The sequence below is a fragment of the Ileibacterium valens genome (assembly GCF_001945525.1).
Lineage (GTDB): Bacteria > Bacillota_I > Bacilli_A > Erysipelotrichales > Erysipelotrichaceae > Ileibacterium > Ileibacterium valens.
In genome coordinates this window covers 1-57,671 of the sequence record NZ_MPJW01000260.1, presented here as the reverse complement: position 1 = coordinate 57,671, position 57,671 = coordinate 1, and the positions used below count along the sequence as shown (strand labels likewise).

At 43.1% G+C, this 57,671-nt stretch carries 45 protein-coding genes (1 of these 45 running past the window's edge); 12 read left to right on the top strand and 33 right to left on the bottom strand.

Going from position 1 to position 57,671, the window contains the following annotated elements:
• Nucleotides 1-609, bottom strand: partial view of a branched-chain amino acid aminotransferase gene (locus BO222_RS12020; protein WP_075820981.1) — the 5' portion only. 468 nt of this gene lie to the left of the window's left edge; only the first 609 of its 1,077 coding nucleotides appear in the window; it begins with the start codon at nt 607-609; its stop codon lies beyond the left edge, outside the window.
• 120 nt (nt 610-729) lie between these two features.
• Entirely contained in the window at nt 730-2,202 is a 1,473-nt protein-coding gene (locus BO222_RS12015) for an MATE family efflux transporter (protein WP_083647812.1), read from the bottom strand.
• Between the two features lie 267 nt (nt 2,203-2,469).
• Here BO222_RS12015 and asnA point away from each other — a divergent pair, with 267 nt between their 5' ends.
• The 5 genes from asnA to BO222_RS11990 all read left to right on the top strand — a co-directional run bounded on the left by asnA (nt 2,470) and on the right by BO222_RS11990 (nt 5,986).
• On the top strand, nt 2,470-3,477 hold the full coding sequence (gene asnA, locus BO222_RS12010; protein WP_075820979.1) for an aspartate--ammonia ligase: 1,008 nt from the start codon (nt 2,470-2,472) through the stop codon (nt 3,475-3,477).
• Nucleotides 3,478-3,572: 95 nt separating this feature from the next.
• Nucleotides 3,573-3,827 carry a hypothetical protein gene (locus BO222_RS12005; protein ID WP_075820978.1) on the top strand — a complete coding sequence of 85 codons (255 nt, stop codon included), beginning with the start codon at nt 3,573-3,575 and terminating at the stop codon, nt 3,825-3,827.
• Between the two features lie 253 nt (nt 3,828-4,080).
• Nucleotides 4,081-4,470: a GntR family transcriptional regulator gene (locus BO222_RS12000; RefSeq protein WP_075820977.1), complete on the top strand. Its 390-nt coding sequence runs from the start codon at nt 4,081-4,083 to the stop codon at nt 4,468-4,470.
• Nucleotides 4,467-5,324, top strand: coding sequence for an ABC transporter ATP-binding protein (locus BO222_RS11995; RefSeq protein WP_083647811.1), 858 nt, complete (start codon nt 4,467-4,469; stop codon nt 5,322-5,324). The genes BO222_RS12000 and BO222_RS11995 overlap by 4 nt, the downstream gene beginning before the upstream one ends.
• Nucleotides 5,321-5,986: an ABC-2 transporter permease gene (locus tag BO222_RS11990; RefSeq protein ID WP_075820976.1), complete on the top strand. Its 666-nt coding sequence runs from the start codon at nt 5,321-5,323 to the stop codon at nt 5,984-5,986. The genes BO222_RS11995 and BO222_RS11990 overlap by 4 nt, the downstream gene beginning before the upstream one ends.
• Nucleotides 5,987-6,245: 259 nt before the next feature.
• On the opposite strand, the gene BO222_RS11985 is transcribed toward BO222_RS11990, so the two are convergent.
• The gene (locus tag BO222_RS11985; RefSeq protein WP_075820975.1) at nt 6,246-7,757 is read right to left on the bottom strand and encodes a phosphohexomutase domain-containing protein; all 1,512 of its coding nucleotides are present in this window, start codon (nt 7,755-7,757) and stop codon (nt 6,246-6,248) included.
• A gap of 305 nt (nt 7,758-8,062) precedes the next feature.
• Between BO222_RS11985 and BO222_RS11980 the strand changes: the two genes are divergently transcribed.
• Nucleotides 8,063-8,728 carry an AraC family ligand binding domain-containing protein gene (locus BO222_RS11980; protein WP_083647810.1) on the top strand — a complete coding sequence of 222 codons (666 nt, stop codon included), beginning with the start codon at nt 8,063-8,065 and terminating at the stop codon, nt 8,726-8,728.
• Nucleotides 8,719-8,913 (top strand): helix-turn-helix domain-containing protein, encoded by a 195-nt coding sequence (locus tag BO222_RS14450; protein ID WP_083647815.1) that lies wholly within the window; start codon nt 8,719-8,721, stop codon nt 8,911-8,913. Before BO222_RS11980 ends, BO222_RS14450 begins: the two co-directional genes overlap by 10 nt.
• A 502-nt stretch (nt 8,914-9,415) precedes the next feature.
• Here BO222_RS14450 and rpoC read toward each other — a convergent pair.
• The 5 genes from rpoC to BO222_RS11950 form a co-directional block, all read right to left on the bottom strand.
• On the bottom strand, nt 9,416-13,330 hold the full coding sequence (gene rpoC, locus BO222_RS11970) for a DNA-directed RNA polymerase subunit beta' (protein WP_075820973.1): 3,915 nt from the start codon (nt 13,328-13,330) through the stop codon (nt 9,416-9,418).
• Nucleotides 13,331-13,332: 2 nt separating this feature from the next.
• A complete protein-coding gene (gene rpoB / locus BO222_RS11965) occupies nt 13,333-17,472 on the bottom strand; it encodes a DNA-directed RNA polymerase subunit beta (protein ID WP_075820972.1) in 4,140 nt (1,379 codons plus the stop codon).
• Nucleotides 17,473-18,028: 556 nt separating this feature from the next.
• Entirely contained in the window at nt 18,029-19,492 is a 1,464-nt protein-coding gene (locus BO222_RS11960) for a TrkH family potassium uptake protein (RefSeq protein ID WP_075820971.1), read from the bottom strand.
• On the bottom strand, nt 19,489-20,859 hold the full coding sequence (gene trkA / locus BO222_RS11955) for a Trk system potassium transporter TrkA (protein WP_075820970.1): 1,371 nt from the start codon (nt 20,857-20,859) through the stop codon (nt 19,489-19,491). Before trkA ends, BO222_RS11960 begins: the two co-directional genes overlap by 4 nt.
• 38 nt (nt 20,860-20,897) lie before the next feature.
• A complete protein-coding gene (locus tag BO222_RS11950; protein WP_075820969.1) occupies nt 20,898-21,476 on the bottom strand; it encodes a DUF3783 domain-containing protein in 579 nt (192 codons plus the stop codon).
• A 222-nt stretch (nt 21,477-21,698) separates the two neighbouring features.
• On the opposite strand from BO222_RS11950, the gene BO222_RS11945 reads away from it, so the two are divergent.
• Entirely contained in the window at nt 21,699-22,445 is a 747-nt protein-coding gene (locus BO222_RS11945; RefSeq protein ID WP_075820968.1) for a hypothetical protein, read from the top strand.
• Between the two features lie 300 nt (nt 22,446-22,745).
• The gene (locus tag BO222_RS11940) at nt 22,746-23,975 is read left to right on the top strand and encodes an L-serine ammonia-lyase, iron-sulfur-dependent, subunit alpha (protein WP_075820967.1); all 1,230 of its coding nucleotides are present in this window, start codon (nt 22,746-22,748) and stop codon (nt 23,973-23,975) included.
• A gap of 117 nt (nt 23,976-24,092) precedes the next feature.
• Here the strand turns inward: BO222_RS11940 and BO222_RS11935 are convergent, their stop codons facing one another.
• The 17 genes from BO222_RS11935 to BO222_RS11855 all read right to left on the bottom strand — a co-directional run bounded on the left by BO222_RS11935 (nt 24,093) and on the right by BO222_RS11855 (nt 40,357).
• On the bottom strand, nt 24,093-24,728 hold the full coding sequence (locus tag BO222_RS11935; protein WP_075820966.1) for a CBS and ACT domain-containing protein: 636 nt from the start codon (nt 24,726-24,728) through the stop codon (nt 24,093-24,095).
• 232 nt (nt 24,729-24,960) lie between these two features.
• Nucleotides 24,961-25,668 carry an ABC transporter ATP-binding protein gene (locus BO222_RS11930; RefSeq protein WP_075821003.1) on the bottom strand — a complete coding sequence of 236 codons (708 nt, stop codon included), beginning with the start codon at nt 25,666-25,668 and terminating at the stop codon, nt 24,961-24,963.
• A gap of 5 nt (nt 25,669-25,673) precedes the next feature.
• A complete protein-coding gene (locus BO222_RS11925) occupies nt 25,674-26,453 on the bottom strand; it encodes an ABC transporter ATP-binding protein (RefSeq protein WP_075820965.1) in 780 nt (259 codons plus the stop codon).
• A complete protein-coding gene (locus tag BO222_RS11920) occupies nt 26,446-27,432 on the bottom strand; it encodes a branched-chain amino acid ABC transporter permease (RefSeq protein ID WP_075820964.1) in 987 nt (328 codons plus the stop codon). Before BO222_RS11920 ends, BO222_RS11925 begins: the two co-directional genes overlap by 8 nt.
• A gap of 3 nt (nt 27,433-27,435) precedes the next feature.
• A complete protein-coding gene (locus tag BO222_RS11915) occupies nt 27,436-28,314 on the bottom strand; it encodes a branched-chain amino acid ABC transporter permease (protein ID WP_075820963.1) in 879 nt (292 codons plus the stop codon).
• A 147-nt stretch (nt 28,315-28,461) separates the two neighbouring features.
• On the bottom strand, nt 28,462-29,688 hold the full coding sequence (locus BO222_RS11910; protein WP_075820962.1) for an ABC transporter substrate-binding protein: 1,227 nt from the start codon (nt 29,686-29,688) through the stop codon (nt 28,462-28,464).
• Between the two features lie 243 nt (nt 29,689-29,931).
• Nucleotides 29,932-30,597, bottom strand: coding sequence for a site-2 protease family protein (locus tag BO222_RS11905; RefSeq protein ID WP_083647809.1), 666 nt, complete (start codon nt 30,595-30,597; stop codon nt 29,932-29,934).
• A complete protein-coding gene (gene ychF, locus BO222_RS11900) occupies nt 30,594-31,697 on the bottom strand; it encodes a redox-regulated ATPase YchF (protein WP_075820961.1) in 1,104 nt (367 codons plus the stop codon). The genes BO222_RS11905 and ychF overlap by 4 nt, the downstream gene beginning before the upstream one ends.
• 3 nt (nt 31,698-31,700) lie before the next feature.
• A complete protein-coding gene (locus BO222_RS11895) occupies nt 31,701-31,913 on the bottom strand; it encodes a DUF951 domain-containing protein (protein WP_075820960.1) in 213 nt (70 codons plus the stop codon).
• The gene (gene folD / locus BO222_RS11890) at nt 31,906-32,766 is read right to left on the bottom strand and encodes a bifunctional methylenetetrahydrofolate dehydrogenase/methenyltetrahydrofolate cyclohydrolase FolD (RefSeq protein WP_434059357.1); all 861 of its coding nucleotides are present in this window, start codon (nt 32,764-32,766) and stop codon (nt 31,906-31,908) included. The genes BO222_RS11895 and folD overlap by 8 nt, the downstream gene beginning before the upstream one ends.
• Nucleotides 32,767-32,908: 142 nt before the next feature.
• Nucleotides 32,909-33,394: a 2-C-methyl-D-erythritol 2,4-cyclodiphosphate synthase gene (gene ispF, locus BO222_RS11885; protein WP_075820959.1), complete on the bottom strand. Its 486-nt coding sequence runs from the start codon at nt 33,392-33,394 to the stop codon at nt 32,909-32,911.
• On the bottom strand, nt 33,391-33,942 hold the full coding sequence (locus tag BO222_RS11880) for a nitroreductase family protein (RefSeq protein ID WP_083647808.1): 552 nt from the start codon (nt 33,940-33,942) through the stop codon (nt 33,391-33,393). The genes ispF and BO222_RS11880 overlap by 4 nt, the downstream gene beginning before the upstream one ends.
• Before the next feature lie 422 nt (nt 33,943-34,364).
• Nucleotides 34,365-35,663: a CHAP domain-containing protein gene (locus tag BO222_RS14010; protein WP_075820958.1), complete on the bottom strand. Its 1,299-nt coding sequence runs from the start codon at nt 35,661-35,663 to the stop codon at nt 34,365-34,367.
• A 207-nt stretch (nt 35,664-35,870) separates the two neighbouring features.
• Nucleotides 35,871-36,692 carry an HAD-IIB family hydrolase gene (locus tag BO222_RS11870; RefSeq protein ID WP_158024613.1) on the bottom strand — a complete coding sequence of 274 codons (822 nt, stop codon included), beginning with the start codon at nt 36,690-36,692 and terminating at the stop codon, nt 35,871-35,873.
• A gap of 686 nt (nt 36,693-37,378) precedes the next feature.
• On the bottom strand, nt 37,379-38,146 hold the full coding sequence (locus tag BO222_RS11865; RefSeq protein ID WP_075820956.1) for an HAD hydrolase family protein: 768 nt from the start codon (nt 38,144-38,146) through the stop codon (nt 37,379-37,381).
• Between the two features lie 263 nt (nt 38,147-38,409).
• Nucleotides 38,410-39,156, bottom strand: coding sequence for a triose-phosphate isomerase (gene tpiA, locus BO222_RS11860; protein WP_075820955.1), 747 nt, complete (start codon nt 39,154-39,156; stop codon nt 38,410-38,412).
• Between the two features lie 19 nt (nt 39,157-39,175).
• Nucleotides 39,176-40,357: a phosphoglycerate kinase gene (locus tag BO222_RS11855; RefSeq protein ID WP_075820954.1), complete on the bottom strand. Its 1,182-nt coding sequence runs from the start codon at nt 40,355-40,357 to the stop codon at nt 39,176-39,178.
• Nucleotides 40,358-40,644: 287 nt separating this feature from the next.
• Between BO222_RS11855 and BO222_RS11850 the strand changes: the two genes are divergently transcribed.
• Complete coding sequence (locus tag BO222_RS11850; RefSeq protein WP_075820953.1) at nt 40,645-42,012, top strand: sodium-dependent transporter; 1,368 nt, start codon at nt 40,645-40,647, stop codon at nt 42,010-42,012.
• A 226-nt stretch (nt 42,013-42,238) separates the two neighbouring features.
• Here BO222_RS11850 and BO222_RS11845 read toward each other — a convergent pair whose 3' ends face one another.
• From BO222_RS11845 to BO222_RS11810, 8 genes are all read right to left on the bottom strand, one after another.
• Nucleotides 42,239-43,840: a hypothetical protein gene (locus BO222_RS11845; RefSeq protein WP_075820952.1), complete on the bottom strand. Its 1,602-nt coding sequence runs from the start codon at nt 43,838-43,840 to the stop codon at nt 42,239-42,241.
• A 163-nt stretch (nt 43,841-44,003) separates the two neighbouring features.
• The gene (locus tag BO222_RS11840; RefSeq protein WP_075820951.1) at nt 44,004-44,477 is read right to left on the bottom strand and encodes a 23S rRNA (pseudouridine(1915)-N(3))-methyltransferase RlmH; all 474 of its coding nucleotides are present in this window, start codon (nt 44,475-44,477) and stop codon (nt 44,004-44,006) included.
• Complete coding sequence (gene glyA / locus BO222_RS11835; RefSeq protein ID WP_075820950.1) at nt 44,470-45,699, bottom strand: serine hydroxymethyltransferase; 1,230 nt, start codon at nt 45,697-45,699, stop codon at nt 44,470-44,472. The genes BO222_RS11840 and glyA overlap by 8 nt, the downstream gene beginning before the upstream one ends.
• A 314-nt stretch (nt 45,700-46,013) precedes the next feature.
• On the bottom strand, nt 46,014-46,322 hold the full coding sequence (locus BO222_RS11830) for a type II toxin-antitoxin system RelB/DinJ family antitoxin (protein WP_075820949.1): 309 nt from the start codon (nt 46,320-46,322) through the stop codon (nt 46,014-46,016).
• 155 nt (nt 46,323-46,477) lie between these two features.
• Entirely contained in the window at nt 46,478-50,806 is a 4,329-nt protein-coding gene (locus BO222_RS11825) for a PolC-type DNA polymerase III (RefSeq protein WP_143357039.1), read from the bottom strand.
• Between the two features lie 354 nt (nt 50,807-51,160).
• Nucleotides 51,161-51,847 carry a ribonuclease III gene (rnc, locus tag BO222_RS11820; RefSeq protein WP_075820947.1) on the bottom strand — a complete coding sequence of 229 codons (687 nt, stop codon included), beginning with the start codon at nt 51,845-51,847 and terminating at the stop codon, nt 51,161-51,163.
• The gene (gene coaD / locus BO222_RS11815; protein ID WP_075820946.1) at nt 51,844-52,335 is read right to left on the bottom strand and encodes a pantetheine-phosphate adenylyltransferase; all 492 of its coding nucleotides are present in this window, start codon (nt 52,333-52,335) and stop codon (nt 51,844-51,846) included. The genes rnc and coaD overlap by 4 nt, the downstream gene beginning before the upstream one ends.
• A 128-nt stretch (nt 52,336-52,463) precedes the next feature.
• Complete coding sequence (locus BO222_RS11810; RefSeq protein ID WP_083647806.1) at nt 52,464-53,792, bottom strand: FtsW/RodA/SpoVE family cell cycle protein; 1,329 nt, start codon at nt 53,790-53,792, stop codon at nt 52,464-52,466.
• Between the two features lie 288 nt (nt 53,793-54,080).
• On the opposite strand from BO222_RS11810, the gene def reads away from it, so the two are divergent.
• Nucleotides 54,081-54,638 carry a peptide deformylase gene (def, locus tag BO222_RS11805; RefSeq protein ID WP_075820945.1) on the top strand — a complete coding sequence of 186 codons (558 nt, stop codon included), beginning with the start codon at nt 54,081-54,083 and terminating at the stop codon, nt 54,636-54,638.
• A gap of 484 nt (nt 54,639-55,122) precedes the next feature.
• Nucleotides 55,123-57,054, top strand: coding sequence for a ribonuclease J (locus BO222_RS11795; protein ID WP_083647805.1), 1,932 nt, complete (start codon nt 55,123-55,125; stop codon nt 57,052-57,054).
• Nucleotides 57,055-57,671: the final 617 nt, after the last annotated feature.

Genomic DNA, 57,671 nt, shown 5'->3' with positions numbered 1-57,671 from the left:
TAAAGATCCAGCATAGTTTCCGCCGCATTTGGTAAATCCTGTTCCGCCTGGCGCTGCACGAACATATTCATCTTCTACCCAGATTTTGATCGGATTGACACCTTCTGGATAATAGGCACCAACTGGTGAAAGGATAATCATGAACTTATAGGATTTAGCCGGATGAACGCCTACCTGAGCTTCCGTTGCAAACATGTATGGACGAATGTACAGGGATTCGCCTTCATTTTCTGGAATCCAGTCTTTTTCAATCTTTACAAGTTCTTCGATGGCTTCAACAAACATGTCTTCAGGCACTTTAGGCATCGACATACGATCGTTTGAATTTGCAAAACGAGCTGCATTGCGTTCCGGACGGAATAACAGAATTCGGCCGTCGTCGGTTTTATAGGCTTTCAGTCCTTCGAATGTTTCCTGAGCATAATGCAGGACCATACTCGCCGGATCCATCTCAATGGGTCCAAATGGTATGATGCGCGCGTCATGAAATCCTCCCTGATCTTCATCGTAATCCGTCACAAACATATAGTCAGTATAGTATTTTCCAAAGCCTAAAGGTCCCTGCGGCTTTTCCTTAAGTACAGGTCTTTTTTCAAATTTGATTTCCATAAACAGTTCCTCACTTTTTCCTGATTCAGATCGAGTCAGTTCAATACGAAAAAAATACACCGCGTTTGAAAATTTTTCAATTCTTGACGGTGTATTTCATTTTCTTTCACGATTTGACGGTTATTCATCACTCGAACATGGATTCATCCGGCACTTTCCAGAACCACATGGAGTATTGAGCATCTTCTTTTCTGATAGAGTATCCACTTTTGCCAATTCCTGTTTATTCTCCTGAATCGAGCGGTGAAGCTCTTTAGGATACAGCCAGGTTTTCCGGGGATAATACCAGGCAAAAAAGCACGAAGATAAAAACCATGTGAGCGGGTAGACCCAGTAAACCAGCCAGACATTATGCAAGGGCGCAGTCACTACCAAAAATCCAACGCGAATGGCACACCAGGTAATCATCATGACATACATTGGAACATCGGGCTTTCCTCCTCCTCGCATAACCGCGGAAACCGCGTGAGTATAGGCAAGAAGAAAGTAGAACAGCGCATTGCATCTGGCCCGGTCGGCTCCATAGGCAATGACAGCCGGATTCTGATCGAATATTGAAATAAATTGAGGAGCGAACAGAAAAAAGATCAGACCGACCAGTTCACACGAAATGACTCCGCATAAGATTCCAAATTTAGCCCCTTTCAGCGTTCGTTCATAATCCTTAGCCCCAATATTCTGACCGACGAAGGTTGAAATAGCCATGTTGAAGGACATGATCGGTAAGAACGCAAATCCTTCCAGTTTTGAGTAGGCACCGCATCCAGCCATGGCTTCCGGTCCAAAAGCATTGATATTGGATTGTACAACCACATTGGCTAAGGAAATAATCGAGTTCTGGACTCCGGTTGGAATACCATATCGAATGACAGCTTTTAAGGGTTCAAGCTGAAAACGGACTTTTGATAAAACCAGCTTCGTAGCCCCATTTTGTCTGCATAAAGTAATTAAGGCCAGTAAGGCACTGATCATCTGAGAAAAAATCGTGGCATAAGCTGCTCCTGCTACTCCCCATCCTAAAACGGCGATAAACAGAAGATCCAAAAAAACATTCAGAATCGATGAAGCAATCAGAAAGTACAGCGGATGTTTGGAATCTCCAACTGCCCGCATAATCCCTGAAAACAGGTTGTACATAATCAGACCGCTGATCCCTGCAAAATAAATCGCAAAGTAATCCACACTTAAGGCCATGACTTCTTCTGGAGTACCCATCCATTTCAGAAGTATGGGTGCCATTACGGTTCCTAAAACAGTCAGAACAACTGAAATGGCCAGCCCTAAGGCGACCGTCGTATGAACAGTCTGTGAAAGCCTCTTATAATTTTTTGCTCCAAATTCCTGAGAAATGACGACGGAGGCTCCCATGGCCATTCCATTAAAAAAACCGACCAGCAAAAAAATCAGGTTTCCTGAAGAGGAAACCGCGGCCAGTGCATTGCTTCCAAGCAGATTGCCTACGATCAGAGAATCAACCGTATTGTAGAGCTGCTGAAACAGCTGGCCAAGAAACACGGGAACGGCAAATGCGATCATTTGCCGGGGGATATTTCCACGTGTCATTGATATTTCCTGTGACACTTTGTTTAACATTCCTTTCCTGATGGCTCTATTCTAACCACTTCAGAAATGAAAACCAATCATCCCTCGATCAATTAAGTGACAATTGTGGTATTTATTTATTCAAAACGGGATTAAATTCCCATGATAAAACTGTAAATTTTCTACATAATCCAGAATTTTACTTATTCATGTTTTGGCTGATGTTTTGTCTATGATATAGTTTTCTTTATTGAAACAAACGATCGATTTTCAGAAACCCTTCTGAAAATCATCAATTTATGAAAGGAATGAATAATAATGAATCTGATTATTCCTGATCACTATGATCCCGTTCTTGATGTGAGAACCACGCAGGAAGCCATTAAATATATACGTGACACCTTCCAGCATGAGCTTGGCAAAAAGATGCATTTAGAAAGAATCTCAGCTCCCCTTTTCGTAACGAAAAACTCAGGTCTTAATGATGATCTCAATGGAGTTGAACTTCCAGTTGGCTTTACGATGAATGAAATTGGTGATGAACCCATCGAAATCGTCCATTCTCTTGCGAAATGGAAACGAATGGCTCTGAAAAAATATGATTTTGGAATGCATCAGGGTCTGTATACAAATATGAATGCGATCCGTAAAGATGAAGAGCTCGATAATCTTCACTCATCCTACGTAGATCAGTGGGACTGGGAAAAGGTTATCGATAAAAAAGAAAGAACAATTCCTGTCTTAAAGGCACATGTTGAACAGATCTTTGCGATCATCAAGCATATGGAACACGAAGTATGGTACAAGTATCCACAAGCTGTCAATCATCTGCCTGATTCCATTCATTTCATCACTTCTCAGGAACTCTGCACCCTTTATCCGGATCTAAGTCCAAGAGAACGTGAAAATGCAGTGGCAAAAGAGTATGGTGCAGTCTTTGTCATGCAGATTGGCGACAAGCTAAGCGATGGCCAAAAACACGATGGCCGAGCTCCTGACTACGATGACTGGAGTCTTAATGGAGATATTTTATTCTGGTATGAACCGCTTCAGTGCGCTCTTGAAATCTCAAGTATGGGAATTCGAGTGGATGAACAATCTCTTCATTCTCAGCTTGAAAAGGAAAATGCGCTTGGTAGAGAAAACCTTCCCTTCCATCAGGCGATTTTAAATCAGGAACTGCCTTATACTATTGGCGGAGGAATCGGCCAGTCCAGACTCTGCATGCTTTTGTTAAAAAAAGCCCATATTGGAGAAGTTCAGGCTTCCTTATGGCCGCAGGAAATGATTGATCAATGTGAAAAAGCAGGAATTCAGCTTTTGTAAAAATGACTGAGCTTTTCATGATTTGTAAAGTCATTTCCATGGATGAATGATTCCGTAAAAAACTAAAATGAAACTATCCCAAAGGGGGGATAGAAATGAAGTTGTTGAAACTTTTAGCCGTTGGAATTCTTTCACTTGCATTTCTTGGCGGATGCAGTGCTCCAGATCAGAAAACCATTGAAAAAACTGAGGATTACGCCAAAGAGAGTGTCCACGAAGCTTTCAATGAGTTCGGAGAAGAAGCATCAAAATCTGCAGATCAAACGACGATAATGCAAAACGAAGCGATGCATGGCTCACCGAAAAAAAATTCATCGCTTGAAGAAAAAGCTCTGGAAATTGTTGAATAGACTAGCGGTATCAAAGCCTTCAAATCTTCACAGGATTCCAATCCAAGACTTGGAATCCTTTTTATTTTTAACGCACAAATCGTCTATATCGATAACTCATGAGTCAAAAAATCTATGAAAGATTTACTGTAAACCGAAATTCTTGTATTGAAGCAGCCGTATTTTGCGTTAACTCGATGAAATCGAAAAAATTTGACAACAATGAATATTGTCTATATTGTACTCATTGTATATATACAAAAGGATCTTTATTATGAATCTAGAAATCATTCTTAAGCCAGGAAGCGAAATTCCCATCTATCTTCAGATTGAAGAACAGATCCGTTCGGCGATTATTTCCGGAAAACTAGAACCGCTTTCGGATCTGCCAAGTATTCGCGCTCTGGCTAAAATGCTGCGCGTCAGCGTCATCACAGTACAAAAAGCTTATGAAGACCTCAAAAAGGAAGGATACATCGAGTCAGCAGTTGGACGGGGAACCATTGTAGCCGAAGTATCTTCATCCACATTGCGCGAAAGCCGAATGAAGGAACTCGAAAAACTGCTTACTGCTGCAGTGCAATGTTCAAAAGAATGCAATTTAAGTTATGAAGATCTAAGCGCAGTACTGAAGATGATTTATTTCGAGGAGGAAAACTTATGATACCTGCCTTGTCTGTTCGTGGACTCAACAAGTCCTTTGGAACTTTTGCTCTGAAAGGTATCACTTTTGAAGTTCCACAAGGAACAGTCTGTGCAATTATTGGAGAAAATGGATCTGGAAAAAGCAGCACGCTGGAATGTATACTTGGCATCGATATTCCTGATTCAGGAAATATATCCATTTACGGGATCAATCCTCAGGAAAACATTGATGCTCATTCTTTAGTCGGCGTTGCCTTCGACAGTTGTCCTTTTCCAGAAAACTGTACTGCTGCAGATTTACAGACCATTCTCAAAGGCGTTTTTAAGAACTGGAATTCAACTCTTTATTCAGCCTTAATCGAAGAATGTAAAATTCCGCTCCATCAGAAAATTCGGACCTTTTCAAGAGGAATGAAAGCCAAACTCGATATCGTCTGCGCTCTTTGCCACGAAGCTGATCTGCTGATTTTAGATGAAGCAACCGCTGGTCTTGATCCAGTCATCCGCGAAGAGATGATTGATCAGCTTCTGAACTTCATGCAGGATGAAAAACATGCGATTCTCATGACCAGTCATATCTCTTCCGATCTTGAACGAATCGCTGACTACATTATTTTCATTAAGGACGGACAGATCGTTTTTATTGAACAGAAAGATCTTCTGCTTGCTGAATATGGAATGGCCTGTGTCAGCTCAGATCAGCTTGAGTATATTGCGGGTGAATTCATTGTTCGCTTAAGAAAGCAGGCAATGAATACTGACTTGTTGATCAGGAACAGAGCTGAATTTTCGAAACGTTATCCGGATTATTCTTTACGTCCGGCCTCTTTAGATGAGATCGTTCTGATGTTTACGCGAGGTAAAACCTTATGACAGGAATTTATAAAAAGGATCTGATCCAGATTCGAATGCTGTGGCCTATACTGCTTTCTGTATCCGTCATTGTCTGTGCAGCTTTATTTTATGCAGATGCTCCAATTGGCTTAATCAGCTACTTCCCGATTTTTCTTGCTTTTCAGGCGACAAGTACAATTTTTGCCGATAAAGCAAGCGGATGGACTCGAATGTCTGTGACTTTTCCATTTACAAGACCACAGCTGATTCGCAGCAAATATTTTTTAACGTTAGCACTTGGAACAACTGGATTTATTATAGGTCTGGCAATGTACTGGATCTATACTCTGCTCAATGGAAATGTACAGGGCAATACTGCCGAAACATTTCAGGTGAATTTTTGTATTGCCTGTCTGATTCTGTTTTCATCAACCGCTATTGTCATTCCCCTTTCTTACGCGATGAAAAAGAATCAGGAATTCATTGTAGTGATTGCTTCTCTATTACCGTCCGTATTGGTGCTTTACTACTGGTCAACGACAATGGTCACCAATACCATCAGCGTTGATCAATCGATGTCTTATGTTGAAGTGAATATGAATACTCCATTATTAAGCGCCTTTGCAGCCGGCAGCTTTATATTGTTTCTTGCTTCCATGATCATTATGCCTTTAGTCCTTTCGAGACAGGATCTGCGCTGAAAGTTCATCGCTGGATAATTCTTCAGATTCTATCTTTTTGAAATACTCTGGATTGTAACTTTTCAGTCCGGGTGGCCAATGAAAAAAACTCTTTGATCTCAGGTTATTCCTGCGTTCAAAGAGTTTTTTTATTATCCTGGTCATTCATGGGAGTTTTATTGGATAGTTTAGAAAGAAATCTTCAGCTGAAAGCAATGTTTCTGATTATATCTTTTTGATTAGATGACTAACGGTTAAGTCGGCACAGTCTAAATCGTTATTATTCATTGCTGTTATCGGCGATATAATCCCGCAGATCGTTGAGATCCAAAGATGGATACTGCGAAAGAAATTCAAGCAGTTCCTTAGCCATATAAGCAGCTGCTTCCGGTTGATCCGATTCAAGATGCACAGGAAGCAAAGATTCATGAAGGCTTACCCGAATAAGCGCCCAACCCTTTCCATAAGGAGTCGTAAAGCGGATTCTTGCTCCTTCATAGTTTGGCTCTACAAGCTCGATGGTTTCGCTTTCTCTGGCAAAATTCTTGAGATCTTCAATGACCTGTTCACCATAAGCCCGAAAAGCTTTTTCGCTTACCGGAAGCCTGAAATCTTCCGTCATTGCTGGATGTTTTAATTCACTTATAAGATCTGAAATGGATTGGCTGGCCGCCTCAACAACAATCTGAGCGGCAAGATATGCTCCATCATCCAGGAAGTAGTTATCCGCAAACGCCGCATGGCCACTGGTTTCAATGGCTAAAGCAGCATCTTCTCCTTCGTCGCATAATCGCTTGGCCTCATTGATTACGTTTCGATAACCTCTTTTGAAACGATGCTGATGAATCCCCTTCTTTTCAAGGAAATCTTTCAGTTCATCGGAAGTGACAGAGTCAGTAACAACTGTCAGATTCGGATGAGCTCTGCTGGCAAGCAGGGCTGCCAGTGCCACCAGATCGTTTCCGCCAATTGGATTGCCGTTTTCATCCACCGCACTTGAGCGGTCAACATCCGTATCAAAGATCAGACCCAGATCCGCATGATTTTTCTTTACGGCTTCAACCAGCGAATTCATGGCTTCCTTATTTTCCGGATTTGGAATGTGGTTTGGAAATGATCCATCCGGATTCAAAAACTGACTTCCTTCAATATTAGCGCCTAATGGAGCCAAAATCTGGGTCGCAAAGAAACCGCCAGCCCCATTTCCGGCATCGACTACAATATGCAATCCTTCCAGCGGTTTATCAGAGTCCGAGTCAATTCGCTCTGAAATCAGGTTTCTTAAATGTTCGGCATAAATTTTCATCAGATCGTAGCCCGTTAAGGAGCCGCCGCTCAAATGTTCAAAATCTTCTTTAATGGCGATATCGATTATCTCAGTGACATCTTTGGCATCTAAACCACCGCCCTTATAGAAAAATTTCATTCCATTTCTGTTTTCCGGCATGTGACTTGCTGTCAGCATGATGGCCCCATCCGCATTGACTTCATCAAATACCGTGGCCATGAACATCGCCGGGGTACTCGATAATCCAGTATCAAGTACATCCACCCCATCAAAAATCAGACCATCATCCACTGCCTGGCTTAAAGAGGGTCCGGAAAGTCTTGAATCTCTTCCAACTGCTACAGTCAGATCTTTCTTTTTAAGCTTCCTGCGAAGCCAGGCGGCAAAAGCTCTGGCCAAATCATAGACTTCCTTTTCAGATAAATTAACTGGAAGATTTGGATCGGTATTTAACGCAACACCTCGAATGTCGCTTCCATTTTGAAGTTCTCTTAAATTGCTCATTTTTGATGCTCCAATCTATACATGTGAACAGCAGCAGGATTTTCTGATCTGTATTTCAATCGGCTTCCTGCCTTGTTCGTTTCGTAAGTAATTCAATTATAGCAACCTTTTATGATGCTCTGGCTGCTCATAAGCTTTCGAGCCTTCTAAAGGAATTTTAATATTCTTCAAAGGAATCAATCATCACCACTGCCTGCAAAAAATCTCTTTCTTATATCATCCTGGCCCAGCAATCTTATTAAGATCACAGATAGGATAGTAATCTTTCTGAATCTGGTTATACTTTAAGAAGGAAAGGGAAAATTATGCAGAACTATATTTTCTCAAATGACTTTTATAAAAATATTGACCTGATGGTCTACACTTCAGGCCATGAGAAATGTGAACCTTCTCACAGCTATGGGCCTGTCGTCAGAACTTCGTATATGTTCCATTACATCCATTCGGGCAAAGGAATCTATAAATGCCGCGATAAAACCTGGCATTTAAAAGCTGGTGATATGTTTCTGATGATTCCTCAGGAAAGAATTTATTATGAAGCGGATCAGGATGATCCCTGGGAGTATTCATGGATCGGCTTAAAAGGATTAAAGGCTGAAGAAACCATTGGCCGAAGCACCATTTTCGAAGATCTGGTGGTTCACCTGCCAGAAACCAGCCGAATCCCAGCGATCTTTTCTCGCCTGCAGACTGGAAGAATGACAGATAATTCAGACCTTCTTTATAACTCCTGTGCCTGGGATATGGTCTATCAGCTTTCACAGGAAGTTCCTGCCAATAAAAACACAAAAGATCTGAGTGCTGCGGATTATGTTGAACTGATCCTGACCTATGTTGGACAGCATTTTGAAGAATCCATCAGCGTTCAGGAGATCGCAGACCATCTTTCATTAGACCGCAGCTACGTTCATCGAATCTTCAAGAAAAAGATGGATATGTCTGTTAAAGAGTATATTTACCGCTGCGGCTGACCAATGCCTGTTATTATCTGATCTATACAGATCTTTCGATCAACGATATCGCCCGATCCGTTGGATATGACGATGTTCTTTACTTTTCTAAGCTGTTTCGAAAGAAGAAAGGATTGTCGCCATCAAATTATCGTGAAATCCGCCAGAAAGAATATCAGCATCTGCAGGCTCCTGATTCAATTTAAGATCCTGAATTATCAGAGGCTGGATCCTCAAAATCGCAAAGAACTGAAAAATCCGCAGAATCATCAGAAGCTACAAAACAATCATAAGCCAAAGCGTTCTGATCATCAGAAAAATATCATCAAATCCGGTTTTTTGATTCCAATCCATGATGCCTTCTTCAAACCGAAGAGGATCAGTCTGAACATTCGATCAAGCATGAAAAAAGCAGCTTTCGCTGCTTTTTTCATTAATAGTCGAGATTCAAATGATTATCAGAGTTTATTTCTTATCAGATTCTAATTCTTATCAGATTCTAGTTTTTGTTCATAGGCTCGAAATTTTGATACTCGCTTCCTTCACGACCCTCCTTACGGTTGGACCGCTTGCGCTTCTCTACACTCGGCGATGAAACCTGTGGCTGGACTTCCATCAGCAAGCTACGTGCCATGCCCGGTACACAATTAAAAAAGGGCAGAATATCCTGACCTGGATATTCTGCCCTTTACAGCTCATATTGTTTTTTTACTTCAGATCATCCATATGGGAAAGAGCTTCCGCAAAACCCTGTGGGTCATTGAGGATATTATCATTTTCCATTAAGGAAAAATCATCAGCTGGTTCTGGAAGTTCTGGAGCCTCTTCAACTACAGGCATCGAATTCTGAACAATCTTGTCGAATTCTTCGTCTTCACTCTTTGCTTCTTCAACTCGAGCCAGACGTTTTGCCCTTAACTGAGCTGCTTTTTCAGCAACCAGCAGGTTCTGAGGACGGTCGCCCTTGCATCCGGTTCCAGCAGGAATCAGTTTACCAATGATAACATTTTCCTTCAGACCGATCAGGTGATCGACTTTACCCTTGATTGTTGCATCGGTAAGAACCTTTGTGGTTTCCTGGAAGGATGCAGCAGATAAGAAGGAATCAGTTTCAACAGAAGACTTGGAAATACCAAGCAGAACCGGTTTGAAGGTTGCAGGAGTTTTACCGGAAAGTAAAGCATCCTTGTTAATCTTCGTAATGTTATTCAGGGAAAGCTGAACTCCAACATTCAGATCAGTATCTCCCGGATCGGTTACGATAACTTTCTTCATCATCTGGCGAATCATAACTTCAAGGTGTTTATCGGAAATTTCGATACCCTGAGACTGATAAACCTTCTTAACTTCTTTCAGAATATAGTTCTGAACTTCATTAACACCGGCAACGGCAAGAAGTTCCTTCGGATCGAGTGGTCCTTCTGTCATTGGCTGACCGGCTTCAATTTCAGCACCAACAGTTACCCATGGACGTAATGTCTGATTGGCATTGATCTTATGGGAAACAGATTCAGTGTCGTTTGTAACAATAATTTCCTGACGCAGAGTACCATCGATACGTTCGATCGATGTAATCTGACCAGAAATCTGAGCAATGACGGCAACACCTTTTGGATGACGGGCTTCGAACAGCTCTTCAACACGAGGAAGACCCTGAGTGATGTCTCCACCATCACCACCGGCAACACCACCGGTATGGAAGGTACGCATGGTCAGCTGAGTACCAGGTTCACCGATTGACTGGGCAGCCATTGTACCAACAGCTTCACCGACTTCAACATCACGTCCAGTCGCCATGTTCTTGCCATAGCACATACGGCAGATACCGTTAGTGGATTTGCAGGTAAATGGTGAACGGATCAGCATCTGAGTAATGCCGGCATCGACAATCTTATGAGCCAGATCTTCAGTTATATATTTATCCGATTCAATGATCAGTTCATTGGTCTTCGGATCGTAAACATCTTCTTTGGAGTAACGTCCAACCAGACGATCATAGAGAGGTTCAATGATCGTATCGGTTTTACGGTCTACCAGGTCTTCTACCAGGAATCCCTTATCTGTTCCACAGTCGTCTTCCTTAATGATGACATCCTGTGCTACGTCAACCAGACGACGAGTCAGGTATCCAGATTCAGCCGTCTTCAGCGCGGTATCGGTCAGACCTTTACGCACACCATGGGTAGAAATAAAGAACTCGGATACATTGAGTCCTTCACGGAAGCAGGAATAGATCGGTACTTCGATGATGGATGGAACATATTCACCAGCACGGGATTTACCTTTAGCAGGTCGAGCCATCAGACCACGCATTCCAGCCAGCTGGGTAAAGTTGGAAGTATTACCACGTGCACCGGAAGTCGCCATCATGTTGATTGGGTTCTTACGAGGCAGATTACTCATCAGCTCTTCAACGATATCGTCCTTGACATCAGCCCACAGTTTGTTCAGGTGGCGTTCCCATTCTTCCATGGTTAGCATTCCTTTTTGCTGAAGGCGTTTAAGCTGGTCAGCCTTTTCACGGCCGTAAGCCACGTGTTCTTCCTTGTTTGGAGCCACTTCGATATCAGAAAGCGCAACGGTAATACCAGCTACAGTGGAATACTTGAATCCAAGAGATTTGATCTGGTCAAGAATTTCAGCTGTATCGTCTACCGGATAACGTTTGAAGACTTCGGCAATAACTTTTCCGAGGTCTTTTTTCTTAACGGCTTCGGTAATTTCAAGACCTGCGATTTTTTCCTTGATGTCTTCACCTGGAGCAGCGAAGTATTTATCAGGAGTGGCTTCGAAGTTCGCTGCAGATACCTCATTGATAAATGGGAAATCCTCTGGGAACATCGAGTTGAAGATGATTTTTCCTGGTGTAGTAATCAGGTAATCATTTTCATGTTCTTCCTTGAAGGAAGATTTCTTCAGACCAGATACAGGCAGAGCAATACGGGAATGCAGGTGTACCTGATTTGTATTGTAAGCAAGCATAACCTCATCCACATCAGCGTAGACAGTACCTTCTGCATTGGCATAGCGTTCCCATGCAGCAGCTTCTTTTTCTTCGCCGACTTTGCGGTAGCGTTCTGCTTCTTCAAGAAGTTCCTGTTTGGTTTCTTCCATCGTCAGATAGAAGTTACCCATAACCATGTCCTGACCTGGAGTAACGATTGGTTTTCCATCCTTAGGTCCAAGAATGTTATGAGAACCAAGCATCATAACGAGTGCTTCCGCACGTGCTTCTTCACCAAGAGGTACGTGAATGGCCATCTGGTCACCATCGAAGTCTGCGTTGAAGGCAGTACATACCAATGGGTGCAGACGCATGGCTCTTCCTTCTACCAGTTTAGGCAGGAAGGCCTGAATACCTAATCGGTGCAGCGTAGGCGCACGGTTTAACAGAACTGGATAACCATCGATGACCTTTTCAACGATATCCCAGATTCGAGGATCGCGGCGTTCAATCATCTTTTCAGCGTTCTTCGGATTGCTTACCAGATGCTGATTCACGATTTCGTTAATAACAAATGGCTTAAACAGATTGATAGCCATTTCGCGCGGAATACCGCACTGGTACATCTTCAGATCTGGTCCTACTGCGATTACAGAACGTCCGGAGAAGTCAACACGTTTACCAAGAAGATTCTGACGGAAACGTCCCTGTTTACCTTTCAGAGAATGAGAAAGGGATTTAAGAGCACGTCCACCAGCACCCGTGATTGGTTTGGAACGGCGACCATTATCGATCAGAGCATCAACCGCTTCCTGAAGCATACGTTTTTCGTTCTGAACGATGATATTTGGAGTTCCCAGATCGAGCAGCTTGCGCAGACGATTATTACGGGTAATGACACGACGATAAAGGTCATTTAAATCAGAGGTTGCAAAGCGTCCGCCATCCAGCTGAAGCATTGGACGCAGATCAGGTGGTATAACTGGAATATTTGTCAGAATCATCCATTCAGGTTTGTTGTCGGAATGACGGAATGAATTGATTGTATCCAGACGTTTGATCAGCTTTTTTCGTTTTTCACCCGTCGCTTTTTCAAGAGCCTTTTGAACATCGTCATATTCCTTTTCCAGATCGATATCCTGAAGCAGTTTTAAAACAGCTTCAGCACCGGTCTGGGCTTTGAAAGCACCAGGGCCATAGGTTGCCTGAGCTTCACGGAATTCCTTTTCGGAAAGAACCTGCTTATACTGCAGGTCAGTGTCCATAGGATCTGTGACGATATAGCTGACAAAATAAACAACTTCTTCAAGCTGTTTTGGGGTGATATCAAGCAGTAAGGCCATACGGCTTGGAATACCGCGCAGATACCAGATATGAGCGACCGGAGCCGCAAGGGAGATGTGTCCCATGCGCTCACGGCGTACGCTCGATTTTGTGATTTCGACTCCGCATCGGTCGCAGACTACACCTTTAAAGCGGACTTTTTTATATTTTCCGCAGGCGCATTCCCAGTCCTTTGTCGGTCCGAAAATTCTTTCACAGAATAAACCGTCTTTTTCCGCTTTCTGAGAGCGGTAGTTGATTGTTTCAGGTTTAGTTACTTCTCCATGAGACCATTTCAGAATGGTTTCCGGAGAGGCAAGGCTTACCTGAATTGAGGCAAAGTTGTTTACGCTCAAAATTAAGCCTCCTGTTCTTCATCTACAATGGAGAATCCTCCATTGTTCAGGTCGTCTTCGAGGTCGTTTTCAAGCTGTTCCGATGCTGGAACTTCCTGCTCTTCCTCTGTATGTTCATGAGCCTCAACGGTGATGATTCCCTCATCATCGTCATCGGTATTGATATCTACTTCGTTGTTGTTTTCATCAAGCAGACGCACGTCAATAGCAAGACCCTGCAGTTCGTGCATCAGTACTCTGAAGGATTCTGGAACACCTGGTTCTGGAATATCCTTGCCTTTAATGATGGCTTCATAGGTCTTGATACGTCCCTGAATGTCGTCAGACTTGATGGTCAGGATTTCCTGAAGGGTATGGGAAGCTCCATAAGCTTCAAGAGCCCAGACTTCCATTTCACCAAATCTCTGTCCACCATTCTGAGCTTTACCACCAAGCGGCTGCTGAGTAACCATGGAATATGGACCAGTTGCACGGGCATGCAGTTTATCGTCAACCATGTGAGCCAGCTTGATCATGTACATGACACCAACAGAAATACGTTCATCAAATGGCAGACCCGTCTGACCATCATAAAGAACCTGTTTTCCATCGACTGTCATCTGTGCTTCTTTCATGACATCAGCCAGATCTTCGTTGGAAAGACCATCGAATACTGGAGTCGCAAACTTCTGGTTGAGCTTCTTGGCTGCATAACCAAGATGGATTTCAAGAATCTGTCCGATATTCATACGGGAAGGCACACCAAATGGATTCAGAATGATATCGATTGGCGTTCCATCCGCCATAAACGGCATGTCTTCAAGCGGCAGAATCTTGGAGATAACACCTTTGTTACCATGACGTCCGGACATCTTATCCCCTTCAGAAATCTTACGTTTCTGGGCGATATAAACTTTAATGCGTTCGTTGACTCCTGGTGGAAGGTCGCTTCCATCGCCGCGTTTGAATGTGCGGATGGAATGAACGATACCAGCACCACCATGAGGTACTTTCAGGGAGTTGTCGCGAACTTCTCTGGATTTTTCACCAAAGATCGCAAGCAGAAGTTTTTCTTCCGGAGAAACTTCACTCTGTCCTTTTGGAGTGACTTTACCAACCAGAATATCGCCTTCGCGAACTTCCGCACCAACCATGATGACGCCATTGGCATCCAGTTTCTTCACTGCATTTTCACCCACGTTTGGAATGTCACGAGTGATTTCTTCTGGTCCAAGCTTGGTATCGCGGCAATCGATGTCATATTCCTCAAGGTGAATGGAAGTGTACACATCATCAGCAACCATACGTTCAGACATGATGATGGCATCTTCATAGTTGTATCCATACCAGGTCATGTAGGCGATGGTTACGTTCTGTCCTAATGCAAGTTCACCATTTTCCATGGATGGCCCATCCGCAAGGATGTCTCCCTTTTCAACCTTTTCGCCAACTTTAACAATTGGACGCTGGTTAATACAGGTCGAAGCATTTGAACGGCTGAATTTACGCAGCTGGTAAGTATGGTTAACGCCTTTGGAATCTGTATTTACAATTCGCAGTGAATCGACGTAAGTAATTTCCCCGTCTTCACGGGCAACGATACCGACACCGGAGTCCTTGGCGATCTTATATTCAATACCAGTTCCTACATATGGAGAATGCGGAACTAAAAGTGGTACAGCCTGACGCTGCATGTTGGCACCCATCAGGGCACGGGAAGCATCGTCGTTTTCGAGGAACGGAACGCAGGCAGTCGCAACCGATACGATCTGTTTTGGACTGACGTCAGCGAGCTCTACATCTTCTCTTGCTGCGATGATGGTATCGCCATTCTTTCTGGCAACGACACGTTCATTAATCAGACGGCCGTTGCGGACTTCGTTGGCCTGAGCAATAACGTAATCGGCTTCTTCATCTGCAGAAAGGTATACCGCTTCTTCAGATACGGTTCCATCCGGATTAACCGGACGATATGGAGTCTGAATAAATCCATACTGGTTGATCTTGGCATATGTTGTCAGGTTAGAGATCAGACCGATGTTTGGACCTTCAGGGGTTTCAATTGGACAAATTCTTCCATAGTGAGAAGAATGTACGTCACGAACTTCAAATCCGGCGCGTTCTCTGGAAAGACCACCAGGTCCTAATGCAGAAATACGGCGTTTATTGGTTAATTCAGCTAATGGGTTCTGCTGGTCCATAAACTGTGACAGCTGCGAAGAAGAGAAGAATTCCTTGATCGCTGCAGTCAGCGGACGAATGTTCGTTAATTTTCTTGGAGTGATATTGTCCTTTTCCTGAATGGACATTCTTTCCTTAACAACGCGTTCCATACGGGATAAACCGATACGGAACTGGTTCTGAATCAATTCACCTACGGCGCGGATTCGACGGTTGCCAAGCATATCGATATCATCGGTTTCTCCGATTCCATCCATAACGTTCAGGTCATAGGAGAAGAAAGCATAAATATCAGGAATGGTTACTGTGTATTTGTTGGCAAATGGATCGTTACCAATAATGTGGATCAGATTTCCATTGCGGTCTTCTACATCAATTTCCTGAACAGCCGCACCAATCAGCCAGGCATAAACATCCTGTTTCTGACTTTCGCCCTTGATTTCAAAGATGGCTGCATCATCAAGACGTTCTGGAGCCACCCCTGGTTCATAGCGGTTAACAATTGGTTCCTGCATTTCTTCGGAAATGATGTCAGCTCCGGCATCATTGGTCAGGCGTCCTAAAGCAAACAGACGCTGTCCATAATTCAGAACCGGATCAATATTTTCTTCCGTCAGCAATACAGGTTTAGCAATCAGACCGGCATAGATTTTGACCGGTTTGCCAAAACGATAAATTTCAGCCACATCCTGATCAGAAAGCACCTGTCCTGCTTCGTAAAGAACTCCATTGATTTCGATGTCATCCGCAAGAATACGGCCGATTAATCCGGAATTGTAGGATGCCGGAATTTCGACGATATCTTCTTCATGGAATTCAGAACGGAACGGGAACGGATTCATGTATCCGCCCTTGCTAAGAACTTCCTTTAAAGCGTTTCTTTCATCACGCGTAATGTGTGTACCCTTCTTCATAAACAGATTGCCGTTGACATCAAGAATGTCATGGGCTAAGTTTGTATTCATGGTACGCGCAACCGCATTCAGCTTTTTGCCTAATTTGTAGCGTCCAGCCTTCGTTAAGTCGTAGCGGCGGTGATCAAAGAATTTAGCCTGCATCAGTGAAATGGATCCATCCAGTGTTGGAATTTCATCACTGCGCTGGTTTTCATAGAAGGAAAGCAGAGCTTCTTCTGTGGTTTTTACTTTGTCATTGAGCAGAGTATTCTCAATTTCTTCGTATTTTCCAAAGAAGGAATTATAGAGGGTCAGGTAAAGGTCCATGTATTCACGGCCTTCTGGATCCTGCATTACATCATTCCAGGTTTTGCCCATAGCTTTCAGGAATGTTTCAAGCGGTTTTACATCACGAGAATCTTCGCCTTTTTCAATTCCGAAGCTCATTCCAAGAGCTTTGAAAAGGATTGAGAAAAGCACTTTTCTTCTGCGGTCAATGGAAACATTAAAGGTACGTCCTAGTGAGTTCTTCTTTTGCTCCGTATTGAATTCAAGCCAGGTTCCCCGGCTTGGGATCAGTTCAGAATCATAGTTCTGCTTACCTGTTTTTACATCGAAGCTTTCAGAAAAATAAACTCCGGGGGAACGGACGATCTGGCTGACGATTACACGTTCAGCTCCGTTGATAATAAATGTACCGGTATCGGTCATCAGCGGGAAATCACCCAGGAACACATCCTCGTTTCTCGTAATGACTTCACCATTGTCGTTAGTTATTTCAAGTTCCATCTGAGCATACAGAGGCGCAGCATAGTTGCATTCTCTGTACATGGACTGTTCGGCGTCGTATTTCGGTTTTTCAAAGGTGTATCCTTTGAAATTCAGTTTGATATCCTTGTTATAGTTTTCGATTGGGAAAATCTCATCGAAGACTTCCTGGATCCCCTTGGCTTTGAACCAGTCAAATGAATCGGTCTGGATTTCTACCAGGTTTGGGAGTTCCAAATTTCCGGACACTTTTGAATAATCCCGTCGGACAGCTTTCTTGCCTTCAGGGACAATTTTATAAGATTTGTTATTCTCCACTTCGCGCCTTCCTTTCGTATCTAGGGTCCACAAACAGTCTTTCTTTAGACTATCATGCAATTTACAATAATATAAGATTAAAATCCATATGTCAAACTCGAATCAAATTGGCATAAGTCATCCATATTCTAGACTAGACATTTTCAGGGTTATTCTTTTTTGCTCATTTTGTCGTTGACATTTCATTTTTTTCCTTTTCTGTGACCACTCTTGCTTCAGAGAGTTCATTTTCCAGTTTTTTTTGCATTTCCTGTACGTTCATTTCTGTTATTCTCGTAGGTTCTGTAAATGGCAGATTGAATGGTTCAGACTTTGTTTAAACTTTTCGCTATGGTCTGTTGTTCTCTTGCTGCTCACTAATGAATAATTTCCTTTTACAAGTAAACAAAAGGTTTCAGTAAGAAGCCACATCTTTGGCTATCGCTGCAACTGCAGCGGCTTACCGAAACCTTCATATGTATGAATCGTTGAATTTTTTCTGTATGAAAATTATCCGAAATGTTTATCAGCAGCTTTTTTGGAAACAGGAAACCTGAGTGATGCAGTCTGTTTTTTTTTATTGCGAAACTATGCGTCTGTTTCTTCGAAACCACATGGAAGGAAGAAAAAGAAGCAGAATCGGCAAGAGCTCCAAACGTCCAGCCAGCATATCAAAACAGAAAACCAGTTTGGCAAATGGCGAAAAGTCTGCGAAGCTGCCCATCGGACCCACTTCACCAAGTCCAGGACCTATATTGTTTAGTGTCGCGGCCACAGAAGTAAAATTCGTCACCAGATCTTTTCCATCCAAAGCAATCAGAATCAGGCTGAATACAAAAATGGATATATAGATCGCCAGAAATACATTGACACTTCGCACAATTTCATGCGCGATGGGTTTTCCATCCATACGGACTTTTTTGACTGAACGAGGATGAACCAGAGTCGAAAACTCTTTTTTAACTCCTTTCAGGATGATATTAATTCTTGATACCTTAAAACCGCCGCCTGTCGATCCAGCACACGCTCCGCATATCATTAACAAAACCAGAATAATCTGGGCAATCGGTGTCCAGAGGTTGAAATCAACAGTAGCATATCCGGTGGTTGTAATGATCGAAGAGACGGTAAAGAAAACATGATGAATCGCCAGAAACAGATCTGGAAACAGACTCTGAACAGAAATGACGATCACTGTGGTCGCTGCAAGAATGATTCCAATGTAGCTGACTACTTCTTCCATTCGAAAAGCCTGTTTTCTTTTTCCTCTTAATAAGAGAACATAAAAATTAAAGTTGATTCCAAACAGAAGCATGAAAACCGCAATAATTCCGGTTTGCAGCAGGGTGTAAGAATCAAAGCCATCCGAACGAACCGCAAATCCACCCGTTCCAGCCGTTCCCATCGTCAGAGTAATCGCATCAAAGGCATTCATTCCGGCCAGAAGCAGAAGCACAAGCTGAATCAGTGTCATTCCGATATAGATTCGGTAAAGCGTCTTTGCGGTATCTCTAACCTTGGGCACGATTTTGGATACATCCGGACCAGGTGATTCAGCGGCCATCAGATTCATAAAACTTCCACCCGCAGAAGGCAAAAGCGAGAGAATGAAAACAATAACGCCCATTCCCCCAACCCAATGCGTAAAGGATCTCCACATCCGATTGGCATAGGAAAGCTTGCTGACATTCGTTAAAATCGTGCTGCCGGTTGTCGTAAATCCTGAGACTGTTTCAAAAAACGCATCAACATACTTTGGAATCTCCCCAGAAATAAAAAACGGCAAAGCGCCTAAAAGCGACATGACAATCCAGCTCAGGGCCACGGCAATCATTCCTTCTTTGGCCCGGATCTTTCGATTCTTACCCGAAATAATCACCAGGACAGCCCCAATCGTCGTACAGATCAAAGTCGACAGCAAATAGACCACAGCTATACTGCCCTCTTTGTAAATCAGAGCAGTAATTAGTGGGACAAGCATGAATGCGGCCTCAAACAGGCAGACGACACCGAGTACATAAGCCAGGACAAGATAATTCATAATACATCCTCATCAAGCACATCATCCAACGTGCAAAGGCCAGTATGGGTGGTAATGAAGATCACGCTGTCTCCTACTCGAATTTCATCTGTTCCTCGCGGCAGAATCGCTTTGCCATCGCGGACGATTAAAGCTGCCAGGGTATCGCTTCTCGTCTTTAAATTCATCAATGGTATATTGGTCGCTCTTGATTTTTCTCTGATATAAAACTCCAGGGCTTCTGCCCGATCCTGAGCCAGACGATGCACGGTTTCCACGTTGGATCCCATTCCACCTTCCGCTGCCCGTACATAACGGATAATTGTTTCTGAGGTCAGCTTTTTGGGGTTGATGATCGTATCAAGATCCAAAGCATTGATCACATCATCAAATGAGATTCGATTGATCTTCGTAATGGTCTTGATTGGCATAATCGAGCGGATATATAAAGAAAGAATGATGTTTTCTTCATCAATACCGGTCAACGAGACAAATGCGTCCATGTTTTCAAGACCTTCATCCGCCAACATTTCCCGATCGGAACCATTTCCTTCGATAATCGTAGCATTTGGAAAGAAAGTGGCCATTTTTTCGCAGGTTGCCCGATTATTATCGACCAGCGTCAGATTGATGTTTGTCTTCTCGAGCATTTTGGCCAGATAAAACGCCAGTTTTCCGGCTCCAATAACCATGACGTTATGGACGTTATTCGATTTGATCCCAATTTTTTTAAAAAACTGCATTCTCTTTTTCGGCTGTCCGGTAATAGAGATCAGATCTTTTTCATGCAGTATAAATTCTCCATCTGGAATAAAAAGATCGTCCTTTCTTTCGACCATACAGATCAGAATATCGCTTTTCAGTTTATGGGGAATATCCTTAATGGCCATTCCTTCCAGGACAGACCCTTTTGGAATTTTCAGTTTATAAATCTCAGAAGCATCCGATGAAAAAGTTTCTGCAGAAACAGTCGGGGGAAGCGAAATGGCCTTAAATACTTCTCTGGCTGCTGCAAGTTCCGGATTGATGATGACCGAAACTCCCAGGTCACTTTGAAGATCCATGATCGTTTCTGAATATTCCGGTGAGCGAACCCTGGCAATCGTCTGGATATTTTCACAAAGTTTTCTGGCCAGCAGACAACACAGCAGGTTTAATTCATCATTCCCAGTTACCGCAATAAACAGATCCGTCTGATCGATACCGCCTTCCTGTAAAAGGCTGTGATCCATTCCTGATCCGACCAGCCCCATCACATCGTATTCCCCAACAATTCCCTTGGCCCGATCCGCTCGATTATCAATCACAGTGACTTCATGTTCTTCCCGACTCAATTCCCGAACCAGCGAAGTTCCTACCTTCCCACAGCCAATAATCATAATCTTCATAATTAATGACCCCTTCTCTTCTATGGTTATTCTTTAATTCAGATGTCACGGTTTGCGGCATCGAGCATCTCGATGGCCATATCGAGCAGTCTTTCTGGAAACTCTGGCTGTCTGAGCATATTCCAGCAGGTCATGACCGCCTCGGCATATTTGGGCTCAGTTTTCATACGCTCCGGATTGGCAGCCTGTATTAAGGATTCAAGAACTTTGCGCTTATCAAAATAAGCCTGTTCTTTTTTCATTTCATCAAGCAGTTCTTTCAGAGTCCAGGACTGGTTTGCAGGAGTTTGAACCGCAATAAACAGATCATCAAATCCATTTTTATCCAGCAGATCCGGAATCTTTTCAAGCCGCTCTCTAGGCATATCCGTCACATAGATTAAGGCGGGATTGCCATGCTTTTTATTCGGATAAACCTTCTTGCTTAAAGATGAAGCTACAGCATTCTGGACTGGACTTTCAGTCACCTGATCATCAGGAGCTTTTAAGAGTTCATCAATCGTATGGTCGAGCATTGATTCTGAGATCCATCGAATCTTCTGATCCTTGAATAAACTTTCTATTTTTTTTCTTTCCTTAGGATCCCTGAAATGACTTCCTTCGTAAATAAGTATCATAAAGCCCTCTTTTCTATTTCATATGAGTTTCTTCATTTGAGTTTCTCACATTCTGTCATCATGGAATTTGTAAGAAATATGTCAAGGATGTCGCCTGAACAGGATTTATCATAGCGCGAAATCTGTTAATATCATGGCATAGGTTTGCAGGCGTTAGCCGAATGCTTGATAAAACCATTGTATTTTCATGATTTTAATCATTTTAAGAGGAGGATTTGATTTGTGAAAAAGAAAACATCAAACCGTTCTGTATTGCCATCCAAAAAACGTCGGTTATTTTCTCTGATTTTTTCTCTTATTATAATGGTGCCGGCCATTATTATGACGGGATGTTCAGGCAAACCCGCACAAAAAGCAGAGATTGACCGAGTTTTTACGGCAATCAATCATCTGACTGAAGCAAAGACGCTCGAAGCGAAAGGCTCATTCGATATCACCGCTTTTGGTAAAGGCGATATTACCGTATGGATTGATAACGAAAACCAGTTTCAGATGGCCATTCAGGCTGATGACTCCAATGATCTTGGCTTCTATCTCAAAGATGGGAAAACCTATCTGAACTACTTTGGTACAAAGTCTCAGTCTGTCGCAGAAAACATCGGCATCGATCCAGATGTTCCTATGGACTTCTATAATCCACTGCTTGATATGTCAGCTGAAGAACGTGACGAGATCTTCAATGCCGTCAGTGTAAGCGGAGATACCTATACCCTTGATATTAATAAACATGCAATGGCTACCGTCCTTGACAATTTTGGCGGAGTCGGCGTAAAGCAGGCCAGTCTGGCAGTCACACTGGATGGCGATCAGGTAAAGCAAATGGTCTTCAAAGCGGATGTGCGCTCGCCGCTTTTACCCGGAAACAACCTGAAGATGTTTATTTCACTTGAAGTTGTTTCCATGAACCAGCCGCTTGATATTCCATGGCCTACAGATCTTGACAGCTACAAGACAGAAGAAGCTGAATAGATCCACCAAACATGACAATCTGATTTATCCAATTTTTGTCCCGGGATATCGGGGCTTTTTTTATGGTTTGACTCATTTTACCGCCATTTATTCATGAGCGAATTTCATGTTCATAGAATTGTTCTTTTTTCAAATATAGATCACAAAAATTTTTTTCAAATCATCGACAGAAGAATCTTATAATGAAAGTGCTTAATTGAATACCAGAGATCAGGTAGTTACTGCCTGATTGTAGCAGCTGGCCCATTCAGGCAGTGAGACTCAAATAAAAATTTTACCATTTAATCGAGGAAAAGAAACATGCAGACTATTAAAGAACTTTATAAGATCGGCCCAGGTCCTTCAAGTTCACATACCTTTGGACCAATGAAAGCCAGTCAGGACGTATTAGCTAAACATCCTGATGCGGATCATTTTAAAATCCGACTGATGGGATCGCTTGCCCTGACTGGAAAAGGCCACCTGACTGACAAAATCATTAAGAAAACTCTTCGTCCAAAAGAAATAGAAATTGAATTTGATTTCAATTCCCGTCCAGAACACCCCAATACGATGACGATCGAAGCTTTTAAGGATGGAAAATCATTGGGCATTCACGAATACATATCGATTGGCGGAGGGAAAATCATCATCGATCAGAACAAACCTGCTGATGCCAGGGAAATCTATCCTCATACTACGCTTGATGACATTCAGGCTTATTGCCGAAAGAATCATCTTCGACTGGATGAATACGTAAGCAGTATTGAAGATAAGGACTTTGATGCCTATATGACTAAAATTTATAAGGCAATGATTCAATCTGTCCGTAAAGGACTCTCCAAGACCGGAACTTTACCTGGTTCGCTCAAGCTTGACCGCATTGCCTATGCACTTTATGAATCAGCTCTCTCCTGTGATGTTGAAAGTGATAAAAATGCCCTGCTTTTACAATCATATGCTTATGCAGCCAGTGAACAGAATGCTTCTGGAGGAATCGTTGTGACCGCTCCTACCATGGGCAGCTGCGGTGTTATGCCTGCCCTTGTCTACCATTACTCGGAAGATCTCCATTATCCTAAGCGAATCATTCTGAATGCCTTAAAGACTGCAGGTTTGATTGGGGCCTTAATTCAGGAAAACGCAACTATTTCCGGTGCCAAGGCTGGCTGCCAGGCTGAAGTTGGGGCTGCCTGCGCCATGGGTGCTGCTTTTGCCGCCAGCTGTCAGCGTTTAAGCAACGAACAGGTTGAATGCGCAGCTGAAATCGGGCTTGAACACCATCTTGGACTGACCTGCGATCCTGTGGGCGGCTATGTTATGATTCCCTGCATCGAACGAAATGCAGTTGCAGTCACCCGGTCCGTTGATGCGGCCAGACTGGCTAAATACATCCGCAATGTGAAGAAAAATCGTGTCTCTTTTGATATGGTTGTTAAGACGATGAATCTGACGGGTAAAAAACTTCCTATGGAATTAAAGGAAACCTCGCTTGATGGTCTTGCCGTCGTTGTCCCGGCTGAAGAAGCCAGAAAGAAACTCGCTAAATAGTCTTTTTAAAATTTCAGATCACTGACAAAAAACCGATGCCTTCGATCATAGACCAGGAGCATCGGTTCTTTTTATTTGTTTTTGAGGTTATCATTCTGGGAATAGATTAACTCCAGGTTATTCCCATTCAATGACGCTGTAGCCAGATTTTTTCAATGCCTCAATTAAGGCCTCATCCACCGGCTGAACGGTGCGGATTAAAATCTTGGCAACATCACTTGAATAGCCATATACAGAGAGATTGCGGATCGAAATCCCTGCTTGCGCAAACAGGGAAGCAATTTTTTCGAGCACGCCAACCTGTTCGTTTGCATTCAATAAAATTCGACTTCCTTTTGAAGACCACCCAAGCATTTCAAGAAACGCTTTAAAAATGTCATTTTGCGTTAAGATTCCTGTGACCTTCTTGTCATCATTAACGACCGGAAGACATCCAATATCATTTTTGAGAAGTTTTTCTGTGGCCTGTTCCATCAGATCATTCTCATTCACATATACTGGATGTTTTACCATCACTGTCTTTACTTCTGTTTTGGATAACAGGTAATTCAGCTCATAAATACTTAATGAAGTTGCCGTATTGTCAGCAGCAATCATTCCTTCGGTAATTAGTCCAACCAGGCGATTATGAGAATCTACAACGGGAACGCGATGAATTTTGTGGAATTTCATCAGGTCAATTACAGCTGAAATTTTCTCAGCCGGATCCACTGTAAATGGATCTTTTGTCATAAAGTCTTTGACGCGAAACATGTTTTAACCTGTCCGTCAATCTTCGAACTCTGCAGTTCGAAGATTTCGGACTTCTCCTTTTCTTTTGGCTCTTTAAACAACCATTTTAATTGAATAATAATTCTTCAGAAATCAGAAATCATCGTGATCATTTCTTCAATCCATTCAATCAAATAGGAAATAAGCCGCTCAAATTCTCTTCTTGATTCAGATTACGCTGATATGTACAGATCAATTCCGATTGATCTAGGCTCTAAGCTCCACCAAGATAAGCTTCCTGAACGGCTTTGGAGCTGGCCAGTTCACTGGCTGGACCTTCAAGAGCTACATTTCCTGTTTCCATAACATAGGCATAGTCTGCGATCTGCAAAGCCATTCTCGCATTCTGTTCAACAAGCAGAATGGTTGTTCCAGCTTCATTGATGTCTTTGATAATCGAAAAAATTTCCTTGACCAGAATTGGAGCAAGCCCCATGGAAGGCTCATCTAGCAAAAGCAGTTTGGGTTTAGCCATCAGCGCTCTGCCCATCGCCAGCATCTGCTGTTCTCCGCCGGACAGAGTGGAAGCATCCTGATTTTTTCTTTTTTCAAGAATTGGAAACCTTTCATAAATCTTCTTGAGATCTTCGTTAATTCCCTGCTTATCCTTTCGAAGATAAGCACCCATCATGAGATTTTCATAAACGGAAAGGCCTGGAAAAACATGACGTCCTTCAGGCACCTGAACCAGACCGGAACTGACGATTTTCCGGGGCGAAACTTTATAGATGGAATCATCTTCAAAGACGACTTCTCCACCGCTCTTTTTGACGATTCCACTGATTGCCTGAAGCAGTGAAGTCTTCCCAGCGCCATTGGCACCGATCAAGGACACAATCTGTCCAGGTTCAACTTTCAGGGAAACTCCTTTTAAAGCCTCTATGGCTCCATAATGGACATGAAGATCCTTAACGTCGAGCATCGCCATCAGATTTCCTCCCCAAGATATGCGCTGATTACGAATTCATTGTTCTGAATTTCTTCAGGAGATCCTGAAGCGATCAGCTTTCCATAATTTAAAACATAAATCCGTTCACACACATTCATAACCAGCGACATGTCATGTTCGATCAGAATTACTGTCAGATTGTACTTCTTGCGAAGATGATCAATCAGATCCGTCAGTTCAGCTGTTTCCTGTGGGTTCATACCAGCTGCTGGTTCGTCAAGAAACAGGATCTTTGGTTCGGTTGCCAGAGCCCGGGCAATCTCCAGACGACGCTGCTCACCATAGGGCAGATTATCTGCTGCTTCAAAGCGTTTTTTATAAAGTCCAACATCCTTCAGGTATTCTTCAGCCTTTTCTTCAACCCAGCGCTCCGCATTATAAAACTTTGCGGTTCTTAACAGGGCTGAAGGGACTCCATAACCGACATTTTTCTGCATGGCGGTTTTGACATTATCGAGAACACTCATACTCTTGAAAAGACGGATGTTCTGAAAAGTTCTTGCTAAACCAAGTTCTGTAATCTTGTAAGGAGCAAGACCACCGATCTGTTTTTTTCCCTGTGTGGTTTCAAGTTCAATCAAACCTTCACTTGGCGTATATACTCCTGTCAGCAGGTTAAAGAGCGTTGTCTTACCGGCCCCATTCGGTCCGATCAGGCCGATGAGCTCCCCTTCATTAATTGACATGTTAATTCCGGAGACTGCAGCCAAACCGCCAAAGTTTTTGGATAGTGAACTTACTTTGAGTAACTCAGCCATAATACCTTCTCCTTGATCCCTTATTGGATGCACGGGCTTTCCATTTTTCCAGAAGTTTTTCGAGTGAGAATTCCCAGGTTCCAAGAATTCCCTGTGGACGGAAAATCATCATTAATACCAGGGCCGCACCATAAATGATCATTCGAAGATCGGTAAACTGCTGCAGATACATATTGAGCAATCCAATCAGAATAGCCGCAATGACAGAAGCAGACATACTGCCCATACCACCAAAAACCACCATAACGAGAATATCAATTGAACGGTTGAAGGTGAACTGTCCTGGAGTCAGTACATAGAAGTAGTTTGCCATGATGGCTCCAGCCAAGGACGCAAGAATAGCTCCAACTACGAAGGCAATAACCTTAAAGCGGGTTGTATTAATTCCCATGGCCTCAGCAGCGATTTCGTCATCATTGATTGCAATGCAGGCTCGTCCGGGAGCACTTTTAACAAAGCTTGTACAAATCATGATTGCAAGAATCATGCAGAAGAAGAAAATCGGCCATGTCGTCAGCTGCGGAATCCCCGTAAGGCCGGCTGCCCCATTCGTAATCTTCATGTTCTGAATGCAGATACGAATAATCTCAGAAAAACCTAATGTGGCGATCGCCAGATAGTCCCCTTTCAGCCGCAGGGTTGGAATGGAGACGATTAAGGCAGCAACCGTTGAAATCACAAAGCCCACAAGAATTCCTAACAGCATTCCCCAGTAATTGGGAATCATCTTGGTAATGATTCCGGCGCTGTAAGCTCCAATTGCCATGAATCCAGCATGGCCTAAAGAGAACTGACCACAGATTCCGACGATCAGGTTTAAGGAGACCGCCAGAATAATATTGATGCATATATTGAAAATTACGGACTGATAATAGCTGTTGATGATTCCCATCTGCATCAGAAGGGTCATCAGGGCAAAAAGAACCAGGACAAGAACAGTCCAGATTATGTTGGTTCTGCTCAACAAATTCTTCGACATGGCTTATACCTTTTCCTTTTCTGCTTTTCCAAATAATCCAGCCGGGCGGATAATCAAAACAAGAATCAGAATTCCATAGACAATCGCATCCCGATACATCGAGTTTCCATAGGCGGTTACCAGGGTTTCACAGATTCCGATAAAGAGTCCTCCGACCATGGCGCCAGGAATCGATCCAATTCCACCAAATACTGCTGCAACAAATGCCTTTAATCCAGGAACCATCCCCATCAGCGGAGTGGCTGAATTGTAATAGATTCCGACAAGAATTCCAGCGGCTCCAGCCAAAGCCGAACCCAGGAAGAATGTAAACGAAATGGTGTTATCTACTGAAATTCCCATCAGCTTGGCCGCGTTTTCGTCAGCTGAGACCGCACGCATAGCCCGCCCGATTTTTGTTTTCTGAATGATCAGAGTCAGAAGCACACATAAAACCAGAGTGACTGAGAATATGACAAACTGCAGATAAGTGATGGTGATCGGTCCAAAAGTCCACGACTGGTTTGGCAGGAGTGGTGGATAGGTTCGAACTGACGTACCCATGAAAAACTGTGTTGTGTACTCGATGACGTAGCTGACACCGATCGCGGTGATTAAAGCGGTAATCCTTGGAGCTTTGCGCAAAGGCTTGTACGCAATGCGTTCAATTAAAACTCCAAGCAGTCCGCAGACCACCATACAAACAAGCAGCGCAGGCAAAAAGCTCAACCCAAAATAGGTCGTTACCCAATAGGCGGTATAGGCGCCAATCATATATACATCGCCATGAGCGAAGTTAATCAGCTTGATGATGCCATAAACCATGGTGTATCCCAGAGCCACCAGCGCGTAAATGCTGCCCAGTGAAAGTCCATTGACCAGCTGCTGAAGAAATTGATCCATATATAAATGTTTCCTTTCGTGAATTGATCAGAATTTCCTTTCTTGGCGTTCAGTAAAACCGGAGTGATTTGCATAAAACAGCGCCGGGTTGACTGAAAAAGAACAAAAGCAGAGGATGGACTCCTCTGCTCAGTTTTCGAATCCGAATCAGTCTACTTTCTGTTCTGTCGTATTAGCCTGTTCTCCATCAACGAGTTCAACAATCAGGATGGACTTGTTAGGAGTATGAGTATCCTTGTCAAAAGTGAAGGATCCGGTAATACCGCTGAAGTTAGCGTTCTCGATTTCCTTGTTTAAAGCAGCTCCATCTTCGCCAGTTGCTTCCAGAGAGCTTAACAGCAGGTTTGTCGCATCGTAGGAAAGAGCGGCAAACATTCCCGGTTCTTCGCCATATTCAGCCTGATAATCATCGATGAATTTTTTCAGTTCATCGCTTGGATCTGCTGAAGTATAAGCAGTGGTATAGAAGATGTCGTTTGCATTGTCCTTGCCAATCTGATTACGGAAGTCTGCGGAGTCAAATCCATCAGCACCTGTGATTGGTACAGATACGCCATCTGCTTTCAGCTGATTTACGATCTGAGCACTTTCGTTGTAATAACCTGCAATGTAGATGCAGTCATAATCAAGAGATTTAATGCGGGTAACATAACTTGAGAAGTCTTTATCTCCGGCACCAAATTCAACAGTATCTACAATTTCTCCGCCAAGTTCAGTAAATTTCGTTTTGAATGCATCAGCAAGGCCGCGTCCATAGTCAGAGTTGGCATTGAAGATTACAACTTTTTTAGCTCCAAGAGTCTCATAGTCATAGACAGCCATACCAGCTCCCTGAACAGAGTCTTCGAAACATACGCGCCATGCGTATTCATAAGGAGTTCCATCCGCTTTCATCATGGCGTTCACCTGGGTAGCTGATGGTGAAATGACAGGAGTTGCTTTCTGAGAAGCAAAGTCATAAGTAGCAATGGAAGCTCCGGAAGTCGCTGGACCTACTACGCCCACAACACCGTCCTGCTCAACCAGGCGAGTGATTGCAGTGATGGATTCCTGAGTATCTCCCTTGTCATCAATTTCAACACCTTCAACAGTGAATGGTTTATCTTCGCGTTCATTGAAGTGTTTGATTGCAATTTTGGCACCGTTCAGTTCCTTGATTCCATAGTCGGACAGTTCACCGGTTAGCTCAAAGTTCAGACCGATTTTTACAGTATCAGAAACCTTGTTTCCAGAAGCCTGTTCAGTGTTCGTTTCTGAGCCAGCATTACTGTCGGCAGCATCAGAACTCGAATCAGCAGGAGCACTTGAGCAGCCTGCGAGCATAGCAGCCGAGAGAAAAACCGCTGCTGATTTCTTTGTCACATCGAAATTCATTTCTCATTTCCTCTTTCTATTTCGAATTCTTAATTCCTTAACAAATTATATTCATGATCTTAAACACATTTTCCCATAATAACAATCCGAAATTGAAAATTTTCGAAAGAGTAGGAAAAGTTTTCAGAAAAAAAGGCAATTCCCTTTCAGGAGATTGCCTTTATGAATGAGGTAAATGCTTACATTTGCACTCAGTCATTCCACTTGCCAATGGCATTTTTATTGTTATTAATCCGCTTCGGATTAAATAAACAGGCCGATCAGTCCGATACATGCCTGCAGCATCCAGCCAAGCATGGTCTGTCTCATCATCACCAATGGTCTGCTGAGAACACCCGTTGCGATTAACAGAATAAATAACAGCGTCGTCCATTGCGAGCCTGCCATCATCCGGTAATATTCACGATCCGGTAGAAAAGACCAGAAGATCTTTGCTCCATCGAGCGGTGGAATCGGAATCAGGTTAAAGATTCCAAATCCAATCGAGATCACCGCTGTATTCATCAGGACAGCTGCTATGAAGGCTCCAAATCCGCTGCTGACAAAAGCCGGAGCAAAAAATGACAACAGGGTATAGATCAGCAAAAAGACAAAAGCCAGAAGAAAGTTAGCGACTGGACCTGCAAAAGAAGTCCAGATAATCCCTGTCTTCTGATCCTTGTAATAGGATGGATCAATCGGAACCGGTTTAGCCCATCCAAATCCAAAGAGCATCAGGCATAAAAGACCTGTCCAATCGATATGAGCCAGAGGATTCAGAGAAAGCCGTCCTCTGATTTTTGCGGTTGGATCTCCAAGCCATGCCGAAACCAGTCCATGAGCCATTTCATGGACGGACATGGATAAAACGACCGCAATCACTGTGACCAGAATACTCAGCAGATCCATTCGCATCAGCGATGAAATCATACGTTAAACCTGAAATGCATCACATCGCCATCCTGAACGACGTAATCTTTTCCTTCAAGACACATTTTCCCAGCTTCCTTAATCGCCTGTTCGCTTTCCAGTTCATCCATGTCTTCGAAGCGGTAAACTTCAGCCCGGATAAATCCTCTCTGAAAGTCTGTGTGAATGACTCCAGCGCATTCTGGCGCCTTCATTCCATTATGGAAAGTCCAGGCGCGGCATTCATCTTCTCCTGCCGTCAGGAAGGTAGATAATCCAAGAATGTGATAGGCGGTCGTAATCAAGGCATCGAGTCCCGAATGAGGAAGACCAAGATCATCGAGGAAGGCATCCTTTTCTTCCTTATCCAGAGAAGCCAGATCTTCTTCAATCTTGGCACAGACTGGAACGATTTCTGCTCCTTCTTCTTTGGCTTTGGCAGCCAGCGCCTGATAATGTCTGGAAGATTCTGGATCAGAAATACCTTCTTCATCCAGATTGGCCACATAGATGACCGGCTTTGCGGTTAACAAATTGTACTGATTCATCAGCAGTTTTTCATCATCATTCAGTTCTAATGAACGAGCCGGCTTTTCAGATTCAAGATGCGGCTTGAGCTTCATCAGCAAATCGTATTCCTGCCTGATCTCCTTATCCTTGCTTGACTGAGCTTTACGGGCCACCTTACCAATTCGGTTTTCTACGGTTGAAAGGTCAGCCAGAATCAGTTCGAGATTGATAATCTCGGCATCACGAACCGGGTCAACACTGTTTTCCACATGAGTGATGTTTGCATCTTCAAAGCAGCGGACAACGTGACAGATTGCATCCGTCAGCCGAATGTTTGAAAGAAACTGGTTTCCCAGCCCTTCGCCTTTGGAAGCACCTTTTACCAGACCGGCGATGTCTGTAAATTCAAAGGTGGTATAGATTGTTTTTTTCGGATTAAAAATTTCTCTGAGACGATCAATTCTTTTGTCCGGCACTTCAACAACTCCGACATTTGGAGCAATGGTGGCAAATGGATAGTTTGCCGCCTCAACTTGCGATTTGGTAATCGCATTAAACAGGGTGGACTTACCAACGTTTGGAAGTCCAACAATACCTGCGGTTAAAGCCATAATTTAATTCTCCTCTACTGATTCAGCTTTTTTGACGATCCGTTTGATCTTACGGTCAAAATCCTGACGGCTCATCAGAATGCTGGTTTGACATCCCTGGCATTTGATGCGGATATCTGCACCCATTCGAATGATTTTAAATTCTTTCGATTTTTTGCAGGGATGCTCCTTTTTCATCTCGACGATATCGCCAAGACCATAATCGATCTTATTCATGAACAGTTTCCTTCTCGTGACGCTTGTACGCCCCAAGCGTATTGGCAAGCAGCATGCAGACTGTCATTGGACCAACCCCTTTGGGAACCGGCGTAATAACGCTTGCAAGGTCCCTGACGCGATCAAATGCGACATCTCCTTTCAGTTTGCCATCAACCCGGTTGATTCCAACATCAATGACAACTGCTCCATCTTTTACATACTCTTCGTCAATCATTTCCGGAACACCAATGGCTGCAACCAGAATATCGGCCTGTCTGCAGATTTCTTTCATATTCGGAGTCCTGGAATGTACGGTGGTTACCGTCGCATTGGCCTTCTGAAGCAGCAGAGCCAAAGGCTTGCCCACCAGATTGCTGCGTCCACAGACAACCGCTGTTTTGCCGGAAAGATCTTCTAAACCGGCTTCTTTAAGAATTTCCATTACACCTTTTGGAGTGCATGGTACAAACCCTTCTTCACCTAAAAGCAAAGCTCCGGCATTTACCGGATGAAGACCATCCACATCCTTGTCTGGTGAAATGGCATGAACCGCTTCTCTTTCACTTAGGTGTTCAGGAAGGGGCAGCTGAACCAGAATTCCATCGACTTCTGGATCGGCATTTTCTTTTGCGATGACTTCTGTTAATTCTTTCTGGGAAATGTTGCCGTCCAGAACGATGGTTCGATTTTCCATGCCTACTGCATGGCAGGCATTTCCTTTACTCTTGACATAGGACTGACTGGCAGGATTATCCCCGACCAGAATGACCGAAAGTCCCGGGACTCTTCTGCCTTCTTTTTTTAAGGCTTCAACTTCTGCAGCCATTTCTGATTTGAGCCGGCTTGAAAGTTCACTTCCATAAATAATCATCGAAATATTCCTCTCGTTCACTTCTTTTTCTCTAATGACGGGTTTCAGACCTGAGAAGATGGATAATGTGCTGTAAGAATGATCTCAACCGATGCCATTCCGATAAGGTTGATTATGAGATTCTATTTGAACTCTGTTTGAATTATTCATCATCCTTTTTAGTCAGCAGACAGACACAAAGAGCAGCAATCCCTTCCTGCCGGCCTACAAAACCCATTTTTTCGCCGCGGGTTGCCTTGATGGAAACCTGGCTGAGATCACATTTTGCGATCTGAGCTACATTGTAGCGCATTGATTCAACATAATCTTTAAGTTTTGGCTTTTCAGCCAGAACAGTGGCATCCAGATTTCCAATCCGATACCCCTCATCTTCCATCAGTCCGACCGTTCTTTTAAGAATCTCTTTGGAATCCATTCCTTTATAAGCCGGATCCGTATCGGGAAAATGATGTCCTAAATCGCCCAGAGCCAACGCGCCTAAAATGCTTTCAGCAATAGCATGAAGTAAAACATCTGCATCCGAATGACCCAGAAGGCCTTTTTCAAAGGGTATGGAAACTCCGCCCAGGATCAGCGGACGGCCTTCTACAAGCTGATGAATGTCAATAGACTGTCCGATGCGAATCATTGAATCACCCCGATCACACTCTTTCTTGAAGCAGCTTCATACGAAACTCCATTCGCTGCTTCTCCTGCAATCACAAATCCAATTCCTGTATAGGCCTCTGAATCAATGCCAGCCTGATTTAAAATTTCCTTGCCTTCTCTGGTTTCAAAGACCTCTCTGGCCCGGTTAATCCAGCAGCTGCCCAGACCTAATGAACAGGCTGCCAGCAGCATATTCTCGATTGCAGCCGCTCCGTCCAGCTCTCTGGTTGGCAGATCCTTTAAAACCAGGACCCCAAACACACAGGGGGCTCCGTAAAACGGGTCTCCCTGATAGTCTGGATTGGCTTTTCTCATCACATCCGCGTTGAGCTGTGAAAGAGTCTGAATAATTTTCGGATTGGTCACTGCTAAAAATGCAAAAGGCTGACGACCCTTAGCGCTCGGTGCATAAGAAGCAGCTGTCAGAATTTTTTCGATTTGTTTATTGGAGACTGGTTTGTCAGTATAGGCGCGCACTGACCTTCTTTTTAAAAGCAGATCATAGGCGCTCAGATTTTCTTCATTCATTTGCGTATCCTTTCCATCTTTTGCGAAAAAAACTTTGTCATACATATCTTACCAAATCTGAATTTTATGACTGAATCAGGTTAGAAGAAGAGCACCAGAATCAGACCAACAGGCGTTTTACTGCAAAGAGCTCTGTTCTTCTTCACTCTATATCTTCTTGATGTCTTCTTGACTCTCCTTACGGATATAACAAAGGATAGGGATTCACACGGTTAGTTAAGCATCAAGTACGGTGATTGAAATTGTGGATTTTCTGGTCAACCAGAACAAGAAAAAACGGTCTGAAGCAACAGACCGTTATTCTTTCTAATTTGTGATTATGATCCCACCTGGATCCTGCTTCGATTGTGAGAGCTCAATATCACGTTTCATTTCGGATATTTATGTTTTGTTCAACCTGAGCTTTGACCTCCTATATTCCTTTATGGATTGACCTGAATATATTGTGGAACTCCACCTTCAGATACTTCAACAGAGGCAACAACCGTATAGGAATCTCCGTTAATCGAGTAGTTTCCATGAACAGCCTGGCCATCTCCGATATAAACCGCAATATGGTCAACTCCACGGCCGCCGTTATCGTAGTAAACCAGGTTTCCAGCCTGAGGAGTATCTGTGTAATAGCCATAAGCTCCGGCAAATTCATCCGGCCACAGACTGATTGCATCAACACCAGACTGCTGCAGGGCTAATGCAGCGACTTCTGTACACTGCATACCGTCCGTTGTTCCAACCAGACCCAAAGCGGCCTGGCGGATGGATTCATTTAAAGCTGCGTTTGGATCAACGACTTCTTCAACGATCGGAGTTTCTTCAACTACAGGCACTTCCTCGATCACTGGTGTTTCTTCAACCACAGGAACTTCTTCAATCACCGGTGTTTCTTCAACTACAGGCACTTCTTCAATCACCGGTGCTTCTTCAACTACAGGCACTTCTTCAATCACCGGTGCTTCTTCAACTACAGGCACTTCTTCAATCACCGGTACTTCTTCAACTACAGGCACTTCTTCAATCACCGGTGCTTCTTCAACTACAGGCACTTCTTCAATCACCGGTGCTTCTTCAACTACAGGCACTTCTTCAACGACTGGAGCAACTGTTTCTGTATAAACAGGTGCTTCGACTACAGGTGCTTCTTCATAAACCACTGTATTTTCTACAGGAGCCTGTTCATAAACGGGTTCCTGCCGGAGTGTTTCTTCGACAACATTCTGGTCAGCAGCAATCTGCTCTTCAACAGGTGCATTGTAATCGATCGTTTCTGCTGCAGGCAGTTCCGGGATTATTTCTTCTGCAGGTACTTCATATACAGGTTCTTCAGGCACGGATTCTACTTCAGCCGTTGCGATCACGGTTTCCGTTTCCTCAGGAATCTGTACAGTTTCGATTGGTACTGGCGTTTCTTCAATTTCAGTGATTGCGGCTGCGGCAGTATTTTGAAGTTCAGACTTCATGGAATACTGAGCGGCTGGAACAGCGGCTGCAGGTGCAGCTTCTTCTACTGGAGCAGCAGGTACTTCTTCACTGATGTAATAATCATCTGTAACAGCTGGCGTTCTGTCATCAGATTTCTCGCTTTGCGGGATAGCAGCGCTTAAAATCGGGCCTTCAAGTACCGGATTTTCTTCAGCAGCCAAAACTGTAAAAGCTACTGGAGCAAATGAAGCGGCGCATAATGCAAAAGCTATAGACTTTCCATGTTTTTCGATTGAGTTCATGGCATTTCCCCCCTGTCATTCAACCTTAAAAATGTTTGTTTACCTGAATAAAGTTCTACAAATAAGAATATCATCCCGCCTCGGATTCCTCTATACCGCGAGGCTAAATTGATCCACCAGAATGTGTTTGGCTGCCAACTTCTCAGGATTGTACCAGCTCGAAGTGACAGAGTTTCGATGTTGGACTTCAACCGATTTTCGGGCAGATTAATCTCTGTTGTCCATCAGCTTTAGTAAAGCTTCGCCAACCGATTGAGCTTCAAAATCGGCAATCTCTTTTAGCTTTTGATCAGCATCAGGAAAAGTAAATCCAGTTTTCGCATGTTCGATCATGGAGAAATCATTAAATGAATCTCCCATCGCAGCGCTGTTTTCAGACAATACATGTTCCAGTGTACAAATAAAATCCAATCCTGTCGCTTTAGAAACATCATCTCTTACAAAATCCGCGACCACTGCATTTTCATAACAGGCAGCTCCTGGAACCAGCTTCAGGGCTTTGATAGCCTGTCTGGCCAGGGGATCATTCTTTGGAAAAGAGATCTCATAAACCTCATCTTCAAGAAGAAGATCAGGATCTTTCATGTTCACACCCTGATCAGCATCAAGAGAGTCCATATTCGCTGAATATAAAATCCTGCCTTTTTGATGAGCCTTAAAAGGAACATGCCCTGTAAGTTCTGCCGCTTTTCTTACAAAAGTTTCCGGAAGAGCTCGGCTTAAGATCACTTGCTGGTTTTGATCAAGAATCATGGATCCACATGAATAAATCTCATAGTCAAATCGGATCCGGTCTTTGATTAAGTCCTGAATATCATCCCTTAAAATAGCTGGACGACCGGTACACAGGACGAAGATATTTCCAGCTTTCTGAAATTTTTCGATCGCCTCAACGTCTGATTCTAAAAGGCCTCTTTTATCGTGGTGATATAGGGTATCATCAAAATCTGAAGCAAAGACGATCTTGCGGCAATCGATTTTCTTTGAATTCGTAGCGTACTCTGATTCATGCACTGTCTGGTCCATCATCTGGTTCCTCTCAAAATTTATTTCTGAATCTGGCACGTTCCCATTGAAACATGCAAAAAATAAAGATTCAATTTGTAAGATTTGCACCAATTTTATCATTATCCATGTCTCTTATATGATGCTTCCGAGCTTCATTTTCTAGTTTGACCAGAAATCCCTTTCACCAATCGATAATAATGCAACAGAAATTCAATCACCGGTAAGGATTAATGAAATTATTGCAATCATGCACATCAGGGATTTGAATTCAATCTACATTTTGAACTAAATAGGTTGGCTGCTATTTATTTATTCACATCAAATATAAGATTTAATTAGAATGTGTAAATTGAAAAAGTTTTCTTTTCTCTCATTTATAAATCAGCAAAAATAATGACAATTTAATTTAAATTCACTCCAACTGAAGCAAAAATTAAATTTATTTAACATGTATATTGCTTGATTAATAAAATTTTCCCGAATTTTTTCCATATTCGCTGTAATATTTAATTTGTACTGACAATTATAACGGCTAATTTTTCCTGGGGTTTTCAAACATTTCCCTATTTGGAAATATGGCAATTTTCCTACATTTTTTCATGGATTATCCGGGCAGATGATTCGACTTTTTCGGATTGATATCTCATCGTCTGTCCAAAAAAAGTCAAAACGGAGCATCATCTGATGCTCCATTTTGACTTTGATATTCAGTTCTTTTCCAATTCTTCCAGGATCTCAATCGCCTTGGCAACACTATCCACTGTATAATCAGCAGCTGCTTTTAACTGCTCTGGAGCATTTTCCATCGCAAAGGAAATTCCGGCGGCCTTTATGGCAGACAGATCATTCAGGCCATCTCCAATAGCTGCTACATCCTTCAGCTCCACTTTGTAATGGTCTGCAATCCTTGCGAGTGCAGTTCCTTTTGAGCAGCCTTCTGGAGAAATATCCACAGATGTCCAATTCTGCTGAACGGTAAGTGGAAGTCCAGCTTCACTAATTCGCTGACTGATCATTGCAGCAATCTTCAAATCATCTGGTTCAAGACACATACTGCGAATATGCAAATCATTCAAATCCGATTCAGAATCAAGAATTCTGCAAGGGAGCTGCGGCACCGTATTTTTAAACGATACATATCCATCTTCTGTCGAAAAAAATACATTATCAATATTTCCAATGTTCATGGCTTTCCTTGCAGCTTTTGAATCAATCCAATCTTCAAAAATAGGGGTTTTATTCTGATCCGCTACAAGTGCGCCAGAATCCACCACGAAAAAGTCAAATGGAATTACTCCATCTGTCTTTGGATGAACGTTATCCAAAGTAAGCAGCGAACGCCCTGTATTCAATCCAAACTTATTTCCTTTTTTCTGAAATTCAGAGATCGCTTTAATGTCTTCATCTCTGTAGCAATGTTCATCATTGACTCGAAAGCAGATGGTTCCATCAAAATCACTTGCTAAAATTTTCATTTTCTCTTACCAGCCTCTTCCTTTTTCCAGGTTAATTCATTTCTGTATCCATTTCTAACCTATTCTTAATAGAACGTCAATTCTCAATTGGGTTTTGCGTACGAGGACCTCACAGACCACGATCAAATCCACAGCCATTACTTTTCCAAAGCGTTTTCAACACAAACCAGACAAAGATTCAACCGCAAAAAAACCCGGAAGAAGAATCAACCGGGTTTTGTCGAATCAGTTTATTTTACAGAGTAATTATCCATTGAAATTACTTATTTTGTTTTTTCAATGATTTCCAGGAAAGAATCTGGTTTAAGGGATGCTCCACCAATTAAAGCACCATCGATATCTGGCTGAGCCATGTATTCAACGATGTTTCCAGGTTTAACAGAACCGCCGTACTGAATTCTTACTTTTTCAGCGGCTTCGTCACCAGCCATTTCTCTGACTACATCACGAACCAGTTTGCAGCAGTCTTCTGCGATTTCAACAGAAGCAGATTTGCCTGTTCCAATCGCCCAGATTGGTTCATAAGCAAGAACGATGTTGCCGAATTCTTCAGCAGGAATATCCTTTAAGGAACCATTCAGCTGAGCTGTAACAACATCTTTTGTTTTACCAGCATCGTATTCAGCTTCAGTTTCACCAATGCAAAGAATTGGAGTGATTCCAGCTTCAAGAAGGCGTTTAGCTTTCTTATTCACTGTTTCATCGGTATCCCCAAACATGGAGCGTCTTTCGGAGTGACCGATAATGCAGTATTTTACGCCCAGTTCTTCAAGCATAGGTACAGAAACTTCACCAGTAAATGCACCAGAATCTTCAAAATGAACGTTTTCAGCGGCAACGATCAGGTTTTCCGCATTATCAAGAGCTGTTCTCAGGTCAGTGAAAGGTACGCCAACACCATACAGTCCTTTGCTTGTTTTAGCAGCTGGATCAACTTCTTCGAAGAATGCTTTTGTTTCAGCATTGTTCTTATTCATTTTCCAGTTGCCGACAATAATAATATCTCTCATCAGTTAGGGTCCTCTTCTCTTATTTTTCAGAAATTACAGCAATACCTGGGAGTGTCTTGCCTTCCATGTATTCAAGGCTGGCACCGCCGCCAGTAGAAATGTGGCTGAATTTGTCTTCAAATCCAAGCTGAATAGCCGCTGCAGCAGAATCACCACCGCCAATTACAGTAGTTGCACCTGGCAGTTCGGAAATTGCTTCACATACAGCAAGAGTTCCTTTGGCAAAGTTAGGCATTTCAAATACACCCATTGGTCCATTCCATACTACAGTCTTGGCACCCTGCAGGGTATCCTTGAACAGTTCGATGGATTTTGGTCCAATATCGAGACCCATCCAGCCATCTGGAATGTTTTCTTCAACGATCATTGTGTTGGCGTCATTGGCGAATTTGTCTGCAGCAACAGTATCCACCGGTAAAACGAGTTTATCCTTTCCTTTTTCAAGGATGGATTTAGCCAGTTCGATCTTGTCTTCTTCAAGCAGAGAGTTACCTACTTCGTGACCGAGCGCTTTTTCGAATGTGTAAGCCATTCCACCGCCAACGATAACTTTGTCAGCTTTGTCGAGCATGTTTTCGATAACGGCAATCTTATCAGAAACTTTTGCACCGCCAAGAATAGCAACGAATGGACGTACTGGATCATCAACTGCTTTGCCAAGCATGTCAACTTCTTTTTCTACCAGGAATCCAAGTCCGTTTTCAGCAATGTTTTCAGGGATGCCTACAGTAGAAGCATGGGCGCGGTGTACAGAACCGAAAGCGTCTTCTACAAATACATCACCTAAAGAAGCCAAGTATTTTCCAAGTTCTGGATCATTCTTGCTTTCGCCTTTTTCATAACGGGTGTTCTGAACAAGAAGGATGTTTCCTGGTTCAAGAGCTTCAACCATGTCTTCGAGTTCTTTTCCACGGGTTACAGGGCAGAATTCAACCTTAACTTCCGGCATGAGTTCCTGAAGGCGTGGAGCTACGATACCTAAATCATTTTTTGCTTTATCTTCTTCAGTCTTCACTTTGCCAAGATGAGACATCAGGATAACTTTTGCACCATTGTCAGTCAGATATTTCAGCGTAGGAACGGCTGCCTTAACCCGATTGTCGTTGGTAATTTCGCTGCCTTTATGAGGAACATTCAGGTCAGCACGGACGATGACTTTTTTGCCTTTAACGTCCAGATCTTTGACAGTTTTCTTTGCCATAGAGCGTAATTTTCCTCCTATAATTGAAATGCTTTCAAAGCATTTGTCCTCCTCATTATAACACCCTCATTAAACCCATTCTATGGATTCTTTTCACTGTTTCCGTCAGGTTTTCAGAACAGCTTTCACAAATTTTTCAATTTTCCTGTCCATTCTTCCATTGCTTGTTTTGCTTTGACAAGTTACTCTATTTCTTATTGTCTTTTTTACTCAAAGCGTCTTTTGAATCATTTGTAAAAATCTCTTCAGAGGCTTTAAAAAGACAGAAAAATGGAAAGGAATCGTTTATGGAACGAGAAAAACTCGGCTCGCGCCTGGGGTTCATCCTGCTTTCTGCCGGATGTGCGATCGGAATTGGAAACGTATGGAAATTTCCATACGTCGCTGGACAGAACGGCGGAGCCATCTTCATACTTTTTTATCTCTTTTTTCTGGTGATCCTTGGATTGCCGGTGATGTGTATGGAATTTGCGATTGGCCGCAGTGCCAAACGCTCCATCGTCAGGATTTATGAAACCCTGACACCAAAAAAGAGGTTCTGGCCTCTTCACGGAAAGATCGCTTTTGCCGGAAACTATATCCTGATGATGTTTTATACCACAGTAGCCGGATGGATGCTTCGCTACTTTGTGGAAATGGCCTCTGGAACATTCAATGGGATGGATGCTTCGGCAGTCAGCGCTCACTTTGATCAGATGATTCAGGATCCATATTCACTGGTGTTGTATATGGGAATCAGCGTAGTCGCCGGTTTTAGTATCTGTGCCATCGGTCTGCAGAATGGGCTTGAACGAATTACCAAATGGATGATGCTTGCCCTTCTTGGAATCATGGTCCTGTTAGCCATCAACTCAGTGCTTGCGCCGGGGGCTTCAGAAGGACTGCGGTTTTATCTGATGCCTGATCTGCAAAGGGTACACGAAATCGGCTGGGCAACCGTGATTGTTAATGCAATGAATCAGGCTTTCTTCTCTTTATCTTTAGGAATGGGAAGTATGGCTATCTTTGGCAGTTACATTCAAAAGGATCATTCATTACTATCAGAATCAGTGAATGTAAGCCTGCTGGATACTTTTGTAGCCATTACTGCAGGTCTGATCATTATTCCAAGCTGCTTTGCCTACAACGTCGAAGTAACAGCCGGACCTTCACTGATCTTTATTACCTTACCGAATATCTTTAACGCCATGCCGATGGGACAGTTATGGGGAGCCTTATTCTTTGTATTCATGAGTTTTGCCGCTCTTTCAACCGTATTGGCGGTATTCGAGAATATCATTTCGGGAACAATGGATCTGACTGGCTGGAGCCGTTCAAAAGCCTGTCTGATCAATACATTTATCGTTTTCTTCCTGTCCCTGCCATGTGCTTTGGGATTTAATGTTCTTTCCTGGATTGAACCATTAAAGGCAGGAAATACAATTCTGGATTTTGAAGACTTTTTAGTATCCAATATCCTTCTGCCAATCGGATCATTGATCTTTGTGATCTACTGCACCTCGAAACTTGGCTGGGGATGGAACGCATTTACTGATGAGGTAAACGAAGGAAAAGGTCTGCGGTTTCCTCAATGGCTTAAAGGCTATTGTTCTTATGGCCTGCCAGTGATTATTTTGATTCTCTTTATTATCGGTCTGGTCAGCTACTTTGGCTGATGGCCTCAGGAATTCATTCAAAATGAAATCATAATGACAATCTGTCCCTGCTTTCATACATATCACTAAATATTCAAACTCCTGATAGTAAAAATCCTCCGAACGACCGATTCGGAGGATTTTATATTCATTTTTTAATTTTCAGAGCAAGTTGAATCTGCCTTACTGAATCAGTGGATTCATTCTCACTTTGATGGTCTGAGAACTGATTCGTGGACGATATCACTTACAGGATTGGATTTCCCTGAACATAAATCATATATCCATTAAATGCGATATTTGAATAATCTGTCTGATCATCTGTAAAGGACGACAGATAGATATCACCTGTCAGAGACAGCGTACTGCTTGCATCGATATGAAGATTGACTTCAGCACCCGTATTTTCAGTATTGATAATTCCAGTATAGGATGAAGAATTCAGCAGCTGTAAGTTCAACGAAGCTGCTCCATCCACTACGTAGGAGCCATATGCACTCTGCATATCCAGATTCATCTCCGTCTTCCCACCTTCAACATAACCAAATAAGCCGGAAGGAATTCTTAAGGAAGAGTTCGAAAGATTGATCTGAGTCTGTCCGCCCACCGTATGAAACATCGGGATTGGAATATCTCCATTACCGCTCTGAGTTAATGAAAGAGAATTAGAATTCAGATTTACCATCATCTTCTTCTCTCTTCCATTTTCATCGAATCCATTAATATAAATTCCACCTTCGAGACCATCGGAGTAAAGACCCGAAGCACTCATAGTACATCCGTTTAAGGAAACTTCAGCCCCATTCTGCAAAAACATCAGCGATCCGCCTGAAGACTGACCATAGACCGAATTCAGCTCAAACTTTCCATCTCCGTATATCAGAGTAGATTGAGGTCCATAGGCATATAATCCGCCGCCGCTGGCATTAATTGATCCATTGGCTCTTGCAACCAGCACCGGTGATTGTGCTTCTGAAGTACTGATCTGATCATTTCCACAGGTGACACTTCCCTGAAACAAAGACATCACTGCAGGAGAAAAGGCCCCAGAAGTTGAAATATTTGAATCCGATATGGAAAGAACCGCGCCAGAACCATTGGCTGCTGCTCCTGGCGATCCATTTGCAGCCGTACTCAGCAAACTGCCCATAATATTGGCTGCTGCGCCCTCACGAACAAATAGTCCTGCATTGAGTCCATAGGCCATTGCATTCTCCGGCGAAGAGGCATCTCCGCTTTTGACAATAGAAGAACCCACCAGCGACAACTGAGCACCAGGAGCTGCAAGAATGGCAGAAATATCGCTCTGGTCGCTGATTGCCTGCTCCGAAAGATCCTGTGCATCAGAGATGACTAAGACTCCATTCGCCTGTGATGCCAGATTTTCCACTGGCATTAAAGGCGGAAGCTCAGGAACAGGGAAAACATAGGTCTGTTCTTCTTCACCTTCCGGCTCACCTTGCGCCACTTTTTCTTCTGGCAGGTTTAAATGCGGCATCTCAAGCGCAGGCATGGCGCCAATCAGCCCAACAGAAAGCATGATCCCGGCACTTCCTCCGCCAAGAGCACTTAGTCCTCCGATGACACGAACGGGAACAGATTCCATGGTCTGTTTGAATGTTTTTCGGTTCCCCTTCGATGCGATCAGATAAAAGGCATCCACAAAAATAATCAGACCCTGCGCTGCGGTCAGAAGATACCATCCCGTAGGCAGACTGACATCTTCCGTTCGTTCGATCCGAATCAGACGTGTTCTGGTTTCTTCCGCACGCAGATAAGTCATCGACATGAAATAGACAGTCGAAATCAGAAGCAGAACACATAAATAATTTTTTACATTACGTCGCATATCATTGATCTTTTCTATCCCGGAAGATCGCCTCACCATTCAAAGGCAATCGGTGATTTCCATCTAAATCTTTAAAACTAAATCTACAAAACATTCCAAAAATTCATCAGGTCATTCTGCCCGGCAAAACCGGTCACTCTATACTATCTTAACGATGTTATGACTATTTATGGTAAGTCCGATGATTTTCAATCATAAACGATCGATAAATCTGTTCAAGAACAATCAGCCGGCACATGAGATGAGTCAGGGTCAGATCCGAAATCTTCCATCTGTAATTGGCTCTTTTTACCAGATCTTCACTGGGTCCAAGGCTTCCGGCAATCACAAATACAAGATCACCTGGTCGACTTGACCAGTCTTCGCGAAGTCTGGCAAATTCTTCTGAAGAGACCATCTTTCCATGCAGATCGAGCAATACAACAAAGTCCTGCGGCTTAATTTTTGAAAGAACCCTGGTTCCTTCCGCTTCCTTAATCCGTCTGGCTTCCCCTTCTCTTTCAGAATGAACATCCGGTTCATCCCTGAACTCTTCTTCGGTAATCTTCATAAATGGCGTAATCCGTTTGAGATATTCATTGCATAACGCCTGAAGATGTTTATCCTTATTTTTTCCGATGGCAAAAAGTTTAATCAAGAACTGCCTCAGTTGGGAACTGACGTGTCAGCGCTACGACTTCTTCCTTTACTCGAAAAGCCGTCTCTTCATCACCGGCTTTTAATACTTCAACGATCCAGTTGGCAACTTTTCTGAATTCATCTTCCTTGAATCCCCGCGAAGTCATGGCTGCTGAACCTAAGCGAATTCCACTGGTAATGAATGGTTTTTGCTGATCAAACGGGATGGTGTTCTTATTGACAGTAATACCGGCCTCATCGAGAAGTTTTTCCGCATCCTTACCTGTCATATTCACCGAAGCGATTGTATCAATTAAAAGCAGGTGATTGTCGCTTCCTCCTGAAACCAGGCGGAAACCATTTTCATTAAAGACGTCTGCCATCACCTGAACGTTTTTAATGATCTGCTTAGCGTATTCTTTGAATTCCGGCTGACTGGCTTCATACAATGCGATTCCTTTTGCCGCGATAACATGTTCAAGCGGTCCGCCCTGAATGCCTGGGAATGTTCTTGAATCAAGTTTTTTTGCAAATTCTTCCTTGCAGAAAACCATACCGCCGCGAGGACCGCGTAAAGTTTTATGGGTTGTTGTAGTGACAAAGTCAGCATATGGGATTGGAGAAGGGTGAACTCCGGCAGCAACCAGTCCGGCAATATGAGCCATGTCAACCATCAGGTAAGCGCCTGATTTCCTGGCAATATCACCAAGACGTTCAAAGTCAATCGTGCGCGGATAAGCAGAAGCTCCGGCAACGATCAGTTTTGGATGGTGTTCAAGAGCGAGTTCTTCAAGTGTATCGTAGTCGATCCGTTCAGTTTCTGGATCCACATTGTAAGGAACAAAATTATAGGTGCGTCCTGAAAAGTTCAGCGGATGGCCATGAGTCAGATGTCCTCCACTGGTCAGGTCCATACCAAGCACGGTATCGCCTGGTTCAAGAATGGTCTGATAAACAGACATATTGGCCTGTGATCCGGAATGAGCCTGCACATTGACATGCTCTGCGCCAAAGAGTTCAAGTGCCCTTTTTCTGGCGAGATCTTCTGCCTGATCGACATATACACAGCCGCCATAGTAGCGTTTGCCTGGGTAGCCTTCAGCATATTTATTGGTCAGGACGGAGCCCTGAGCTTCCCTCACCTCGGATGATACAAAATTCTCAGATGCAATCAGTTCAACATTGTCTTTCTGTCGATTTTCTTCGCGTTCGATAATTTCGAACATTTCGCAATCTCTCATACAAAGATTCCTTTCTTTCCTTTTCTGAATAACCATCTTGCATGGTCTGTGGACGGCTAAAGCCGGTCTTTGTCCATTGTAAAGAAATTCAGATAAAAAATCTGTAATTTCATAGCTTTTACAAAACCTGTCAGGAAAATTAATTGCCCTTTTTACCACATTCACACCCATCTAGGACTCTGTTTATGGTTTTTTCTGTGTTTTTCTCGTTTTTTATTCCAAAAAGTGAATGAACCCAATTGAAAAAAGGCAAAACCCATGATCGGATCTTGCCTGAATTGAAAGCTGAAAAACGTTGACTGGTCTTTTTGGCTTTAGAACCAGAAATGACGTTCTTCTTTTTTCTCTTCTTTTTTGTGGAACAGACGGACAATCAGGGCGATTAATGCACATACAGCCGCGGCGGCAGCTGCGATAGCGCAGGCCTTTTTGAGTTTTTCTTCTTTTTCATCCACCGGATAATCCGCTTCAGTCACTTCAAAAGGAAGCCCTTCTTCATTTACCATTTTTCTGGCGAAAATCTGGAAAGCATCATCCATGCTCATACCAAGATCTTCACAGATTTCTTCCATCTGATTTTTTAGTTTGTCATTCATTTCAAAGCTGACATTTGTTACTGCCATATGGATACCTCACTTATGGATAAAATTATAACACGGACCATTCAGGCATGATGAAGAGCTTTCCGTCTGTTTAACTGACGGATTATCTTTCTGTCAGTTCAAAAAAAGTTCCAAATCAGTAACTGCGAGTTAAAACAAAGGTCAAAAGTATGCATCTAGAATAATGTCAGCTGATTTTCGTCATCAAGACCTTCAAGAGCTCCCATGAAGTCGAGCTTTTCAAGCAGCGTTCTGGATAACTGGGTGCGGTTGAGGACATCTTCCTTGCTTAAAAAAGGCTTTTGCTCTCTGGCTGCCACAATGGATTTTGCAACGTTTTCCCCAAGAGAATCCACCGCACAAAACGGAGGAATGATGGCTTTATCATCATCTGGATCCACTCTGAATTCAGTAGCAGCAGACCTGGAAATGGAAAGATTGGAAAAACGATAACCACGCATGACCATCTCATAGGCCAAAACGAGAGTATCATAAATTTCATTTTCCTTATCGGATACTTTAGTCGTTTTATCCTGGCGAGCCTGTTCAATCGCAAACATTCTCTTTTCAATGGCGTCTCTTCCCTGAACCATGGTTGGGATGTCATAGGCGTTGCATCGAATTGAGAAAAACTGGCAATAGTAAATCAAAGGTTTATGCACCTTAAACCAGGCAATGCGTACCGCCATGATGACATAAGCAACAGCATGCGCTTTTGGGAACATGTATTTGATCTTTTTGCAGGAATCGATATACCAGTCCGGCACCTGATTCTCTTTCATCAGCTTTTCCCAGTCATCATTGAGTCCTTTGCCTTTTCGGACACTTTCCATGATCGTGAAGCTGGCTTTGGAAGGAAGGCCATAACGGATCAGGTCAACCATGATGTCATCTCGACATCCAATGACCTGACGAAGGGTACAGATTCCCGCATCAATCAGATCCTTGGCATTGGTCAGCCAGACGTTGGTTCCATGAGACAGACCGGAAATCGAAACCAGCTCGGCAAAGGTAGTCGGCCTGGTCAGTTCGAGAATCCCGCGGACAAAAGGCGTACCAAATTCAGGAATTCCGGCAGCTCCAGTTGACTCCCGATACTGGGTGGAATCCACTTTCAGGGCATCTGTACTCGAGAAGATCGAAATGGTTTCCGGATCATTCATCGGAATGGTTGTCACATCAATTCCACTCATGCGTTCAAGCATCTTCATCGCGGTGGGATCAACGTGGCCTAAAATATCGAACTTCAAAATATTGTCGTGAATCTGATGGAAGTCAAAATGGGTTGTCTTCCATTCGGCATAAGGGTTATTGGCAGGAAACTGAACCGGCGTAAAGTCATGAACATCCATATCGAGCGGAACGACAACGATTCCTCCTGGATGCTGACCGGTTGTTCGCTTTACTCCTTCACAGGCTTTTGCCAGATCATTTCGCTTCGCCTCTGAAAAAGGATTCAATTCAAGTTCTTCTTCATAACCCAAAACGAAACCATAGGCCGTTTTATCCTGAACCGTGCCGACGGTTCCAGCACGAAAGACATGATCATCTCCAAAGATCGTCTTGGTAAAGGCATGAGCATTGGGCTGATATTCACCTGAAAAGTTCAAATCGATATCAGGGACCTTATCTCCTTCAAACCCCAGGAAAGTTTCAAATGGAATATCCTGACCATCTCCACGCATGATTTCACCGCAATCCGGGCAGACCTTATCTGGAAGGTCAAAACCTGAATGAATGTTTTCATCATCAATCCATTCCAGGTGATGGCATTTTTCGCAGATGTAATGCGGCTTGAGGGGGTTAACTTCAGTGATTCCGGACATGGTCGCAACAAATGAAGATCCAACCGATCCCCGCGAGCCAACCAGGTATCCATCCTCATTGCTCTTTTTTACAAGAAGATGAGAAATGTAGTAAACCACATAATAACCCGCTCCAATAATGGCATCGAGCTCACGATCCAGACGCTCCTTGACCGGAGCAGGCAGCGGCTCGCCATACTTATTTCGTGCCGTCTCATAACAGATATCGCGAAGTTTCTGATCACTGCCTTCAATATCCGGTGGATACAGCCGATCCTTTACCGGATAGAGCACATCCATGGCTGCCGCCATTTTCTTTGGGTTATCAATCACAATTTCATAAATCAGTTTATCATCTGCAAGCCAGTCAAAAGCTTTCAGCATTTCATCCGTTGTCAGAAAATGCTGATCGGGGTTTGACATGGACTGCCTGTCAGCCAATGAGAATTTATAGAGCGGATGACGTGAGTTGCCGCCCGCCTTGGCGTTGATATATACATCGCGGGCTCTTTTTTCATGCGGATGAACGTAATGGGCATCGCTCGAGGCAATCACAGGGATATTCAGATCTTTGGCGGCATCGATAATAAAGCGAAGAATTTTCTGCAGATCCGATTTGGAAGCAACCGCATGACGGTCAAGCAGATTCTTATAGCAGGCCAACGGCTGAACTTCGATCATGTCATAAAACTGCATGGCTTTTTTGAGATCCTTTTCACTGCGCGTATGCGCCAGTTCAAAGATTTCTCCATTCTGACACGCTGAAGAAAAAAGCAGATTCCCTCTGTCGTGCGCTTTTTGAAGCTCTTCTTTGGGTATTCGGGGGACACCGGTAACGTTGCTTCCTCCATTTGGGTTATAGGCCAGACATTTGGTATGAGACAAAGTGACCAGTTCAAATAGTTCCTTTAACCCTTCCTTGTTTTTGGCGTAGACATTTATATGATGCGCTCTGTTCTTTCTGAGGGCATCGCGCAGATCCTTGGCCTTGCCTAGTTTAAGAATATCGGCCAGCTGAAGTTCAGGCCCCAAATCATTGAGCATATGAGTAAAGGCCGCGCATAAAACCTCAGCATCATAATCAGCCCTATGAGCTCCTTCGCCATCATAGGCAACCCCATAATGGCGGCACAGATTTCCTAAACGATATCCTTTCAGATTGAGCATCGAATAGGCCATATGCAATGTATCAATCACTGGATTATCAAATTCTGGCTGTCCGAGCTTCCTTGCCGCCGCATTGAGCATGCCAAAGTCAAAGGAAGCATTATGGGCGACTAAGATCGCATCCTTGCAGAATGCACGAATATCTTCAAAGGCTTCTTCAAGCGGTTTCGCATTTTCCACATCCGATTGATGAATGTGAGTTAAGGCAGAAATATGAGCAGGGATTGGTCTTTTTGGATTGATAAAGAACTGTTTACGCTCAAGCACTTCCTTGTTTTTCATTCGAACCGCACCAAATTCAATGATGTCATCGAGCCGGTTGGACAGTCCGGTAGTTTCAAGGTCAAATACAACAAATTCAGTATCTTCGATCGGCAATTCTGCCGGATTATAGACTGGATTATAGTCCATATTGACCATACTCATCTCGCAGCCATAGAGCACTTTAAAAGGCCGATCCGGATTTTTCTTCTTCAGAGCCTCTACTTTATGCTGAGCAAGAGGGAAAGCCTGAACGACATTGTGATCAGTAACCGCGATGGCTTCCATTCCCCAGTCATAAGCCTGTTGAATGTATTCTTCAACCGAACAGACTCCATCCATTTCAGAAAAAGTCGTATGTACATGCCATTCAATCCGCTTTTCCGGATTTTCATCTTTGCGCACAGGTGCAGGAATCTGTTCGATCGAACTGATCATTAATACGTTATCCCTGGCATAGTTGTCATAAACCATGTTTCCTGTGACCCGGACAAACATACCCGTCTTGATGGATTCAAGATCCTCTTTGGAGCAGAATCGATTTTCAAACCGCTTGCAGGCCACCGCATTTTCGTAATCCGACAAATAAATCGTCTGCAGAGATTTACCGGTTCTGAAAGTTCGCATTTCCTGATCAAAAATATGACCCGTTAGCGCAACATTCTCCATTCCGACCTGAAGTTCTCCAATGGAAGCCTGTATGGCTTCTTTTTTGTTATTGCGGTAGCGGGGCCGGTTATCATTTACGGAAGGATTACCCGTTTTTTCTGCCGCTTTTGGCAATGTGATCGAAGCCGTTCCTGCATCCGGCGTTTCTTCAGTCAGTTCCACCAGAATTTCAACATGAATCCCTGCTTTGTCCAGTTCTTCTTTGAGTTCTGGAGCCGCATGCTTGAGTTTTGCAATCCGATCTTCCGAAGTCGATGAAAACTTCAGATCGAGCTCATGGGAAAAGGATGGATGCAGTCCCTGAAAGCAGGCTACTGATTTACGTTTACTAGTGATCCAGGAAATATAACGATCAATTTCATTAATATCATCCATCTTTTCGTTTGCCTGAATACTCAGATCAATGGCTGCATGTAAAGCAATTCTCAAGTCATGAAGGAGCTTTTGATAAATCGGAAATGGCAGTGGATGATCGAAAACAGTCTTCAGATTCAGTGTTTTGCTTTTTGAATGGTAAACCGGCTTTTCTAAAAGAATCGCCTGGTCCGTATGAACTATGATTTCATCACTTAAAAAATCTCTTAAGAGATCATTAAATCCCATGCCCATATCTCCCCTCCTCCTTTCATCGTTTTTGTTTTTGTTTTTTCTTCACTATTGTTTCTTATTCATTTTATGAAATTATTTTTTCATGATTCACAAACCTCTATGTCTGATCCTTTCCAGCAAAAACATTCAAAGCTTTACCAGAATACAGATAAAACTCATGCTTAATTGATGTGAAAATTCAGTTCTTCATAGAGGGTCATGAAAATTTTCGTTCTGAAACAGAATTATATCAATTCGACTTAAATTCACAAAAACCAAAAAACAGCCGGATATGTGCGGCTGTTTTTTTTTGAAGTCAGAATTACGTCTTCCTTCACTATTCAGATAAATTGCTATTTTAATCAAAGGTTATTTAGCCAGTTTGGCAAAGGCTTCTTTGGCAGCTTTCTGTTCTGCTCTTTTCTTGGTCGAGCTGCTGCCAACACCCATGCAGATTTCGTCCAGGAAAACACCCATCTTGAATGTTGGAGCATTCGATGGGCCAGTCTCCGAGAGCAGGCGGTATTGGATGGTCTTGCGGTTATCCGTCTGAACAAATTCCTGAAGCTGAGTTTTATAATCGGTGACGTCTTCCGGTTTGTGTGTGGCGCTGATCAGCGGTTTCATATATTCATTCAGGATTTTTTCGACCGCTTCATAGCCCAAGTCCAGATAAACCGCTCCAATACAGGCTTCAAACTGGTCAGCCAGAATGGAAGTACGATGCCTTCCGCCTGATTTTTCTTCTCCAACTCCTAACCGTAAAAATTCATACCAGCCCAGCTGATCATTCAGTCTTGCCAGCGTGCTTTCGCATACTGTCTGCGCACGGATTGTTGTCATCTTTCCTTCCGGAAGTTTTGGATGAATGTTATACAGGGCCTCAGCCGACCAGATCTGCAGGACGGCATCCCCCATGAATTCAAGACGTTCGTTATCCGGAATCGAATGGTGATGTTCATTGGCATACGATGAGTGGGTACAGGCTTCGTAATACAGTTTGACATCTTTAGGCTCCAGACCATAACCGCGAAGCCAGTCAGTAAAAGTTCTCATAAGCTTATCTCTCCATGATAGAAATCTGGCTGAAGATCCTTTAGGACACAATCAGGAACCAGACCTTCGATACTCACATGATATCGGAGCATTTCCCGGACATTGGAACTTGAAATGTGTTCCATTCCGGCTGAAGCAAACAGACAAAGGGTCTCAATTGAAGGATCAATCTGTGAATTCACATAGGCCATATTTGCTTCATATGCACTGTCTTCCGGACGAATTCCACGCAGCAGAACTCTCGCACCAGCCTGTTTGCAGGCATCGACTGAAAGTCCATTTTGAATTTCAACACGAACATTGTTCAGGCCGCAGACGGCTTCTTCTATCCATCTTTTTCTGGTTGCCGCTGACCAGGCTTCACTTTTTGAAGAATTGACCGATACAAAAACGATCACTTCTTCAAAAAGAGGAGCCGCTCGCTTGATCAGGTCAATATGCCCGACGGTTACCGGATCAAATGATCCGCAAAAAGCTGCTCTCGTCATTAATTCTCCTTTTAATCATGATGATCTATATTCTTTATCTTATCAGGTAAAAACACCGGAAGATCATTCATTGAATTCAATGAACAATCTTCCGGCGCAAATAGCCTATTTTCCGTAATCTGCCGGTTCTATATTTCTCCGTTTTGCTTTCGAATATCCGCAATCCGGCTTTGTGCAGCACCAATAGCTAAGCTTGCAGCGACGATACTAGTTCCTCCTGCTGAAATAAATAATAAAGGAACTCCCGTCATTGGAATCAGGGCTCCCACTCCACCGACATTGATAATAAAGTGAATTCCCAGATAGGCTGCTGTTCCAACCAGCAGAACCTTATCGTAAGAATCCTTAGCCATCAGGGCATACCAGAACATGCGGCCAATCAGGATCAGATATAAGACAAAGATGAGCCCAAGACCAAGAATTCCTGTCTCTTCGATGGTTACCGCAAGAATATAATCGGAATCCGCCTGGGTAAGATACCCATATTTTCTGGCCGAGTTTCCAATTCCCTTACCAAATAAACCGGCATCTCCAATGGAATACAGCGAGTTGGCTGGCTGATAGCCTTCATTATAGACATCCGCATATGGATCTTTCATATTTCGAATACGGGTCGAAACATGATAGAGGGGTGTAATTTGGCTCGTGACATTTTCCGCTATGTCAGTGACAAAGACGAATACGGTCGCACAGATGACTGCAACAGCACCTATGCCCTTGATCCATTTCTGAACCTTTCTTGTCTTTTCGAACCGGGGGCCTTTTTCAGCTGGAACCAGAGTACAGACCACATAGATCAAAAAGATAATCGTTAATGTTCCTAAATCATGCTGAAGCAGGACAAAAAGTGCACAGCCAATAAAAAACATATTCGGATCATGAAACATAACCCAGAAGCTTTCACTTCGTCTTGGATAATAACAGGTCATGTATACAGCCAGAGCGCTCATCCAGATGATCAGCGGTTTAGCAAATTCAGATGGTTGAATGGAAATAATTCCGGCAATGGTCAGCCAGGCCTTTGATCCATAAACAGTGGTTCCAAAAATAAGAACGCAAATCATCAATCCAAAAAAGACGATGATAAGAAACTTCTGAAAAACTTTAAACAATGAATAATCGAATAATTTGGAAACAGCTACCATACTTAAATAGCCAGCACCCATATAGAGCAGCTGTTTGCCAATACTGATCAGGATCTGACGGGGCTCACCGATGTGAAGACCCAGATCTGTAGATATGACCATAATCGTTCCAAAGATCATCAGTAAAAAAACACTTGCATTGATCCAGGGATCACTTCCGGATTTCATCATCAGTTTTGATAACATCCGTTCCATGAATGGCTTTTTTTCTTTTCTTCTTTTATTTTTCGAAAACAGAGAGCGGCGCTTCTTTTTCCTGGTTTTATGGGCATTTGGCATTGGACCAGGACTTGAATACTCCTGCACAGGCATCTTTCCTTTCCGGATTCTTTCATTATTTCGTTTCGGTCATTGGATCGCTTAAACAAAACTGCAAATCTGCCAACAGAAACTGTCAATAGAAACAGAATACTAAGCAGAAAAGTAAAATAATACAAAAACTGATTCTATTCTATTTCTTAAAAGATTTCCATGCACGAATACTAACATAAGCGGTATAAGCTTCTTTGAGGAAGAGATTTCTGAGAATCTGCAAACTCTCTGAACGCTTTGAAAAGTGATTGGGACAAGATAGAATGATGAATATTGGAGGCTTATACTATGGAAATTAACATGGAAACTGTGATTCATGACGATGATCCCAGAATTCGCCAGCATTCCGCTGATGTGAATATCCCATTAAGTAAGGAAGATGCCGAATTGCTCTTTAAAATGCATCAGTATGTTGCTGAAAGTCAGGACGAACAAATCGCTGAAGTAAAGAATCTTCAGCCTGCCGTGGGTATTGCGGCAATTCAGCTCGGTATTCCCAAAAAGATGATCGCCGTTGTGGTTCCAATCGATGAAGATCATATTTTTGAATTTGCTTTAGCGAATCCGAAAATTATTTCGAGAAGCCGCGAACTGGCCGCTTTACAGACAGGTGAAGGCTGTCTTTCGGTTCCTGAAACCAAGGAAGGCTATGTATTCCGTTCAAACCGCATCAAGGTTCGCGGATATGACCTGTTAACGGACCAGGAAGTGACAATTAAGGCTGAGGGCTATCCAGCGATTGTTCTTCAGCATGAAATCGATCATTTGAGTGGAAAACTTTACTACGATCATATTAATCAGAAGAATCCTTATCAGATTCCGGACAATGCAGTGGTGCTTGAATAGTTCCACTGTTTTTTTCTTCCACGAATTAGGCCTCATTGTCATTGTGTTACAATACTCATGACTTTTAATTGCTTTTCTTTCACTTATAATCTGACTGATCTTACCAATCTTATTTGCAAAAAAGAAAAGCTCCCAAAGCTGACATTGATCTTCTTTGGATCCCTTTGCCGTAAACGAATGAAAACCTGCAGGCCGCCTGATCTCTGAAGATCAACTATCGATTCAAAAGAGATTAGTTTGGCAGGCATACGACAGAACTCATTTTGATCATCCAATGGATCAGCACCTGGAATCTTTGGCTTTACTCCCCCAGTTTGCTGGTAAAAGAATTCAATAATCATTTGCGCTGCTGAATCATTTTGGATTCAGAAATCCGGCTATCTGTTTTCATCGATTTATTACTTCTCATAATCAGAATGCATCTATCCCTTTTGCTTACGGCTGTTACAGAAAGGAAGAACCGATACGGTTCAGGATTTTATTAATGCCTAATCAACAGAATACAAATCCGGCTTCTTCTTTACGAGGACGCCATAATGACAAAGACAAAGATAAAGATAAAGATATCCGCAAAAAATCGGATGCCTTGCAAAGCAATTCCAATAACGATATTCATAAAGTTCAGAAAAACGACACTCTGATTTATGCCCTTGGCGGTCTGGGTGAAGTTGGAAAAAACATGTACTGCTTCGAACATGGCAACGAAATTGTCATCGTTGACTGCGGAGTTCTTTTCCCTGGTGATGATCTGCTCGGGGTCGATTACGTCATCCCGGATTACCATCATCTGATTCGAAATAACAAAAAACACAAAAAACTTGTGATCACTCATGGCCATGAAGATCATATTGGCGGTATCCCATTTCTGATCAAGCAGGTTGGAATTGAAGAGATTTATGCACCAAGATTTGCAAAGGCTCTGATCGAAAAGAAACTCAGTGAACACAAGGATGCGCCCAAAGTTCCAATTATAGAAATCAATGAAGACTCTTCTGTCAAAATGAAAAATTTCACGATTGGCTTCTTCAATACCATTCACTCCATCCCAGATTCACTTGGAGTGTTTATTACAACTCCAAATGGAACCGCTGTTCACACCGGAGATTTCAAATTTGACCTGACGCCAGTGGGACAGAATGCCGATTATCAGAAAATGGCTTTTATCGGAACGATGAAGCCAGATCTATTGATGTCGGATTCCACAAATTCGGGAGTGGATGGTTTCTCCATTTCAGAAATGGATGTAGCCAGGGAAATTCTGAAGATCATGAAGAGCACAAAAAACCGAATTATCGTTGCGACCTTTGCTTCCAATGTGTATCGAGTGGCTCAGATTATTGATGCCGCCCGCAAAACAGGCCGCAAAGTAGCCGTTTTTGGACGCTCAATGGAAAACGTTGTTGAAATTGCCCGAAACATGGGCGTTATTCACATTTCCAATGATGAACTGCTGTCTCCTGATCAGTTAAAATACACTCCAGATGATAAAGTCTGCATCCTCTGTACAGGATCTCAGGGAGAACCCTTAGCCGCGTTAAGCCGCATCGTCAATGGAACCCATCGCTATATTCATCTGAAGCCAACAGACACTGTTGTTTTCTCGAGCAATCCAATCCCGGGAAATGATGTTTCCGTTAACCGAATCGTCGACAAGCTGTTTCGTTCAGGAGCTACCGTTCTGAACAAGTCTGTTTTAAATAACCTGCATACAACCGGCCATGCTTCAAAGTCTGAACAGAAACTGATGATTCAGCTTCTGAAACCAAAATTCATGATGCCAATTCATGGTGAACATAAAATGCTGATGCAGCATCGCCAGACAGCAATCGAAACTGGAATTCCTGAAGAAAACATCTTTATCTGTTCGAATGGCGACATTCTTTTGATGAGAGATCATCAGATTATTCCATCTGACTGGCGCTTTCAGGGTGATGACATTTATGTCGATGGAAACGATATTTCCGGACTTTCAACCGCAGTCCTTAAAGACCGCCGCATCCTTGCAGACAATGGTTTAGTGGCCGTAGTCATTGCGATTGATTCCAAGGAAAATAAGATCCTCTGCCGTCCGGTCATTGTCTCACGAGGTTTTGTCTTCCTGAAAGATTCTCAGCCGCTCATTCGTGAGGCTGAATATGTGGTTGGCAATGCGCTGGCAGAAAAAATGAAAGAAAAGACGACTTTTGCCGAAATCAAAAACTGCATTCGCTCTTCACTTGAACCTTTCCTGTATAAGAAGACGCATAGAAACCCCATCGTTATTCCAGTGATTCTGAATTCGAAAGCCGCAATGGAAGAGATGATGAATAAACGCCGTGCAGCAACAGTCAAAAACCCTCGTTCCACTCATCATTCCTTAAAAAATTCAGGGAAACCAGCTTCAAATAACCATACAAATCATAAAAGGGGCTGTTAAATTTCTGACAGTCCAAAAATAAAAAGAGGCACCTGATCCGTAATGGATGAGGTGCCTTTTTTGGTAAAATATGTTCATGCTCAATAAACAAAATTACCAAACACACTATAACTGTTATGAAATGACCTTTGTCAAGAGTGAATAAGAAGACATATTGCCCCCTTACCCCCATTGATAGTCTTCATTTTGGTTCGATGGTAGACAGCACTTCACAGAAGCTGCACGGCAATTGGCCCCGGCTTTTGGCCACTCTGTTATACGTGGATTGGTTACCAACAGGTCAATGGTTCGCCAGGAGTGGAGCTGTCTCAATGCGTGGATCACTGCTGTTACACAGGCCAACAGAGTTATAACGCCCATCACTCAGACCTTGCACAGGCAGCTTCTCTGAACTGCTGTCAAACACCTGAACTAAAATGGTAGATTGCAGGTTAAAACTCGTTGATTCTAAAACAGATTGTTTCTTATTAAACTCAGTTTCTGGCAATGCAAATGTTATCCGTCATAAGTCCCCAGACAAAGCAGGAAAGATCTCTCGCAATCGCAGTAACGGCTATATTGTGCTTTTTTCCTTTGCGTATTAGTCTGTAATACTTTCGCCGCATATATTCATTGGC

Bases quoted from the DNA above. Each gene is read 5' to 3' on its own strand.
- BO222_RS11980 (WP_083647810.1), top strand. From the start codon at position 8,063: ATGCAGAACTATATTTTCTCAAATGACTTTTATAAAAATATTGACCTG.
- BO222_RS14010 (WP_075820958.1), bottom strand. From the start codon at position 35,663: ATGAACTCAATCGAAAAACATGGAAAGTCTATAGCTTTTGCATTATGC.
- folD (WP_434059357.1), bottom strand. From the start codon at position 32,766: ATGATTATTTATGGAAGTGAACTTTCAAGCCGGCTCAAATCAGAAATG.
- ychF (WP_075820961.1), bottom strand. From the start codon at position 31,697: ATGGCTTTAACCGCAGGTATTGTTGGACTTCCAAACGTTGGTAAGTCC.
- BO222_RS11990 (WP_075820976.1), top strand. From the start codon at position 5,321: ATGACAGGAATTTATAAAAAGGATCTGATCCAGATTCGAATGCTGTGG.
- BO222_RS11950 (WP_075820969.1), bottom strand. From the start codon at position 21,476: ATGATACTTATTTACGAAGGAAGTCATTTCAGGGATCCTAAGGAAAGA.
- ispF (WP_075820959.1), bottom strand. From the start codon at position 33,394: ATGATTCGCATCGGACAGTCTATTGACATTCATCAGCTTGTAGAAGGC.
- BO222_RS11925 (WP_075820965.1), bottom strand. From the start codon at position 26,453: ATGGCTGAGTTACTCAAAGTAAGTTCACTATCCAAAAACTTTGGCGGT.
- BO222_RS11825 (WP_143357039.1), bottom strand. From the start codon at position 50,806: ATGGGATTTAATGATCTCTTAAGAGATTTTTTAAGTGATGAAATCATA.
- rnc (WP_075820947.1), bottom strand. From the start codon at position 51,847: ATGAGAACTTTTACTGACTGGCTTCGCGGTTATGGTCTGGAGCCTAAA.
- BO222_RS11845 (WP_075820952.1), bottom strand. From the start codon at position 43,840: ATGCGACGTAATGTAAAAAATTATTTATGTGTTCTGCTTCTGATTTCG.
- BO222_RS11905 (WP_083647809.1), bottom strand. From the start codon at position 30,597: ATGATTTCATCGCTGATGCGAATGGATCTGCTGAGTATTCTGGTCACA.
- glyA (WP_075820950.1), bottom strand. From the start codon at position 45,699: ATGAGAGATTGCGAAATGTTCGAAATTATCGAACGCGAAGAAAATCGA.
- BO222_RS11995 (WP_083647811.1), top strand. From the start codon at position 4,467: ATGATACCTGCCTTGTCTGTTCGTGGACTCAACAAGTCCTTTGGAACT.
- BO222_RS11935 (WP_075820966.1), bottom strand. From the start codon at position 24,728: ATGTTTCGCGTCAAAGACTTTATGACAAAAGATCCATTTACAGTGGAT.
- BO222_RS11880 (WP_083647808.1), bottom strand. From the start codon at position 33,942: ATGAATGAAGAAAATCTGAGCGCCTATGATCTGCTTTTAAAAAGAAGG.
- BO222_RS12005 (WP_075820978.1), top strand. From the start codon at position 3,573: ATGAAGTTGTTGAAACTTTTAGCCGTTGGAATTCTTTCACTTGCATTT.
- BO222_RS11865 (WP_075820956.1), bottom strand. From the start codon at position 38,146: ATGAAAATTTTAGCAAGTGATTTTGATGGAACCATCTGCTTTCGAGTC.
- BO222_RS12015 (WP_083647812.1), bottom strand. From the start codon at position 2,202: ATGTTAAACAAAGTGTCACAGGAAATATCAATGACACGTGGAAATATC.
- BO222_RS11850 (WP_075820953.1), top strand. From the start codon at position 40,645: ATGGAACGAGAAAAACTCGGCTCGCGCCTGGGGTTCATCCTGCTTTCT.
- BO222_RS11910 (WP_075820962.1), bottom strand. From the start codon at position 29,688: ATGAATTTCGATGTGACAAAGAAATCAGCAGCGGTTTTTCTCTCGGCT.
- coaD (WP_075820946.1), bottom strand. From the start codon at position 52,335: ATGACGAGAGCAGCTTTTTGCGGATCATTTGATCCGGTAACCGTCGGG.
- BO222_RS11855 (WP_075820954.1), bottom strand. From the start codon at position 40,357: ATGGCAAAGAAAACTGTCAAAGATCTGGACGTTAAAGGCAAAAAAGTC.
- asnA (WP_075820979.1), top strand. From the start codon at position 2,470: ATGAATCTGATTATTCCTGATCACTATGATCCCGTTCTTGATGTGAGA.
- BO222_RS11810 (WP_083647806.1), bottom strand. From the start codon at position 53,792: ATGCCTGTGCAGGAGTATTCAAGTCCTGGTCCAATGCCAAATGCCCAT.
- BO222_RS11940 (WP_075820967.1), top strand. From the start codon at position 22,746: ATGCAGACTATTAAAGAACTTTATAAGATCGGCCCAGGTCCTTCAAGT.
- BO222_RS11870 (WP_158024613.1), bottom strand. From the start codon at position 36,692: ATGATGGACCAGACAGTGCATGAATCAGAGTACGCTACGAATTCAAAG.
- def (WP_075820945.1), top strand. From the start codon at position 54,081: ATGGAAATTAACATGGAAACTGTGATTCATGACGATGATCCCAGAATT.
- BO222_RS11830 (WP_075820949.1), bottom strand. From the start codon at position 46,322: ATGGCAGTAACAAATGTCAGCTTTGAAATGAATGACAAACTAAAAAAT.
- trkA (WP_075820970.1), bottom strand. From the start codon at position 20,859: ATGAAGATTATGATTATTGGCTGTGGGAAGGTAGGAACTTCGCTGGTT.
- BO222_RS11915 (WP_075820963.1), bottom strand. From the start codon at position 28,314: ATGGATCAATTTCTTCAGCAGCTGGTCAATGGACTTTCACTGGGCAGC.
- BO222_RS11895 (WP_075820960.1), bottom strand. From the start codon at position 31,913: ATGAATAAGATCGATTATGGTCTTGGCGATATCGTCGAGATGAAAAAG.
- BO222_RS11795 (WP_083647805.1), top strand. From the start codon at position 55,123: ATGCCTAATCAACAGAATACAAATCCGGCTTCTTCTTTACGAGGACGC.
- BO222_RS11985 (WP_075820975.1), bottom strand. From the start codon at position 7,757: ATGAGCAATTTAAGAGAACTTCAAAATGGAAGCGACATTCGAGGTGTT.
- BO222_RS12000 (WP_075820977.1), top strand. From the start codon at position 4,081: ATGAATCTAGAAATCATTCTTAAGCCAGGAAGCGAAATTCCCATCTAT.
- BO222_RS11920 (WP_075820964.1), bottom strand. From the start codon at position 27,432: ATGTCGAAGAATTTGTTGAGCAGAACCAACATAATCTGGACTGTTCTT.
- BO222_RS11960 (WP_075820971.1), bottom strand. From the start codon at position 19,492: ATGAATTATCTTGTCCTGGCTTATGTACTCGGTGTCGTCTGCCTGTTT.
- BO222_RS11930 (WP_075821003.1), bottom strand. From the start codon at position 25,668: ATGCTCGACGTTAAGGATCTTCATGTCCATTATGGAGCCATAGAGGCT.
- tpiA (WP_075820955.1), bottom strand. From the start codon at position 39,156: ATGAGAGATATTATTATTGTCGGCAACTGGAAAATGAATAAGAACAAT.